Raw genomic sequence first — 42,561 nt, 5'->3', positions numbered from 1 at the left:
GGAGCTGTTCCCCACCCCGCCCCTTCCCGAACTGGGGCTCCGCCCCAGACCCCGCTCCTCAAACGCCGGAGGGGCTGGGGGGACCGCCCGGAGGGACTGGGAAGGTAGCGCCCGGCGGGGCTGGGGTGGTGCCGCCCGGAGGGGCTGGGAAGGTGCCGCCAGGCGGGGCTGGGGGTGCACCCGGCGGAGCCCGGACCCCGCTCCTCAAACGCCGGAGGGGCTGGGGTGGTACCGCCCGGAGGGGCTGGGGGGTGCCGCCCGGGCGGGGGTGATCGCGCCGCAGGTTAGCCTGCACGCGTGAGCTCGCAACAGTCAGCCGTTCGATTCCGCTGGGAGACCCCGGTCTGGGTGGCCGTCGTCGCCCTGGCGGTGATCGCCGTCGTGACCGTCCTGCTGCTGCCCGGCGGCGGGGGCGGTCAGGCGGACCCCCGCCCCAAGGGGCCGGGGCCGGAATCGGTGGTGTCCACGCCCTTCAAGGCGTTCACCGACGGATACGACTGCTACCGCATCCCCACCCTGGTCACCACGAAGCAGGGCGCGCTGCTGGCCCTCGCCGAGGCGCGCCTGGACGGCTGCGGTGACGTCGGCGACATCGACCTGGTCCTCAAGCGGTCCTACGACAACGGGCGCAGCTGGGAGCCGATGCAGGTGCTGCGGGGCGGCGGCCGGGGCAACCGCGACGGCTACGGCAACCCGGTGCCGGTGATCGACGCCGACTCGGGCCTGATCAGCGTGATGTACGCCTTCAACACCTGGACCACGGAACCCAACCCGAAGTACAGGAAGGGCGCCAAGGACTCCAAGGAGCCCAAGGAGATCAGGGTGCGCGGCCCGCGCGCGCTGCACCTGATGCACAGCCGGGACGAGGGCCGGACCTGGACCGACGGCCACAACCCGCAGCCGCAGCTGATCAAGGAGGACTGGGAGTGGCTCTCGGTCGGCCCCGGCCACGGCATCCAGCTGGCCCGGACCGACATGCGCCCCGGCCGGCTGGTGATCGCCGGCGAGCACCGCGACTCCCGGGGCTGGGCCGGCGCCCAGCTCTACTACAGCGACGACGCCGGAATGAGCTGGAAGCTCGGCGCCCAGTGGGAGGCGGAGGCGGACGCCGCGGCCCCGACCGAGCCGACGCTGGCCCAGCTCACCGACGGCAGCCTGTACGTCAACGCGCGGTCGACCCGCACCTGTGACGTGGACCGGCAGCGGCTGGCCGCGCGCATCCAGGACGTCGCGGCGCCCTTCTTCCCGGATCCGGGCTTCCGGCCCGTGACGGACATCGTGGCCCCTCCGGTGTCGGGCTCGCTGCTCCAGCTGCCCAAGGACCGGCTGCTGTTCTCGGCGCCCTCGCGTCCGGGCAGCAAGTTCACGGACCGCTGGCGGCTGGCCGTACGGACCTCCTCGGACGGCGGGAAGACCTGGTCGACCACCGGCACCGTGATCAAGGCGGAACGATCCGGCTACTCGGACCTCACCCTGCTGCCCTCCGGTGAGGTCGGCATGCTCTACGAGACCGCCACCGGCAGCCCGCACGGCTACGTCAACTTCACCGCCTTCACCCCCGATGCCCTGGACGCGGGCTCGGAGGACCTGACCCGGCCCGGCGAGGCCGGCTCGGACGCGACCGCGGAAAGCACCGCCGGCACCCCGGCACCCTGCGGCTAGCGGGTCTCCCCCGACGGTCTCAGGGCTTGCGGGCCAGTACCAGGCGCCAGTTGGGGGTGCCGTCCGGGCGGCGGCCGAACTGCTCCAGGGGGAGGGTCTCCACCGTGAAGCCGGCCCGCCGGAGGTCCTCCCGGACCCCGCCGAAGGGGAAGGTGCGGTAGTACATGACGAAGGTCGGCCGCCACACCGCGTTGCGGACCCGCATCACCGCGTCGAAGCCGGCCGTCGCCCAGTAGAACGGCGAGGCCATCGGCAGCGGCGCCGAGACCGGGAAGGCGAAGACCCCGCCGGGCCGAAGCGCGCCGTGCACGCCGCCGAACAGGGCGGGGCGTTCGGCCGGCAGGAAGTGGCCGAAGGCCCCGAAGCTGACCGCCAGGTCGTACGAAGCCGCCAGCCCGGCCGGCAGCGCCCGCGCGTCCGCCCGTACGAAGTCCACGGCCGGGCCCTCGTCCGGCCCGCGGCCCGCTCCGCCGGCCGCCGGGCCGCCCGCCGTGCCGTGCGCGCGCTCCGCCTCCGCCAGCATCCCGGCGCTGAAGTCCACCCCGGTCACCCGCTCCCGGCACAGCCGCCGCAGCATTCCCATCGCGGCGCCGGTGCCGCAGCAGACGTCCAGCCCGGCCCCGAAGGAGCCCTCCGCCTGGGCCAGGGTCTCCTCGACCGCGTCGAGCATCCGGTCGGGGGTGCGGAAGGGGGTGTGGTCGAACTTCGGGGCGAGCAGGTCGTAGCCCCGCTCGATGGACGACATGGCCTGCACGGCCAGTTCACGCACGCTGGGACCCATGGGAGCGAACATGCCTCCACCCTATGGGGCGGCCGGCGCTCCGCACCGGGGGCGGCCCGGACGCACGCATGCGGCGGCCGCGGTGGCTCCCCCTCCGGGCCACCGCGGCCGCCGTCCCCCGTTCCCCCCGTGGTCCCCCGTTCCCCCCGTGGTCCCCCGTGGTCCCCCGTATCCCCCGTTTGCCCCCGTGGTCCCCCGTATCCCCCGTGGTCCCCCGTTTGCCCCCGTAGTCCTGCGTGCCCGGACTTACGGGCGCGGCCCCGAGACGTGGTTGTCCAGGGTCTGGATCTCTTCGCCGCTCGAGACGTGGTTGTCGAGAGGCTTGGCGGGTCCGCCCGAGACGTGGTTGTCCAGGGTCTCGATCTCCTCGCCGCCCGAGACGTGGTTGTCCAGCGGCTTCACGGTGCCGTCGTTCGGTGTCGTGTTCTCAGTCGCCATAGCTACTCCTGAAGGGTGGGCCGTTGTCCCGTTCGGCGATTCCCCCGCGGACCGCCGAACGGGCTTTCCGGTCGACCCGCGTGCCCCCCGACGCGGCGGGTCGATGCATCCATCATGTCGGGCGGCGATAAACGAACGATGAACGCCCCCGGGCAGGGGCTGCCCACACCGCCCTCAGGCGGCCACGCCGGGCGTCAGCAGGGCCCGTACCTCGGCCAGTTCGGCCGATCCCAGCTGCTCGAACACCGCCTCGGCCTCCCGCCAGCAGGCCTGCGCCCGGCCGGTCTGTCCCAGCTCCTGCAGGGCCCGGCCCAGCACCGTCAGGACGGTCGCCCGGCGCCACTCGCCGCCGATCCCGCGGAGCGCGATGGCCTGTTCCGCGTGGGCGGCCGCGAGGGTGGGCCGGCGGGCCGCCAAGTGGGCCTCGGCCAGCCGGAAGTGGGTGACGCCCTCCCACAGCGGCTGCCGGTTGTCGTGGAACAGCGACAGCGCCTGGTTCAGCTCGTCCAGCGCCTCGGCCAGCCGGCTCGCCTGGGTCAGCGCGACGCCCAGCGCGTAGCGGCCGTTGGCCAGCCGGAGGGACAGCCCCATCCGGTCGTAGATGGCGATGCCCTGCCGGGCCAGTTCTATCGCGCTGGGCAGCCGGCCGAGTTCCACGTGGATCCGGGACAGGTTGCACAGGGCGCTCGCCTCGCCGACGTTGTTGCCGTCGGCGCGGAAGTTCTCGATGGCCTCCAGCAGGTACTGCTCGCCGTCGGCGAACCGCCCCTGGTAGATCGCGCTGATCCCGCGGTCGTTGGGCGCCCAGCAGCGCGGCAGCGGGTCGTCGGCCTCCCGGGCCAGCAGGGTGGCCTGCCGGGCCTCCTCGTCGGCCTCGGCGAACCGGCCGGTCACCAGGTGGACGTTGGTGAGGGTGGTGCGGGCCCGGCCTTCGGCGTGCGGGTCCTTGGCGGCCTGCGCCGCGTCGCGCAGGGCCACCGCGGCCGATTCGTACTGCTTGGAGTTGGCGCCCGACTCGGCCAGGTCCTTGGCGGCCCACAGCAGGTCCACGGCGCGGCGCAGCACGGAGGCCGCCCCGTCCGTGTGCGAGGCCGCCTGCCGTACGCAGGCCAGCAGCGGGTTGGCCTCCGCGTACAGCCAGTCCAGCGCGGCGTGCCGGTCGGTGAAGACCAGGCCCGGGTGCCGGGTGGCGGCCAGGTGTCCGACCAGCCGGTCGCCGGGCCGTTCCAGGGCGTACACCCCGGACGCGGTGGCCAGGTAGAAGTCCAGCAGCCGGGAGAGCGCGGCGTCCCGCTCGGCGGGGGGCTGCTCGTCGCGTTCGGCGCAGGCACGCGCGTAGAGCCGTACGAGGTCGTGGAAGCGGTAGCGGCCGGGCGCGGCGGACTCCAGCAGGGAGCAGTCGACCAGGGCTTCGAGGAGGTCCTCGGTGTCGTGTTCGGCGCGGTCCAGGACGGCGGCGGCCGCGGAGAGCGAGATGTCCGGGCCGTCGGCGAGGCCCAGCAGGCGGAAGGCGCGCTGCTGGGCGGGTTCCAGCTGCCCGTAGCCGAGTTCGAAGGTGGCCTTGACGGCGAGGTCGCCGGCCTGGAGCTCGTCCAGCCGGCGGCGCTCGTCGGCGAGTTTCGCGGCGAGCACGGACACCGTCCAGGTGCGGCGGGCGGCCAGCCGGGACGCGGCGATCCGGATGGCCAGCGGCAGGAATCCGCAGGCGCCGACCACGTCCAGGGCGGCCTGCCGTTCCGTACGGACCCGCTCCTCGCCGACGATCCGGGTGAACAGCTGGAGGGCTTCCTCCGGGGACATGACGTCGAGGTCGACGAGGTGGGCCCCAGCGAGCCCGGCCATCCGGACCCGGCTGGTGACCAGGGCGGCGCAGCCGGCCGTGCCGGGCAGCAGCGGGCGGACCTGGGCGGCGTCCCGGGCGTTGTCGAGGAGGACCAGGACGCGGCGGCCGTCGAGGGTGGAGCGGTAGAGCGCGGCGCGTTCGGCGGGGGAGTCGGGGATGGCCGTGTCGGGCGTGCCGAGGGCGCGGAGGAACGCGCCGAGGACGGCGACCGGTTCGGCCGGGCGCGGTTCGGTGCCCTGGAGGTCGACGTAGAGCTGGCCGTCCGGGAAGTTGGGCCGGGCGGCGTGCGCGACGTGCACGGCGAGGGTGGTCTTGCCGACGCCGCCGATGCCGGCCAGTGCGGAGACCGCCATGACCTGCCCCTCGGCGTGGGCCAGTACCTCGGACAGTTCCTCGACGAAGGCGCTGCGGCCGGTGAAGTCGGGGACGGTCGCGGGGAGCTGGGCGGGCCGCACCTGGACGGGTGCGGCGGCCGGGGCGGGGTCGGCGGCCCGGGCGAGTTCGGTGTCGGCGCGCAGGATCCGCTGTTGCAGGGCGGCGAGTTCGGGGCGCGGGTCCACGCCCAGTTCCTCGGCGAGCAGCCGGCGGGTGTCGGCGTACACGGCGAGCGCCTCGGCCTGGCGGCCGCTGCGGTAGAGGGCGAGCATGAGGAGTTCGCGGAGCCGCTCGCGCAGCGGGTGGGCGGCGGTGAGCGCGGTCAGTTCGGAGACGGCCTCGGCGTGGCTGCCGACTTCGAGGTCGAGGTCGAGCCGGGTCTCCAGCAGCTGGAGCCGCCATTCGGCGAGCCGGGTGCGTTCGGTCTCGGCGTACGGGCCGGGCACGCCGGCCAGCGGTTCGCCGTCCCACAGGCCGAGGGCGCGGCCGAGCAGGGTGCGGGCCATGGAGCGGTCGCCGGAGGCGCGGGCTGCCTCGGCGTCGGCGGCGAGGCTGCGGGCCACGCCGAGGTCGAGGGCGGCCAGGGTGCCGAGCCGTATGGCGTATCCGCCGGACTCGCTGACCAGGGTGCCGGGGTCGAGGATCTTGCGGAGCCGGGAGGCGTACGTCCGGATGGTCGCCAGGGCCTGCGGCGGCGGGTCCTCGCCCCAGATGGCGTCGATCAGCTCGGGGGCGGTGGCGGTACGGCCGTCGCGCAGCAGCAGGGCGGCGAGCAGGGCGCGCTGCTGGGGGCTTCCGGAGGCGAGGGGCTCGGTTCCGCGCCAGGCGCGGATGGGGCCGAGCACGGCGAAGCGGGAGCCGGCCGGTGGAGCGGGGTGGGTTCCTTCGGGGTCGGTGCGCTGTTGCGGAATGGCGGGCATGCCCTCCATCTGTCTCCCCCTCCCTGTGCCGTCTTCCGGATGCGTCCTGCCGTGCCGGGCCGGGCCGTTGTCCAGTGCAACGGTCAGTCTGCCCTGTTTGGGGCGAGCACGTCAGCCCGCCCGGCTCCTGCTGTGTATCGAGCACGTCCCAACTAGCTGACGATCCGTCAGATCAACGCTACCGTGGGAGTCATGGAGACCTTCCCGAAGATCATCTCGGTGGACGACCACACGGTTGAGCCCCCTCACGTCTGGCGGGACCGGCTCCCGTCCAAGTACCACGACGTCGGTCCGCGCATCGTGCGCGCCCCCCTGAAGGAAATGACCTTTCTGGGCGGCAAGTTCGCCCCGGTCATGGGCGCGAAGGGCGACGACGGCCCGATCGGCGACTGGTGGGTCTACGAGGACCTGCACCGCCCCCTGACCCGGCTGGACACGGCGGTCGGCTACGACCGCGACGAGATCCGGCTGGAGGTCATCACCTACGAACAGATGCGGCCCGGCTCCTTCTCCGTCCCGGACCGGCTCGCCGACATGGACGTCAACCACGTCCAGTCGGCCCTGTGCTTCCCGACCTTCCCCCGCTTCTGCGGCCAGACCTTCACCGAGGCCAAGGACCGGGAGCTGGGGCTGCTCGGCGTCCGCGCGTACAACGACTGGATGGTGGAGGAGTGGTGCGGCCCGCTCGCCGGGGGCCGCCTGATCCCCCTCACCCTGATCCCCCTGTGGGACGCCCGGCTGGCCGCGGCGGAGGTCCGCCGCAACGCGGCGCGGGGCGTGCGGGCGGTCGCCTTCTCGGAGATACCCCCGCACCTGGGCCTCCCGTCGATCCACACGGACGAGTGGGACCCCTTCCTGGAGGCCTGCAACGAGACCGGCACGGTCATCGCCATGCACATCGGCTCTTCGTCCCGCATGCCCTCGACCTCGGCGGACGCACCGCCCGCGGTCGGCTCCACCATCACCTTCGCCAACTGCTGCTTCTCGATGGTCGACTGGCTGATGAGCGGCAAGTTCGAACGCTTCCCCAACCTGAAGATCATGTACGCGGAGGGGCAGATCGGCTGGATCCCCTACATCCTGGAACGCGCGGACGTGGTGTGGGAGGAGAACCGCGGCTGGGGCGGGGTCGCCGACAAGGTGCTCCGGCCGCCGTCGGAACTCTTCGCGGAACACGTCTACGGGTGCTTCTTCGACGACGCGTTCGGGCTGCGGAACCTGGACGCGATCGGCGTGGGCAACGTCCTGTACGAGACGGACTACCCGCACTCCGACTCCACGTGGCCCAAGTCCCGTGAGGTCGGCGAGTCCCAGATGGGGCACTTGGCTCCGGACGTGGTCGACCGCATCGTCCGCACCAATGCAATCGACTTGCTGGGCCTGACCCCGGACGGCCTCTGGCCGGGCCCGGGGGCGTAGCTTCTGGCCGAAGCGCCCGCTCGCGTGCGGTCCACGGCTGGCATTTCCAGCCCCTCCGGCGTTTGAGGAGCGGGGTCTGGGGCGGAGCCCCGGTTCGGGAAGGGGCGGGTAGGGGAAAGGCTCCGCGCAGCGGTCAACCCGGCCCCCGCCCCGCCCCGGCCGGCGGGCTTCGTCGGCCCCGCCCCGGGGAGAAGTCGCTACAGCGGGACCGGCTCGACGGCGGACCACCCCTTGGCGGTCGGAGTGAAGACCACCCCACCCGCCACCAGGAACCCGGCCGGCCCGTCCGGCCCGGCCCGGAGTCCCCCCGGGATGTCGAACTCCTTGATCTTCTTCCGGCCGGCCAGGTCGATGACCACACCCGAAGTCAGACACCGCACATAGGCCAGCCCATCCGTCACGACCACCGCATTCGCCGCCTCCGGCCGCTCCGGCTCGGCGCAGTTCGACGGGAGCGGGATCCGCCAGTGCGCCCCGCCCGACTCCTGGTTGAGCTCCATGAAGGCGGGCTCCCCGTTCAGCGAGGACGCCATCAGGTAGGCCCGTCCGCCGGCCGCGGCCAGCCCGGACAGCCCGGAGCCGCCGTACGGGATGTCCACGGCCGCGTCCTTGGCCGGCTCCCCGCGGAGCACGCTCGGCCCGCTCTCCCGGTGGCACAGGAAGGTGACCGGCCCGGAGCCCGTCTGCGCCACCGCCAGCCCGCGCGACCCGCAGGGTCCGGCCAGCGCGAACCGGTTCGCGTTCCGGGGCGCCGGCCCGGCCGGCAGGCGCTTGCCCGTAGCCCCGTCCAGCACCGCCACGAAGGTCTGGAAGCCCATGTCGGGGTTCTGGGAGCGCCCTTGTACGTAGACCCGGCCGCCGGCGGCCCGCAGCGCCGGGTAGCCGTCCTCGGACCCGGGCACGGCGGTCCGCCACACCTTCTGCCCGGCCCTGGTCTCCACGGCGGTGACCGTGCCGTCCAGGTCCACCGCGTACGCCCGGCTGCCGTCGGTGTCCAGGACCAGCCGCCGCAGCTTCTTCTCGGTGCGGTTCTGCCCGCGGATGGCGCCGTCGGCCATGGCCACGGCGGTGAACCCGCGGTCGCCGAGCACGATCACCGTGTCGCCGGAGACGACCGGTCCTTCCTCCTGGACGTTGACGTCCTGCATCCACAGGACCAGGCCGGTCGCCGCGTCGTACCGGGTGAGCGTGCCGAGCCCGGTGCCGTCCGGGCTCGCCTTCGTGCAGATCAGCGAGGAGTCCGCGTACACGCACGGCCCCGCGCCGGCCGCCCCGCTCCAGGGCCGCCAGTGGGCCGGGCGGCGGGCGGGCGAGTCGGCGTAGGCGTGGCTGCCGGCCGGGTTGCCGCCGTCCGTGGCCACGTACGGGGCGAGGACCCCGGTGACCGCCGGCCCGGCGGGCGCGGGCGAGCGTGAGGGCGAGGGCGAGCCGGGGGGACTGGTCGCCGCCTGCGAGCCCTTCCGGTCGCCCACCGGACCGTCGTCCGGCCGGGTGAGCCCCAGGTAGACCCCGCCGCCGGCCAGCAGCGAAGCCGCGAGCACCCCGGCGATGAGCCCCCGGCGCCCCGGCCGCCGCAGCTTCCCGCGCCGCGCTGCCGGATCCGCGGGCCCGGCAGGCCCGGTCGGCGGCCCGGACCGCCGCGTGAGCTCCCCGGTCCCGGCCGCGGCCGCGTTCCCGGCTCCGGTCTCAGCCGCGGAACCGGCCGCGGCTCCGGCCGCGGACCCGGTCCCGTTCCCGCCGGCGGGCCCGGCCCCGGCCCCGGCCCCGGCCCCGGTCTCAGCCCCGGCCCCGGCCCCCGTCTCAGCCCCGGCCCCGGCGCCAGTCCCAGCCCACGCCCCGGCCGCGGCTCCGCTCCCGGAGCGCCCGTACGAGCCTCCGACCCCGCCGACGGCAGCCGGAACCGCCTCGGCGCCGCCGGCCGGGCCGAGCGGGGATTCCCAGACGGCGGCCGGGATCTCTGCCAGCGCCGCCAGCAGCTCCCCCGGCCCCGGCCGCGCGGCGGGCTCCTTGGCCAGGCAGGACTCCACCACCGCGCGCAGCGCCCCCGCCAGGTCCCCCAGGTACGGCGCCTCCGACACCACCCGGTAGGCCGTCATGTAGTGCGAGTCCGCGTCGAACGGCCCACGTCCGGTCGTCGCGAACACCAGCACCGACCCCAGCGAGAACACGTCCGACGCCGCCGTCACCCGCTGCGGAGCCGACAACTGCTCCGGGGACATGAACGGCGGCGTCCCCAGGATCTGCCCGGTCGAAGTGAGGGTCTGCTGCCCGGCCGCCCGCGAGATCCCGAAGTCGATGACCCGCGGACCGTCGTCCGTCAACAGCACGTTGTCCGGCTTCAGGTCGCGGTGGATCACCCCGGTGGTGTGCAGCTCGCGCAGCGCCTCCACCAGTCCCAGCGCAAGCACCCGCAGTGCGCTCCCGCGCAGCGGCCCGTCCGTCTTCACCCGAGTGCCCAGGGTCTGCCCGGGCACCAGCTGGGTGGCCATCCAGGGCCGGGCCGCGTCCGGGTCGGCGTCCACCACCGGGGCGGTGAAGGCCCCGCTGACCCGCCGGGCGGCCGCGATTTCCTGCCGGAACCGGGTCCGGAACTCCGGGTCGTCGGCGAACTGCTGGTGCACCAGCTTCACCGCGACGAGGCGGCCGGACGCGGCCCGCCCCGTGTACACCGTCCCCATCCCGCCGGAGCCGAGCCGGTCGATCAGGACGTACCCGCCGATCGACCGCGGATCGCCGTCCCGCAGTGTCATGTCCCGCCCGCCCCCGTGTACGTCCCGTTGGCGGCACCCTATCCCGGCCGCCCGGACGGACCGGGTTTGCGGCCGCCGGGCTGCCGAAGGCATGCTTCGCCGGGGCAAAGGGGGCAGGGGAATGGACCGGCGGAACGTGGTCACCGGGGTGTTGTGCGCCGCCGCGGCGCTGGCCGCGTCCGCGGCGATGACCTGGGTGGTGCCGCCCGCGACGGCCGGGCCACCGGCGGCGGAGCGGAGCCCGCGCCCGTCCGCACCGGCCTCCCCGACGCCGACCCGGATACCCTCGCCGACGCCCGAGTCGCCCTCGGCACCGACGCCCACACCGACACCGTCGGCCCCTACCCCCTCGCCCACGCCACCGGGCCCGGGCGGAACGGCGTACACCGGCGCCCTCTTCGAAGGCACCCTCGCCGCAGGCCACTTCTGCACCGCGACCGTGGTCCGCAGCCCCGGCCGGAACCTCATCGTCACGGCCGGCCACTGCCTGGCCGACGGCCGGAAGGGCGCCGGCCCCTCGGGCGGGCTGTTCGCTCCCGCGTACGCGAACGGCAACGCCCCGTACGGCACTTGGCGGATCGAGGAGGTCTTCGAGGACCCCCGCTGGTCGGAGGGCGGCGACGACGCCTACGACCTGGCCTTCGCCCGGCTCGCCCCGGACGCGCAGGGCCGGAACATCGAGGACGTCACCGGAGCCGCCCCGCTCGACACCACCGGCCGCTCCGGCGAACAGGTCACCGTCACCGGCTACCCCTCGGACCGCGAGGTCCCGCGGACGTGCACGAGCACCGCGGTCCGGCAGAGCGACACCGAACTCCGCTTCGACTGCGCCGACTTCCCCGGCGGCACCAGCGGCAGCGCCTGGATCGCCCGCGACGGGAAGATCATCGGCGTCCTGACGGGCGGCGAGACGGACAACGAGTCGACGAGCACGGTCCTGGGCCGGTACGCCGCCGAGCTGTACACCCGCGCCACCGCCGCTAGGCGGTGACCCCGGCGACGAAGGCGGCCCAGGCGACGGGGGACAGCCCGAGCTCCGGGCCGGCGGTGACCTTGGAGTCCCGGACGTGGACGGTGTCGGCGCAGGAGGCGACCTCGACGCAGCTGTCGCCTTCGCCGCTGCTGTACGTGGACTTGTGCCACGGCAGCGCGACCTCGACGCAGTCGTCGCCCTGGCTGCCGCTGTAGGACGACTTCTGCCACGACAGGGCGACCTCGACGCAGCTGTCGCCCTCGCTGCCGCTGTAGCTGCTCTTGAACCACCGCAGCCCGGAGTTGGCGCTCATAGCGTTCCTCGCAATCGCATCAGCAGGCCCGCGCTGTCCGCCGGATTGAGGGCCTGGATGCGAAGTTTGGCATACCGCTGGTTCAGGGCGCTGATGGCTTTGGGGCCGGTCAGCACGCGCCCGGTCTTCTGCCCCTCGGCGTAGCCGAGCCATTCGTGCTCATCGGTTTCGAGGAGCTGGAAGGGGCCATCCGTACCGGCATGCTCGGGGCAGATCGTCGGGATGATCTGGAGATCGACGTTCGGCAGTGCGGCGCATTCCAGCAGGTGGTCGAGCAACTCCCTGGTCACCTCAAGCCCGCCGGTCTGACGGTCGATGACCGGCTGGTCGACGATGAAGCTGAAGGCGATATAGGGGGCTCGGCGGAGGAGTTTCTGCCGGGCCAGTCGGGCCGCCACCCGGGCCTCCGCCTCCTCCGGTTCCGGCAGCGGCGGCACATTGCGGACCAGCGCCCGGGCGTACGCCTCCGTCTGCAACAGGCCCGGCACGGCCCGGCACTCGTACGTATTGAGGCTGACGGCGGTGTCCTCCAGCTCGGCCCACCGCCGGAACCAGGACGCCAGCCCGCGGCGGCTGTTCAGGTCCCGGTGTGCCGCCAGAATCACCCCGTCCGTCCGGAGGGCGTCCTCCAGGCGTTTGATGTACATCTCGGACGGAAACCGGCGGCCCTGCTCGACGGAGCCGACGTACTCCACCGAGTACCGGGCGAGGAGTGCCACGTCCTCCTGTTTGAGCTCGCACTTCTTCCGGAACGCCTGGATCAGGCGCCCGAAGTTCCGCAGTTCCAGCGTGGGGTCGCCGCGCTGGTCGCTCGGGTACTCGTCCTCGACCACGCTCGCCATGATGGTCACCTCCCGGGCCCCCCATCGTCACGGTACGTGACCCCGGCTGTACACCAACTGGACCCGTACAGACGGATGTACGAAACCGGTGGGCCTACCTCACGAGCCCGAAGTGCACCGGCTCCTGCCCGGCCGGGGAGGTCAGTAGCTCGGCCAGCTTCGGGGGCCACACCGGTTCGCCGAGCGAGGCCAGCCGCTCCGGTTTCAGCCAGTGCCATTCCGCCTGCGGGGTGTCGGTCGACGGCGGGCGGTGCGGGCCGGTGGTGAGGTAGATGTGCTCGTGCTGGCGGACGCGTCTGCCCGTGTGGATGAAGTCGTGCTCCCAGGTGCAGAGCAGCCGCCCCGGCGCGAGGTCGGTCCACCCGGTCTCCTCGCGGAGTTCGCGCATCACGCACTCCTCGGGGGTCTCGCCGGGGTCGATGCCGCCGCCGGGCGGCAGCCAGTGGATGCCGTTCCGGCTGTGGATCTCGCGGAAAAGGAACACCGAGCCGGTGGGGGACAGGATCACAATGCGGGCGGCCCGCCTGGGAGTTCGCATCAGATCAGCGTACGACGGCGGTCGAAAAGGTCGATGGATTTGCTGCCGCCTCCGCCGGTATGTTCTCCGTACCGGTGGTGATCAAGGGGAGTTGCGACGTGACCGAGACCATGGGGCAGCCCGACCCGCGAGGAGTCCCGCCGCGGCCGGCCGCGCCTCCGCCGATGCCTGTCGGCCTGGAGCCCGTGCAGCACGGAAACCCGCCGCGGTGGGCGTGGTGGGTGATCGGGATCGTCATTCCCGTGATGGGCACGGCGGTGACGCTGCTGGCCGCGTCGGGGAACAAGGAGCCGTCGCCGCGGGGGGCGGCGTCGGGGCCGACGGTGGCGCCCGCCTCAACGCCGACGCCGACGCCTTCGCCCTCACCCTCGCCCTCGTCGTCGATCGCCCCGCTGCCCGGGCCGCCCTCGGCGTCCCCGAGCGCGCCGGGTTCCTCCGGCCCCCAAGACCTGACGGCGCCGGCCGGCTACCAGGTCCACCAGGGGCGGTGGGGCATTGCCCCGCCCGCCTGCGGTGAGAGCCAGCTCGTCGATCTCGACGCCGGGGTCTCCACGACGGTGGAGGTGGACAGGGAGGACGGCCCTACGACGACGCAGAGCACCGGCTCCGAGCTGGAGTACCGGCCTTACGCGTTCTCGTGCCTCCGGGACGGCGATTCGGCGAGCTCCGTGGAACTGAGGTCGTTCACGGGGCGGCAGGTGGGGGTGCTGAAGCTGGGGCAGCCGCAGAGCTTCGAGAGCTGCCGGGCGGCTGCCGGGACCGGGTTCGGCCCGGTGCGGGCGGGAGGCGGGCGGTGGACGGATCGGGGGTTGGTCGAGGGGGCGGCGCTGTGTGCCGTGACCGACAAGGGGTCCGTGGCGATGGCGCTCCTTGAGGGCACTGGCGAGGAGCCGTACCGCCCGGCGGTGAGCGGGAATCTCGTCGTCTGGTCCAAGGGCTGAACCTCGTTCCTGCGAGGTCCTGCCCTGGTGGTGGGCGGCGCTGGCCGTCTTGGTGGTGTTCCGGGGGCCGTTCGGGACGTTCGGGCCGTTCGGGCCGTTCGTCACGGGCGCCTACGGGGCGCGGTGTGCCCGCCGACGAGGCCGACGACCCGCCGGGCGACCCGGTTCCCCCGCCCGGAGTCCGGCCAGCGGACGATCCGTTCGTTCCGCCTCGGCGCTTGTTACGGTCGACAGGGAGATCACCTTTTTGGCGACACTCCGGGGGAGGACACCGTGAACGCTGCGCCCGATGCGGCGAGTTCGACCGGCACGGCCGGTACTCCGTCAGACCTCGCGGTCGACGGCGACAAGCTCAAAACGCTCGCCGGCGACCTCGACACGATGCAGGAAGTTCTGAAGAAGCAGCTCCTGCGGATGGACGAGATCGTCGACCGCATCGAAGCGCGATGGCGCGGGCCGGCCTCGGAGGCGTACCGGGCCAAACACCGCGCGGCGGCGGAGGACGCCGTGCACATCAGAGAAACCATGAAGCTGCTGGCCAAGGCGATCCGGCTGAGCAAGGACGGGTTCTCCGCACAGGATCTCGAAACCCTGGAGGAGTTCCGGCGCGTCCGGTCCTACGTGGACGTCCAGGCGGAGACCGACGCCCTGTCCACGCCGAACACGGCGCCCGCGCCGCCGACCGCACCGCGCAGCCGCATCGCCGACCTGTGACCGGATCGAACGAGGGGGATTCATGTCGTCCGGTGACGACCACATATCAGTCGACTTCGCGACGCTGCAGGGCATGGCCGGGGATCTCGAGGCGATCCTCAAGACGCTCAACGAGCAGCTGGACCTGCTGTACGGGCGCGTCGAGAAGGTCGTCCTGACCTGGGACGGTGAGGCCCGCCAGGCCTTCGTCGACCAGCTCGACAAATGGGACCGGTCCGCGCAGGACCTGCAGGCCACCCAGGCCTGGCTGCACGAGATCGTGGTGAACGGCCACCTCACCTACGCTTCCGCCCACCAGGCTGTGCTGCGCGGCTGGGGGGCCGCCTGATGGGCACACCGCCGCCGCCCTCGGCGAACGGGGGCTTCGACGTCCAGCCGGTGCACGTCCACCACGCGGCCGATCAGGTGAAGGAGGCCCAGTTCGCGCATGCCGAGCGGGCGTTCGTCCTGGTCGACGTACTGAACAAGTACAACCAGTCCGCCGGTACCGGCTGGGGCGCGGACGCGTTCGCGATCAAGTATGCGGAGGTGGTCGAGAAGTTCCTCGATGTGTGGGGCCGCAGCGTGGTCAGCGCGGGCGGAGCCTCCATCGGCCTGAACCACACCGCCAACCACTACGTTCTGGCGGACTGGGAGGCGAGCGGCCGCAAGGGCACGCAGCCGGCCCGGACGCCGGAGCCCGTGGTCATCAACAAGCCTCCGCGCTACGGGCCGGTCAACCCCGTCAAGTGGTCGGGCACCGGTGAGGACGTCGACTCCTGGTGGATCTCCGGCGTGATCGGAGAGTTCCCCGACTTCCTCGCCGACGTCATCCGGCCCGCCATCGAGCACGGCCTCCGCCTCGGCAAGGTCCACGAGATCACCCCGGGCATCAAGGAGGACGAGGTCCGGGACATGGCCAAGGCGTGGAAGAAGCTCGGATCCGAGGCCGTGAAGGCCTCGGACGAGTTCAACGCCGCCATCGCCGGCATCACGAACCCGAAGGACAAGGGCGAGTGGCAGGCCGCGATGCGGACCTTCGGCCAGAGCATCTGGGGCGCCACGGCGTGGGGCAGGCAGATGGACGCGGACGGAAACCGGGTCGAGAAGGACGGCCGGCAGTGGCGGTTCAGCAAGGACGTCACTCCCGACCGCCGGCGCCCCATCATCGACGTGCTGAAGGAGACGGCGGACAAGATCGCGGACATCCTGGAGCACCTCTCCGACGTCGGTGAGAAGACCACGAAGTTCACGAGCCAGGCCGGTATCAACGCGGCGAAGGCCATGGCCAAGGAATGCTCAGACCTGAGTCTGATGAACCTGACCAAACTGGCGGTCGGCGGGATCGTCGGCCGGCTCGTGCTCTCCTTCCGGACCCACATGGACAAGGAGGGGTGCGACGCGGTCGTCGAGGCCTACCACAAGGAGTTCGTCGACGCGGCGAACAAGCTCAACGCCCTCATCTGGGAGCTGGACTTCGCGGCCAAGAGCGCCCCGACCTACCAGGCGGAGATCGCCCGCGCCCAGGGCTTCGGCGCCCGCTCGCTCAACGAGTTCAAGAAGGAACACCGCTGGCAGATCGGCGGGGAGAGCCCCTCCCCGTACATGTACTCGCTGGACCTGGCGACGAACGAGGGGCTCAACGGCGCCCACACCCTCGACAAGCACGTCGGCAAGACGGACGAACAGCTCCTCCAGCGAATCAAGGACGAGCAGCGCGCGAACGGAAAATTCGACATCCTGTCGTCCTCGTCCTTCTCCGACATAAATTCGGCACAGAAATACACTCAATACTGCATCCGTTCGAATACGTCGGAGATCCAGGACTGGCTGAAGAATCCTCCGCCCCAGCCGCCGTCCAAGCCCTTCACTGTGCCGTCGGTGCCGACCGAGGGGCCGCTCAGCACGCCCACCGTGACCGGCCGGACGGTGGTGGTGGACGACACCAACACGATAGAGCCGGCCAAGAATGCTTACGGTGTGACCGTTCGCCTCAAGTACGACGGGAATCTGAACCCGCCGTTCGTCGTCCTCACGTCGGCGCCCGCATAGTGGAGCGAATGATGGAACCCCTGACCGCGGAAATCTGGGCGGACGCGCTCGACCTGTACGAGTCGAGCTACACCTTCGTCTCCGTCGCCCCCCGCGTCCATGCAGAGTGGTGGCTCGACTTCGCCTCGATTGTCCGTCTCGAGGCCCGCGACCCGCGCGGGTGGAGGTCGATCGATCCGGACGAGGAGGAGTTCGACCTCCGGGTGGATCCGATCTACCCGTGGCTGCAGCCCCCGGCCACGGTCGAGGAGGCAGAGCGGTTTCACGGCCGGGTGAAAGAACTCCCCCGCTCCTCGGTCCGGTCACTGCTGGTGCTGCTCGGCATCCTCGGCATGGACGTGTCGAAGGCGCCGAACTGGGATCGACGCCGACCCGGGATGGAGCGCCGGGCCGATGTGATCACGTCGCGCTTGTCGAGCGACACACGCTTCTATTCGAACCTCGGCTGGAAAGGCGACCACCCGGATTTCTACGAGCAGCCCGTGACCGGGATGGACCCGTTCAGCCAGCACGGCTGGGACGCCGGACTCATCGCCGTGAACGACGCAGAAGTCGGCGTGTTCTGGGCCTTCGAACCCATCTGACCCGAAGGATTCTGATGCGACGAGATCTGAATGCGGAGTCCTGGTCGGACGCGCTCAAGCTGTACGAATGGCTCTGCACGTTCGTCGGCGTCGCTCCGCGTGAGCACGACGAGTGGTGGCTCGACGTCGGGGCGATCATGCGTCTCGAGACGCGGGATCCACGCGGTTGGGAGTCGATCGACCCCTACGAAGGAGAGGACGAGCGTCGGGAAGATCCGCTGTTCCCGTGGCTGGAGACACCCTCCACACCCGCGGATGCGGAACGCTACCGGCCAAGGATGAGTGAGCTTCCGCGGTCCTCGGTGCGGTCGCTGGTCGTCCTGCTCGGAGTGCTCGGCCTGGATATCGCCAAGACCTCGCGCTGGGAGGAACGCAGGCCGGAGATGGAACGGCGAGCCGACGTGATTCTGTCGCGCTTCCCGGACGGCACTCGATTCTTCTCCAACCTCGGCTGGAAGGGCGAACGTCCCGATTTCTACGAGCAGGGCATCTGGGGCGGTCACGACCCCTTCAGCCAATACGACGTCGACGCCGGGCTGATCGCCGTGAATGACGACGAAGTCGCCGTGTTCTGGAACTTCCTGAATACCTGACCCGAAGGAAGCCGATGCGGCGAGATCTGGATGCGGAGACCTGGACCGACGCGCTCAGGCTGTACGAGTGGGTATGCACGTTCGTCGGCGTCGCTGCGCGCAAGCACGACGAGTGGTGGCTCGACGCCGGGGCGATCATGCGCCTCGAGACCCGGGATCCACGGGGCTGGGAGTCCATCGACCCCTACGAGGGCGAGGAGGAGCGTCGGGAAGATCCGCTGTTCCCGTGGCTGGAGGCACCGTCCACACTCGCGGACGCGGAACGCTACCGGGCGCTGGTGAGTGAGCTCCCCCGGTCCTCGGTGCCGTCGCTGCTCGTCCTGCTCACAATCCGACCCCTCTCGGACCCCTCTCGGCTACCGGGCTGGGAGGAGCGCGGGCCGGAGAAGGAACGCCGGGCCGAGGCGATCCTGTCACGTTTCCCGGACGGCACGCGCTTCTACAGCAATCTCCACGGCAAGGGCGACCGGCCCGATTTCTGCAAGCAATCCTCCCTGGCTTACAACCCCTTCAGCGAGTACGACTGGGACGCCGGGCTGATCGCCGTGAACAACGACGAAGTCGCCGTGTTCTGGAACTTCCAGAACCTCTGAACCGACCTGCGCAAAAGGGAAAGCCACATGCTCACCAGATCCGCCACATACCCAGACCGGGAAACCGCCCAGTGGGCCGCCCAGCAGGTCGTCACCCGCAACGAGCAGGCCATCCACCGCTGGCTCGCCCAGGGCACCCGCCCCCGGCTCACCATCGAAGCCGCCTGGCCCTCCCGCGAGGAGCCCGTCGGACGCGTGCTGCTCCAGGGCATGGCGCTCGCCGGGCGCGGGGCCGTGGACGTGCGGGCCGCGCGGGTGGTGCTCCGGCGGGAGCCCGCGAGTTCGCTCGGCTTCGTCGTACACGCCACCTTCCCGATCTACGTGTAGAGGCACAGGCCCATGTCCATGAAGCCCCTTGAGTTCGACCGCCGCTACGGCGAACTCGACCAGGTGATCAGCGCGTACGTCGGCCAGCCCGCCGACGACACCCCCGAACGCCCCGGCCAGGCCCTCACCGCCTACCTGCGCCACACCTGGCACACCCGCCCCTGGGCCCTCTCGCTCGCCGAGCAGCAGCTCCGCACCTACGCCCAGAACCCGCCCGGCCGGCTGCGGCTCCGCCTCGGCGAGTTCTACCCCGTGCCGGACATCGGGCTGCCCGAGGCCGAGATCCAGGACCGGCTCGTCCTGCTCGCCGACCACATCAAGCAGAGCGTCGAGGAGGGGCAGGTCCCGCCCCCGGTGGCGGTGCCCGAGACGCACTGGGAGTGGCACGCCCGGTTCCCGGAGCTCGGCCAGTTCCTCGGCGGCTGGTTCTCGCAGGACATGCCCGACGAGTTCGACGACCACGACGCCGCCGTCCGCGACTACGCCGGCTCGGTCGACCCGACCCTGGTGGCGCGCCTCGTCGGCGAGCTGCGCGAACTGCTCGCGCTCGGCCTGGAGGAGGTCGACTACGCGGTCGGCATCGCCGAGCTGGGCATGGAGGTCGACCCGCCGGCCCCCTACGCGCCGAGCGCCTGGCTGGCCGTCGTGGCCGGGCTGCTGGCCGGGTCCCGCCCCGAGTACGGCTAGCCGGCGGCCGGGGCCAGGGTCGGAGACAGACGGGCCGCCGCCCCGCCCCGAGTACGGCTGACCGGCTGCCGGGCCCCGCCCCGCGTGCGGCCGACCGGCGGCCGGGGCCAGGGTCGAGGACAGGCGTGCCGCCGCCTCGCCCCGCGGGCGGCCGACCGGCGGCCGGGCCAGGCGGCGACAGGGGGCCGCCGCCTCGCGCCGCGTGCGGCTAGCCGGCGGCCAGGGCTAGGGTCGGGGAGAGGCGGGCCGCGCGGACCGCCGGGTAGAGGCCGGCCACCGTGCCGATGCACAGGGTGGCTCCGAAGCCGCCGCTCACCGCCCACAGGGGGACGACCCACGGCAGGTCGCCGGACCGCGCGTACACCCCGGTGGCGGCGGCGCCCAGGGCGATGCCGGCCAGTCCGCCCAGTCCGGACAGCAGCAGGGACTCCGTCACGAACTGGACCCGGACCTGCCCCTTCGTCGCCCCCAACGACCGCCGCAGCCCGATCTCGTGCCTCCGCTCCAGCACCGAGATGATCATCGTGTTGGCCACTCCGACCCCGCCGACCAGCAGGGCGATCCCGCCCAGCCCCAGCAGCAGCGTGCTGAAAGCGCCTTCCGTCGCCGCCTTCGCCTGGAGCGCCGCCGACGGGTCGGTCACCGACACCGTCTGCGGGGACTGCGGGTTGGCGGCCCGTGGGATCAGGTCCCGTACCGCCGCCACCGAGTCGTCCGTGGAGCGTTCGTAGATCGCCGTCGGGTGGCCGTCGAAGCCCAGCAGCGAGAGCGCCGCCTCCCAGCCGACCAGCGCCGAGCGCTCGATCTCCGGCGCAAGCGGGATGGGCTCCAGAACGCCCACCACCGTGAAGTACCGGCCGCCGATGAAGACCTGCTGCCCCACCTCCGTGATCCCCATCCGCCGGGCCGCCACATCGCCGAGCACCACGGCCGGATAGCGTCCGGTGGCCGCGTTCAGCCAGCTGCCCCGGCCGACCCGCGCCCGCAGGGTGTCCAGCAGTTCGTCCTTGGCGGCCTTGACCGTGATGCCGCCGGTCTCCTCCTTCGGGATGTTCTCCGTACGCCGGACCGACTGCTCGAGGTCGGCCGTGGTGCCCACCGACTCGACGCCGTCGAGCCGGGAGACCATGCCGGGCGCCTCCTTGGGGAGCTTCGTGTCCTGCCCGCTGTACATGGACTGGCCGGGCGTGGCCACCAGCATGTTGGTGCCCAGCTTGTCGAGCTCGCGCAGCAGTTTCGCCTGGCTGGAGGAGGAGATCCCGACCACCGCGATCATCGTGGCGATGCCGATCGCGATGCCGAGCGCCGACAGGAACACCCGCATGGGGCGCGAGCGCAGACCGGCCGAGCCGACGTGCAGGACGTCGCGCGGCCCGAGCCGGGCCGGGCGCAGTTTCCTTCGCACTATGCGGCCCCCCTCGCTGCGGAGCCCGCCCCGGACGCCCCGGCTGCCCCGGTGGTCCCGTTCGCCCCGTTCGCCCCGGCCACCCCGGCTGCCCCGGTGGTCCCGTTCGCCCCGCCCGGACCCCCGCGTACGTCGGCCACGACCTCGCCGTCCCGGATGCGTACGGACCGGGGCAGGCCGGCCGCGATCTCGTTGTCGTGGGTGATCACGGCGATGGTGGCGCCGTCCCGGTTCAGTTCGTGGAGCAGCTCCATCACCGATTCGCCCGAGGCCGTGTCCAGCGCGCCGGTCGGCTCGTCGGCCAGCAGCAGGTCGGGTTCGCCCGCCACGGCCCGGGCGATGGCCACCCGCTGTTTCTGCCCGCCGGACAGTTCGTGCGGGCGGTGGTGCATCCGGTCGCCCAGCCCGACCCGGTCCAGCGCCGCCTCCGCCCGCCGGGCGCGTTCGGCGCGCGGCAGGCCCGAGTAGAGCAGCCCCTCCGCCACATTGGCGCGCGCCGAGATGCCGGGCACCAGGTGGAAGGACTGGAAGACGAAGCCGACATGGCGGGAGCGCAGCGCGGACAGGGCCCGGTCGGACAGGGACGCGATGTCGTGGCCGGCGATGGCGACCCGGCCGGCGGTGGGCCGGTCCAGGGTGCCGACGATGTGCAGCAGCGTCGACTTCCCGGAGCCGGACGGGCCGACGATCGACAGGAGTTCGCCCGCCTCCACGGTCAGGTCGATGCCGCGCAGGGCGGCGACCCCGCCCGGATACTCCTTGGTGACCCCGCTCAACTCGACGACGTTCATATCTTCGGCACCCCGACCTTCATGCCGTCCGTCAGGCCGCCGCCGGTGACCTCGACCCGGCCCTGCCCGAACATGCCGAGCTCGACCTTCACTTCGCGGACCGTGCCGTTCTCGACGACCTGGACGCCGAACCCGCCGCCGGAGAGGGCGAGCAGCGCGTTCACCGGGACGGAGAGGACGTTCTTGCGGGTCTCGCCGGTCAGGCTCACCGATACGGGCGACCGGTCCGGGCCCTTGGCCTCGGCCGGGTCGTCGAAGACGACGCCGACCTCGACCTTCGCCTTCTTGTCCCCGCCACCACCGCCCCCGCTGCCGCCACCGCCCTGGTTCTCCGATCCCGGGGGCGGCGCGCCCACCGAGTCGATCTTCCCGGTCGCCGTGCCGCCGCCCGGCAGGGAGACCGTCACCTCGTCCCCGGTCTTCGCCGCGTCCGCCTGCCCCGCATCCATCTGGAAGCGGACGATCCGCTCGGTGCCGGTGAGGGTGAGCACCGGCTTGCCGGGCCCGGCCTCGTCGCCGATGGCCGCCTCCGCCCGCTGTACGCGCTGCGGTCCGGACGCGAAGGCGATGTCCTCCTTGCCGACCTCCCCGGTCTGCTTCACCTTGTGGGCCTTCTGCCAGCGTTTGACCGCCGTCACCGTGCCCTCGGTGAAGGTGCCGTCCTCCGGGTCGAGGCCTGTGCCGTAGCCGAGGGCCTGCAGGTTCCGCTTGAGCTGCTTGACGTCCTCGCCCTTGTCCCCGGCCTTCAGCGGCCGGTACATCGGCGAAGCCCCGTACATCAGCCGTACCGGCCGGCCGTTGACCTCGTACAGCCGCCCGTCCCGCTCCACGGCGGCGCCGGCGTCCGCGATCCAGGTCAGCACCCCCGGCCCGGCGGCGTTCAGCCTGCGTTCCTTCGCATAGCCGAGGGTGCCCTCGACCTGCAGGCCGGAGCTGAGGTCCCCGCGCTGCACCGGGGCCGCGTCGGGCGGCAGCGCGCCGGCGCTCCGGTCGTCGCCGGTGCGGTCCGGCGTACGGTCCTCCAGGACGACGTACCCGCCGCCGGTCGCGGCCAGCAGCACGGCCAGCCCCGCCAGCAGCCACTTCCCGCGCCGGTTCCCACCTCGGCTCCCGGGCCGGTTCATGCGTTCTCGCACTTCTTCTGGGCTTCCTCGAACGCCTTCTCCTGCCCCTTCGGGATCTCGATGCCGGAGCGCGCGCTGCCCTGGTACACCGGGTCCGGCAGGTTCACCCCGTTCTTGCGCATGCACTGCACCCACTTGAGCTCCTTGTCCTTCTGCTCCTGGGTGGGGCCCTTGCCGGAGCCGGGGCCCTGAAGCCCGCAGGCCTCCATCGCCTTCTGCATCTTCTGCGGGTCGGCGCCGGCGCCCAGGGTCAGCCCGCGCGGGTCCTGGCCGGGCGCCGGGTCGGGGACGTCCACGCCCTGCTTGCGCAGGCACTGGCGCAGCTTGAGGGCGTCGTCGGCGGCCTTGCCGCTGTCGGTGCCGGAGTTCTGCCCGGCACTGCTGCCCGCGCCGTCCTTCTTCTCGTCCTTCTTCTCGTCGCCTGCGCCGCCGGTGCAGGCGGTGACGAAGAGGGTCAGGCCGGTGAGGACCGCAGCCGTGGTCGTGGTCATGGTGAGGGATCGCTTCATGCGCCCGACCTTGCGGCAGGAGCGGCTTTCGCTTCTCTAACGGCGGATGCTTACAACGCCGAAATGCCGCTCTCGGGTAGAGAGGGGGCATGCGAGTTCTGGTGGTGGAGGACGAGGAGTTCCTCCGGGAGATGATCGCCGAGGGGCTGCGGCGCGATGCGCTCGCCGTGGACGAGGCGAGCGACGGCCTGGAGGCCCTGCGCCGGCTGCGGCTGGGCGAGTACGACGTCCTGGTCCTCGACCGCGATCTGCCCGGCCTGCACGGCGACGAGGTGTGCCGGCAGGTCGTCCGGGACCGGCTGCTCACCCGGGTGCTGATGCTGACCGCCTCCGGTACGGTCCGGGATCGCGTCGAGGGGCTCGGCCTCGGCGCCGACGACTACCTGACCAAGCCCTTCGCGTACGACGAGCTGCTCGCCCGCGTCCTGGCCCTGGGCCGGCGGGCCCGCCCGGCCCTGCCGCCGGTGCTGGAGCGGGCCGGACTCGCGGTGGACACCTCCGGCCGGGCCGCCACCCGGGACGGGCGCCGGCTCTCCCTCTCCCGGAAGGAGTTCGCCGTACTGGAGGCGCTGCTGCGGGCGGAGGGGGCGGTGGTCAGCAACGAGGACCTGATCGAGCAGGTGTGGGAAGAGGACACCAGCTACCGGACGAACGCGGTCCGGGTCACCCTCAGCAAACTGCGGGCCAAGCTGGGCGAACCCCCGCTGATCGAAACGGTGCCGGGCGCGGGCTACCGCATCCCGCCGACCGCGGCCCCGCGATGACGGCACCGGCGGCGGGCGCGGAGCCGGGCCCGGGGTCCCGCCCCGGCAAGTGGCTGCGCCGCATGGCGCGCTTCCCCCTCCCGCGCAGCGAACGCGCCCGCCTCACCGCCCTCTACGGCTCGCTGCTCCTGCTCGCCGGCGGCGGGCTGGTCGCGCTGGTGAACGTACTGTTCCGCAACGGCCTGTACGCGAGCATCAGCGGCGCCCTCTACTCCACCACCGTCTCGCCCGGAACCGAACTCAAGCTGCGGGAGGGCCTGAAGACGGCGGTGCCGGCCCAGCGGCTGCCCCCGGGCGTCCGGCCGAGCGCCGAGGAGCTGGAGCAGTACCGGATCACCCAGAACCTCTCCGCGGCCGCCGAACAGGCCACCCTGCACGATCTGCTGCTCGTCTCACTGATCGCCCTCGCCGTGTTCGCGGTCCTGTCGATGTGGCTGGCCTGGTGGATGGCCGGCCGGGTGCTGCGCCCGGTCGGCGTGATCACCGAGACCGCCCGCCGCCTCTCCGGCGCCAACCTGCACGAGCGGATCGGCCTCCAGGCCCCGCCCGGCGAACTGAAACGGCTGGCGGACACCTTCGACGGGATGCTCGACCGGATGGAACACCTGGTGGCCGCCCAGCGCCGGTTCGCGGCGAACGCGGCACACGAACTCCGCACCCCGCTGGCCGTGCAGCGCTCCGCGGCCGAGATCGGGCTGGCCGGCGACCCGCCGCCGGAGAAGGTGGCCCGGATCCGCGCCAAGCTGATCGACACGGCCACCGCCAGCGAACACCTCATCGAGTCCCTCCTGCTGCTGGCGGTCTCGGAGGAAGGCCTGTCCGCCACCGAGGCCACCGAGGAGGTCGACCTGGCGGCGCTCACGGCGGCCGAACTGGCGGCCCACCCGCACGAGGGCCTGACGGTGGAACGGACCCTCGCCCCGCTCCCGGTGACGGGCGACCGGCTGCTCCTCGGCCACCTGATCCGCAACCTCCTCGCCAATGCAGTACGTCACAACCGACCCGGCGGCAGGATCACGCTGAGCACCGGCCCGGACGGCCTCCTGACGGTCTCCAACACGGGCGCCCTGATCGATCCGGCGGAGGTCCCGGCCCTCCTGGAACCCTTCCGCCGCCGCGCGGAACGCCAGCACACGGCGGGTGAGGGCGCCGGGTTGGGGCTCTCCATCGTCGCGTCGATCGCGCGTGCACACGGCGCAGAACTCTCCGCGGAGGCGAACCCCGAGCCCGGCGGCGGCCTGACGGTCCGTATCCGCTTCCCGCAAGAAAACACTTAAGCCGTCAACAAAAATCTGGATCTTCTGTGTACGGTCTGCCGCATGAGCAAGCATGCCCGCGCCCGGTCCCGTACGCCCCGCCGGCTGGCCCTCACGGCCACCGTCGGCCTGCTGACGTTCACGGCCGGCTGGGTGTACTCCCTCCAGGACGACCGCGCGATCACCCCGCAGGCCCGTACCGCCTCCGACGACCGGCCGCCCGCCCAGGACCGCGCCGACCGCTCCACCCAGCGGGAGGCTCCGGCCGCCCCGGCCGCCGGCCCGACGGAACTCCCCGGCCTCAGCGCCGCCACCCGCGCCCGCATCCCCGCCGACTCGCGGCAGGTCCTCCTGGTCGCCGGCACGTCCAAGGACTCCTCCGAGGGCACCGCCACCCTCTACACCCGCCCGGACACCGGCTCCCCCTGGACCTCGGCCGGCAGCTGGCCCGCCCGCAACGGCGCCAAGGGCTGGGCCGCGGACCGCAAGTACGGCGACCTGTCCTCCCCGGTGGGCGTCTACTCCCTCACCGACGCCGGCGGCCTGCTGCCGGCCCCGCCCGGCACGAAACTCCCGTACGACCGGGACAACTCCTTCGTCCCGTCCGGCCGCGGCGTCAACGGCGAATCCCTGGCCGGGTCCTTCGACTACGTGGTCGCCATCGACTTCAACCGCAAGCGCGGCACCTCCCCCCTCGACCAGACCAAACCGGAGGGCCCGGCCAAGGGCGGCAACATCTGGCTGCACGTGGACCACGACGGGCCGTCGCAGGGCTGCGTGGGCATCCCCAAGGAGGGCATGCAGAAGGTCCTCCAGACCCTCGACCCGGCGGCGAAGCCGGTGATCGTGATGGGGCCTGCGGGCTTCTGAGCCCGGCGGTCAGAACTCTTTTGCTCGACGCACGTCCCGGCCGGGTGGAGCGGCCGCGGCGCCCGCCGGGGGGTAGCGTTGGAAGTGGCACAACTCCATCGGCAGGCACGCGTCGGCGTGGCCCGGCGCATGCCGCCCGCCTGAAGGCATCCGAGACCGAGCCGGGCAGGGAGCGGCCACGATCGCCGCCGTCCGTGTCACCGCCTGCCGGTCGACCGCGTCTCAGAGCTCTGTGCAAGGAGAGCTGCACGCATGTCCAGACTGCCGCAACCACTGCAAGCGCCCCCGCCTCCTGATCCGTACGCGCGGCCGGGACCGTCCGGAGCTGCTGTTCACGCTGTCACCCTCGGGCTCGCGCTGTTCCTCGGGATCTTCGGAGTGCCGGCCGCCGCCGATCCCTTGCCGACGCACGACACCGGTGGCCGGGTCGTAGGGCCGGCCTTCGGCGATGTGGACGACATTAACGCCGGGGACTGCTTCAACACCGAGGACGATCTGAAGGATTATCAGGAAGAGGACGCCCAGGCGCCCCTGTCGGTGGACATCGTGCCCTGCGACGAGCCTCACCAGTCGGAGGCGGTGGTCATCTTCGACCTGCCGGACGGGGCGTACCCGGGCAAGCAGAAGATCAACTCCGTTGTCGGCGAGAAGTGCGACAAGGGGCTCACCGACTACGTGGGCGCCGGCGCGAAGCTCCCGGAGACGATGCAGCTCTACTCCTACCATCCGAGCCCTGCCACCTGGACCGCCGGTGAACGCGGCGTCGCCTGCTTCGTCGGCGACAGCAGCGGCTCGAGCACCGGCTCGGTCCGAGCCTCTGGCTCCTGAACCCGCCTCGCTCATGGACGAACGCGCCGCGCCCCGCCCACAGGGCGGATGTCCAGCGCCTCCGTGTGGGCACGTACGGCCTCCGGGAAGCGACGCGCCGCCCTCCGCCTTACGCGGGTCGGCGTGAGCCGGGATCCGGCCGGGGCGGGGACGGGCTTCGCCGGGCGGATGCCAAGGCCGCGATGTAGGCCAGGTCGAAGGCCGCGCACAGGGCGCCCAGGCCCAGGATGAACGGGGCGTCCTCCAGGGCGCCGAAGAGGATCGTCGGGGCCAGGGTGCCCAGGAACTTCGACACCGCGATGGTCGGGGACTGGCCCCGGGGTCCGCCGCGGGACACCAGCATGGCCAGGAAGAGGCCCGACATCAGCAGGTTCTGAAGGAAGGCGGAGTAGCGGGTCGCGTCGTGCGTGCCGAAGTGGGCCAGGAACAGCCACTGCACGGCGAAGGCGGTGGCGAACAGGCCCGCCCCGGCGGCCGCGAAGACGCCCCGGCCGACGCCCGGGAACTCCGCCCGCCCGAAGCGGACGAAGGTCCAGACGATGACCAGGTCGGCCACCGCCCACACCACGTTCACCACGCCCTGCGCCGACACCCCCGCCCGCGCCTCGTTCACCGCGTACGTCGACTCCCACGCGAAGTTCAGCGCCAGCGCGGCCACCGGCATCGCGTACGTCCGGTCCCGGAAGCCGACCCGGATCGACTCGACGTACACGATCGTCCACGCCAGGCCGCTGACGAGGGTGAGGAGCAGCTCCATGCGCGGCAGACTAGCGCGTCCCACCCCTTGTCTGACGAAGCGTCAGCTTAGACGATGGGCCCCGGCCGGGACAGGTCGGTGACGATTCGTCGGACAAGGGGTGGGACGCCCATGGCTCGCGTGTTTCCGGAAGGTCGGCTGGTCTACGGGATGCAGCTCCCGGTCCAGTCGCAGAGCACCATCTACGCCGAGCCCTGGGAGGCCTCGGCCACCGCCGCCGATCTCGCCGGGGTCGCCCGGGCCGCCGACCGGGCGGGGTTCGGGTACCTGGCGTCCTGCGACCACGTCGCGATCCCCCGCCGCCTGGCCTCGGCCATGAGCACCGTCTGGTACGACCCGGTCGCCACCCTCTCCTTCCTCGCCGGGGTCACCGAGAACGTCCGCCTGCTCAGCCATGTCGCCATCGTGGCCCTGCGGCATCCGCTGATCAGCGCCAAGCAGTACGCCACCCTCGACCACCTGTCCGGCGGCCGGCTGATCCTCGGCGTCGGTGCCGGGCACGTGCAGGAGGAGTTCGAGGTGCTCGGGGTCGACTTCGAGCGGCGCGGTGCGGTGCTGGACGAGGCGCTCGACGCCCTGCGGGTCGCCCTCGGGCCGGAGGAGTTCCCCGAGTTCGAGGGGGAGTTCTACCGCTTCGAGGGGCTGGGGCAGCGGCCCCGGCCGGCCCAGCAGCGGATCCCGGTGTGGGTGGGCGGCTCCTCGCCGGCCGCGGTCCGCCGGGCGGCCGTACGCGGCGACGGCTGGCTCCCGCAGGGCGACCCGCGGGACCGGCTGCCCGGCCGGATCGCCCGGATCAGGGAGCTGCGGGAGGCCGCCGGGATCACCGACCCGATCGAGATCGGGGCGATCACCGAGGCGCTGTACGTCGGCGAGCCCGGCTGGGACACCGGCCGCCGCACCCTCACCGGCAAGGGCGAGGTCCTCGCCGAGTCCCTGCGGGAGTACGGGGCCCTGGGCGTGGACCAGATCCAGGTGCGGTTCCGCAGCCGGGACCGGGCCGAACTGTGCGACCAGATCACCGCTTTCGGGGCCGAGGTCGCGCCCCACCTCAACGACTAGGTACGACCAGGAGGCTTGCCGTGGGAAAGCTGGACGGGCGCGTCGTCGTCATCACCGGGGCGGCGCGCGGCCAGGGTGAGCAGGAGGCCCGGCTGTTCGCCGCCGAGGGCGCGAAAGTGCTGCTCGGGGACGTGCTGGACGAACAGGGCGCGCAGGTCGCCAAGGAGATAGGCGAGGAGAGCGCCCGGTACGTGCGGCTGGACGTGAGCCGGGAGGAGGACTGGGCGGCCGCGGTCGCGGCGGCGAAGGACGCCTTCGGCGGGCGGATCGACGGGCTGGTCAACAACGCCGGCATCCTGCGCTTCAACGAGCTGGTGAACACCCCGCTGGCGGAGTTCCAGCAGATCGTGCAGGTGAACCAGGTGGGCGCGTTCCTCGGCATCAAGAACGTGGCCCCCGAGATCGAGGCGGCCGGCGGCGGCACCATCGTCAACACCTCCTCCTACACCGGGCTGACCGGCATGGCGTTCGTCGGGGCGTACGCGGCGACCAAGGCGGCCATCGTCGGCCTGACCCGGGTCGCCGCGCTGGAGCTGGCCGCCAGGAACATCCGGGTCAACGCGATGTGCCCGGGTGCCGTGGACACCCCGATGGCCAACCCGGCGCTGCTGGATCCGGCCGGCCCGTCCGCCGAGGCGACCGATGCCATGGCGGAGCTCTACCGCAAGGTGGTGCCGATGGGCCGGGCGGGCCTGCCGGCCGAGGTGGCGCGGCTGGCCCTCTTCCTGACCAGCGAGGACTCCTCGTACATCACCGGTCAGCCGTTCGTCATCGACGGCGGCTGGATGGCGGGCGTGAGCATTCTCTGACGGTACGTCAGGTATTGACGTGGCACTCCTCGAATGGAACAGTCGACGACATCGATCTGACGATGCGTCAGAAACCAAAGGACGGTGAACCCCCTTGGAATTCGGGCTCTTTGTGCAGGGATACGTGCCTGAGGCGCGATCCAAGGTCGACCCCGAGGCAGAGCACAAGGCGCTGATCGAGGAGACCGAGTACGTCATCCAGGCCGACAAGGCCGGCTTCAAGTACGCCTGGGCCTCCGAGCACCACTTCCTGGAGGAGTACTCGCACCTGTCGGCGAACGAGGTCTTCCTCGGGTACCTCGCCCACGCCACCGAGCGCATCCACCTCGGCTCCGGCATCTTCAACCCGCTCGCCCCGGTCAACCACCCCGTCAAGGTGGCCGAGAAGGTCACCATGCTCGACCACCTCTCCAAGGGCCGCTTCGAGTTCGGCACCGGCCGCGGCGCGGGCAGCCACGAGATCCTCGGCTTCCTCCCCGGCATCGAGGACATGAACCACACCAAGGAGATCTGGGAGGAGACCATCGCCGAGTTCCCCAAGATGTTCCTCCAGGAGGAATACGAGGGGTTCCAGGGCAAGCACTGGTCGCTGCCGCCCCGCAAGATCTTCCCCAAGCCGTACGGCAAGGCCCACCCGGCCATGTGGTACGCCGCCGGGTCCCCCTCCTCGTACGCCATGGCCGCCAAGAAGGGCCTCGGCGTCCTCGGCTTCAGCGTCCAGAAGGTCTCCGACATGTCGTGGGTCCTGGACCAGTACAAGACCGCGATCCAGGAGGCGAAGGCCATCGGCGCCTTCGTCAACGACAACGTGATGGTCACCTCCACCGCGATCTGCGCCGAGACCCACGACAAGGCCGTCGAGATCGCCGTCAACGCGAACATGAACCGCTTCCAGTCGCTGGTCTTCCGCTACCACGACACCTTCCCGCGGCCCGAAGCCATCCCGCAGTGGCCCGAAACGCTGCCCGAGTACAACGCGGAGATCATCGAGCTGCTGATCGCCGAGGAGCTGCTGATCTGCGGCGACCCGGACGAGGTCGCCAAGCAGTGCAAGCGGTGGGAGCAGGCCGGCGCCGACCAGCTGTCCTTCGGGCTGCCGACCGGGGTGTCGTACGAGGACACGATGACCACGATCAAGCTGATCGGTGAGCACGTGATCCCCAAGATCGACACCGATCCGGTGCACCGGACCACCCGCTTCCGCGAAGCGGCCACCGGCTGATCCCCACCAGATCGGGGACGGCGTCTTCCCGGACCGCCGTCCCGAACCGGCCCCGGCCGGAGGCAATGCCGAGGCCGCGGCCGGCCCGGCGGCCTCCGGCCGGGGCACGCGGGGGCTCCGCCCCCACACCCCACACCCCGCACCCCCGCGCCTCGAACGCCGGCGGGGCTGAATCGCGCGAACACCGGCAGAAGGGACGCCATGCTCGACCACCTGATCAAGGGCGCCACCGTCGTGGACGGCACCGGCGCCCCCGCCCGCGTCGCAGACGTCGGCATACGGGACGGCCGGATCGTCGCCATCGGCACGATCACCGAAGAGGCCCGGACCACCGAAGACGCCACCGGCCTCGTCCTCACCCCCGGCTTCATCGACCCCCACACCCACTACGACGCCCAGCTGTTCTGGGACCCGTACGCCACCCCCTCCATGAACCACGGCGTCACCACCGTCGCCGGCGGCAACTGCGGCTTCACCCTCGCGCCCCTGCACCCCGACCGCCCCGAGGACGCCGACTACACCCGCCGGATGATGAGCAAGGTCGAGGGCATGGCCCTCAAGGCCCTCGAAGAAGGCGTCGACTGGTCCTGGTCCACCTTCGGCGAATACCTGGACGCCCTCGACGGACGCATCGCCGTCAACGCCGGCTTCATGGTCGGACACTGCGCGCTGCGCCGGCACGTGATGGGCGAGGCCGCCGTCGGCGGACAGCCCACCGAGGAGCAGATGCAGGAGATGCTGCGGCTCTTCCACGACGCCATGGACGCCGGCGCCTGGGGCCTGTCCACCACCCAGTCCGCCACCCACTCCGACGGCGACGGCGCCCCCGTAGCCTCCCGGCACGCCCGGCCGGAAGAACTCCTCGCCCTCTCCCGGGCCGTCGCCGACCACGAAGGCACCCAGCTCGAAGCCATCGTCGCCGGCTGCCTCGACCAGTTCTCCGACGACGAGATCGACCTGTTCGTCGAGATGAGCGCGGCCGCCGGCCGGCCCCTCAACTGGAACGTCCTCACCATCGACGCGTCCGTGCCCGAACGCGTCCCGCGTCAGCTCATCCCCAGCGAACGCGCCCGCAAGGCCGGCGGCCGGATCGTCGCGCTCACCATGCCGATCCTCACCCCCATGAACATGTCGCTGGGCACCTTCTGCGCACTCAACCTCATCCCGGGGTGGGGCGAGATCCTCGGCCTGCCCGTCCCCGAGCGGATCGCGAAACTCCGCGACCCCGCCGTACGGACGGAGATGCTGCGCCGCGCCGACAGCAAGGAGGCCGGGGTCTTCCGGCGCCTCGCCAACTTCGGCCGGTACGTCATCGGGGACACCTTCAGCAAGGCCAACGAAGGCCTGTCCGGCCGGGTCGTGGGCGACATCGCCGCCGAACGCGGCCAGGACCCCTTCCACTGCCTGGTGGAGATCTGCGCCAACGACGAACTCCGGACCGTGCTCTGGCCCATGCCCACCGACAACGACCCGGCCAGCTGGGCCCTGCGCGCCGAGACCTGGCAGCACGAGGACGTCATGCTGGGCGGCTCCGACGCGGGAGCGCACCTGGACCGGATGTGCGGGGCCCCGTACACCACCCGCTTCCTCGGCGACTGCCTGCGCGGCCGCAAACTGGTGCCGCTGGAGCAGGCCGTACGGATGCTCACCGACGACCCGGCCCAGCTGTTCGGCCTGCGCGAGCGCGGCCGGATCACCGAGGGCTTCCACGCCGACCTCGTCCTCTTCGACCCGGAACGCATCGAGGCCGGCCCCGCCACCCTCGTCCACGACCTGCCCGGGGACAGCCCGCGACTGGACTCACGCGCCATCGGCATCGTGTCGGTCCGGGTCAACGGGGTGGAGACGATCCGCGACGACCAGGTGACCGGCGCCGTCCCCGGCATCGTCCTCCGCTCGGGCCGCGACACGAGGACGGTGAACACCCGGTGAGCCCGGTGAGCGGGGCGAGCGAGGACGGTGGACACCCGGTGAGCAGGCTGTACATCGGCGGCGAGTGGGTGGAGCCGGCCGGCGGGTACTACGAGGTGGTCAACCCGGCCGACGAGTCGGTGGCCGGCCTCGCACCGGAGGCCTCCCCGGCACAGGTCGCGGCCGCCGCGGCCGCCGCCCGCGAAGCCTTCGAGGGCTGGTCGCGGACCCGGCCGGAGGAGCGGGCCGCGATCCTCGACCGGGCCGCCGACATCATCCAGCGCGAGTACGAGCCCTGGACCGCCCTCGCCCAGGCCGAGACCGGCGCACCCACCGGCATCGCCCGCGGCATGCAGGTCGGGGTCGGCGTCGCCCGGTTCCGCCGGTACGCGCGCGGCGCCCTCGAACCCGTGGAGAAGGGCCTCCCGCCGCAGGTGACCGAGGCCGGCCCGATGGGGAAGGCGAGCATCCTCGGCGCGCTGGAGGTACGTCAGCCGGTCGGCGTGGTCACCTGCATCACCTCGTACAACAATCCGTGGGCGAACCCGGCGGGCAAGGTCGCCCCGGCGCTGGCCATGGGCAACACGGTGGTGGTGAAACCCGCCCCGCAGGACCCGCTGTCGGTGTTCAAGATGGCCGAGGCGCTCGCCGAGGCCGGGGTGCCGGCGGGCGTGGTCAACGTCGTCAACGGGCAGTCGGTGGCGGTCGGCGAGGCCGCCGTGGACTCCCCGGACGTGGACATGGTGTCCTTCACCGGCTCCACCGCCGTCGGGCAGCGCATCGCCGAGGTGTGCGGGCGGTCCATGAAACGGCAGCTGATGGAGCTGGGCGGGAAGGGCGCGGCGATCGTCTTCGAGGACGCCGACCTGGACGCGGCGACGATGGGCATCGGGACCACCTTCTCCTTCTACTCCGGCCAGATCTGCACCGCCCCGACCCGGGTGATCGTGCACCGGTCCGTCCACGACGCGCTGGTGGAGAAGCTGACCGGCTACCTGGCCTTCATGAAGGTGGGCGAGCCGGCGGCGCAGGGCACCGTGGTCGGACCCGTCATCTCGGCGGCCCACCGCGACCGGGTGGAGTCCTACATCGAACTGGGGAAGAAGGAGGGCGCCCGGATCGCGGTGGGCGGGGACCGCCCGGCGGTCCGGGCGGACGGCAAGGGCTTCTACGTGGCCCCGACCCTCCTGGTCGACTGCACCAACGACATGCGGGTGGTCCGCGAGGAGATCTTCGGCCCGGTCGTCGCGGTCGTCCCCTTCGACACGGAGGAGGAGGCCGTCGCCCTGGCCAACGACTCCGACTTCGGGCTGCTCTCCTACGTCTGGTCGGGCGACGCCTCGCGCGCCTTCCGGGTGGCCCGCGGGCTCCGCTCGGGCGGAGTCGGCGTGAACACCATCGGCCGGAACATGGAGGCCCCGTTCGGCGGCTTCAAGAAGTCGGGGGTGGGCCGGGACGTGGGCTCGTACGCGCTGCACGCGTACAGCGAGATCCAGTCGATCGTCTGGACCACCTAGCAGGCCGGGGGCGGGGGGCCCTTCGCGCCCCCGCCCCCGTCCCGCCCCCGTCCCCCCCGTCCCGTCACCGGCTAGAAGGGGGCGGTCCCCAAGGTCTTCGGGTCGGTGGTCGCGAGCCGTTCCAGCACGGCGGCGGCCTGGACCTCGGGCGGACGGCCGTCGTCCGGCACCGCCCAGCGGAAGTACCGACGCGATGCCGCCGGTGCCGGTGCCGGTGCCGGTCCCGGTCCCGGTCCCGGTCCCTGGCCCTGGCCCTGTCCCGCTTCCGTTCCTGTTTCCGAAGCAGGATCCGGTTCCGGCGGGGCGCTGAAGTCCACGTCCACCGTGTCCGGCTCGCGCCAGTCGGTGCCGACCCAGCCCGGTTCGACGTCCCACCGGGTCAGCAGGTCCGGGCGCTCCCGCAGGCCGGCTTTGATCAGCCGGGCCGTGTTCCGGGCCGGCCAGCACCAGGAGCGGTCCCGCTCGGCGCGCCCGACCTCGGCGTCGTAGGCGGCCGCGTCGAAGCGGTACTCGGGCGGTGTCGGCCCGACCGCGCCGCGCCACTCGCCCCACACCACCTCGTCGCCGTCGCGGCGGATGGTCACGTACAGCGCCCCGCAACAGCCTTCGGCGCAGTACGCCTCGGCCAGCTGCACCTCGTGCGGCTCGGCCCCGGCACGGAGCCCGCCGGTGTCGAGCAGGCACTCGGGGGCGTTGGCGGGTCCCTTCCCGAACAGCAGGGGCACCAGGGGCCGGCCGTCGACCAGGATCCGGGTCTCGACGGCGGGCGGGTCGGCGGGATCGTCGACGACCACCTCGATACGGAACCGCTCCCCGGCCGCGGCGCGGACGAACGGCTGCCGGCCGGTCCGCCGGATCCATTCGGTCCGCCGCCGGACGGCGGGCCCGCCGTCCGGGACGGGCTCCTGCAGGACCCGTCCCAGCGCGTCCAGCAGCGCCTCGCGCTGCCCGGGCCGCCAGTCCAGCAGCACGGCCGTGCCGCTGTGCAGATCGAGGGCGACCGACAGCAGCAGCGCGTGGTGGCCGAGGGCCGGGGCCGGCCGGTCCGCGTGCCCGACCAGGGCTTCGTACACGGCCAGGGCCGGCCGGTAGTCCAGGATCTCCGCCCGGCCCTCGCGCTGGCCGGCCATCCGGTGGAGCAGCCGGCCGGCCGCGGCGAACAGCGTGCCGTCCTCGGGACGGGCGCGGAGCAGGCCGTCCAGGTCGGCGGCCTCGGCGATCCGGCGGGCGAGCCAGAGCACCTCCGCGTCGCGCGCCAGGGTGACCAGCGCGTCCCGTACGGCCTCAGTGTCGCCCGTGGCGACGGCATCGATGAGCGGGGTCAGTTCCCGGCTCCTGCTGCGGTCGGCCAGCAGCAGGAGGGCGGCCGCCTGCCGGTCGAGCGGGTCGAGTGCGGCCGCGGCCGCTCGGGCGAGACCGCGCAGCAGGCCGAGGGTCTTCAGGACCGGTACGTCCTCGGCTTCGCCGAGGCGGATCAGGAGGGCCAGGCCCACGCTCACGGCCGCCGTGTCGGTGCCCGTGCGGGTCAGTCGCCGGGCGGTCCGCCGGGCGGCGGCCTCGTCCGGCAGCGGCAACCGGGCGACATGGGCGCGGAGGGTGCGGTCCGGCATCACGAGGTCGCGGACCCGGAGGTGGACGGCGTCGGCGGCCCGGACCGGATCCGGGTCGGCCAGCAGGGGGGCCAGCGCGGCGGCCACTTCCTCCTCCGCCTGGTGCCAGGTCAGGCGGCTGCGGCCGGGCTTCGGCCCGGGATGTCCGTCGGGCAGGGGATGGCCGCGGCGCGGGAACCGGCCGTCGGGTTCGATGCCCTGGCGGAACAGGGCGTAGTCGTGGAGGGAGGTCCCGGGGGTGAGCGCCGCGCGCTCGTCGCGGGCGCTCACCGGGCGGGGTGGGACTCGATTCCGTAGGTCATGCGGGGAGCCTGTCAGGCCGGCTCAGGACGCGTCCAGTGAAAATACGGCCTCGCCCCGCGCCCGGCCGTTGACCTGCAGCTGCACCAGGTGTTCGCCGGAGTGGTAGCGGCGGGTGGTGATCGGTTTGAAGGAGTGGCGCTTGGTGCCGGTGAGAGTCTCGCCCGGGGCCAGGGTGCGGGTGGTGAGCTTGAAGACCTTCGGGGTGCGGGTGCCGTTGGCCTTCGTGTGGTGGATGACGTAGTCCACCACCAGCTCCACCGGGAGCCTGCCGGTGTTGGTGACCGCGTAGTCGAAGACGAGGAACTCGCCCACGGCGACCCGAGGCGTGGTCACCACCGGCCCCTTCACCGCGACCGGGACGTCGGGGGAGTGTCCGAGCAGGGTCAGCGCCTCGGGCCGGCCGGCCTTGATCAGGGTGCGCAGGCCGTGCCGGACGACGCGATCCGTCGTCGTGGGCGCGGGGGTGCCGGGGGTACCGGGCGTGGCGGGCGTGGCGGGCGTGTCCTCGGCCAGCCAGCGGGCGGCGGTCTCCACCGCCAGCTCCGGGTGGTCGCGGCTGATGTCGTTCAGGTGGTTGGCGACGGAGCGGCGCACGTACTCGGACTCGTCGCGGTGGAGGGCGTCCAGCACCGGCAGCGCCGGGCGCGGGTCGGCGATGAAGGCGGGCAGCTGCGGGGCCCACGGCAGCCGGGGCCGGGTGCCCTCGCTGGCGAGGCGGCGTACGTGCGGGTCCGGGTCGGCGGTCCACTCCTGTACGACGGCCAGGGCGCGGGCCGGGTCGGCGCGCAGGAAGGGGCGTACGGCGGATTCGGCGGTCAGCCGGGGGGTGAGGTCGTGCAGCAGCGCGAGGCCGGGCTCGAACACCTCCAGCCCGCGGACGGCGACGGCCTCGTTGACGGGGAAGGTCATCCAGCCGTCGAAGCCGGGGTCGGCGAGGGCGGTGCGTACGACGGCTTCGAAGCCGGGCCAGTCGTCGGGGAGGTCGGCGAGGACGGCGTCGCGGACGGCTTTGACGCGCCCGCTGTACGTCAGCCGGTCGAGCGCGGCGGCGCAGGCGTCCAGGGCGGGCGAGGTGTGGCGGCCGGCTGCCCGGGCGAGCAATCGGGCCAGGTTACTGACGGTATCCGCGCTGAGGAGTTCGTCGGCCGTGGGCATGGGGCCAGTCTGGCGGACGGCGCCCCGGTTTGGGGGGCCCTGAAAATTGCCACGGGAAAGTTTTGAATGGTGCAAAACGGGCAGAGCTGCGGTTTCCGCATTCCGGAAGCTTGGGCTTGACGCCTGTCGATGCCCGGCTGGCGGCCGAGTGGACCTTTCATTACCAGCGCGTGAACTCTCCCAGCCTCAAGATTCAAAGGAATTTAGACCTGTGGAGTACCGGACTAAAGTCTTCCGGATGAGGAAACCGCAGCATCTAACGTCCTGACTCATGACACAGCTGGACACGCGGCCCCAGGCCGGAGACACGGTAAGCGGAGCCGACAAGGGCGGCGTTCGTGGCAAGGGCCTCGGCAAGGGCTCCGTCGGTCTGATGGGCAGTGCCGTCATCGGCATCTCCACCGTCGCCCCCGTCTACTGCCTCACCTCGACCCTCGGCTCCACCGCCGGCGAGGTCGGCCTGCAGATGCCGGCCGTCTTCCTGGCCGGATTCCTCCCCATGCTCCTGGTCGCCTTCGCGTACCGCGAGCTCAACAAGGTCATGCCGGACTGCGGCACCTCCTTCACCTGGACCGTGAAGGCCTTCGGGCCGCGCCTCGGCTGGATGTGCGGCTGGGGCCTGGTGATCGCCACGATCATCGTGCTCTCCAACCTGGCCGGCGTCGCCACCTCCTACTTCTGGCTCCTCGCCGGCGAGATCACGAACAACCCGTCGATCGCCGCGCTGGACGAGAACAAGCTCGTCCACATCACCACCTGCCTGACCCTGATCGCCGTCGCCACCGCGATCAGCTACCGCGGCATGACGGCCACGAAGGGTGTGCAGTACGCCCTGGTCGGGCTCCAGCTGGTCGTCCTCGCCGTCTTCGTCGCGATGGCCTTCCAGAAGGCCTCCGCCGGCACCTTCGACACCGGCCTGGACTTCTCCTGGTCCTGGATGAACCCCTTCGCGGTCGAGTCCATGGCGGCCTTCACCGCCGGACTCTCCCTCTCGATCTTCATGTACTGGGGCTGGGACGCCTGCCTGGCCACCAACGAGGAGACCACCGGCTCCGAGAAGACCCCCGGCCGCGCCGCGCTCGTCGCCATGGTCGTGCTCGTCGGCTCGTACCTCGCCACCGGCATCGCCGCCCAGATGGCCGTCGGCTCCGGCGGCGAAGGCCTCGGCCTCGCCAACGAGGAGACCTCCGGCAACGTCTTCGCGGCCCTCGCCGGCCCCGTGATGGGCCCGGTCCTCGGCATCACGCTCTTCATCGCGGTCCTGGCCTCCGCCGCCGCCTCCCTGCAGACCACCTTCATCCCGGTGGCCCGCACGGTCCTGGCCATGTCCACGTACGAGGCCCTGCCGCCCTCCTACGCCAAGGTCCACCCGAAGTTCAAGACCCCGGGCCGCGCCACGGTCATGGCGGGCATCGCGACCGGCGCGTTCTACACGATCATGACCCTGGTCAGCGAGAACGTCCTCACCGACACGATCTTCGCGCTCGGCCTGATGATCTGCTTCTACTACTCGCTGACGGCCTTCGCCTGCACCTGGTACTTCCGCAAGGAGCTCGGCAACTCCGCCCGCGACCTGTTCTTCAAGGGCGTCTTCCCGGTCCTCGGCGGCCTCCTCCTCGCCGCGGTCTTCTTCAAGACCCTCTACGACACCTACGACCCGGCCTACGGCTCCGGCTCCGGCATCTTCGGCGTGGGCAGCGTCTTCATCATCGGCGTCGGCCTGCTGCTCCTCGGCCTGGTCATCATGCTGATCACGGCCCGCCGCAGCCCGGCCTTCTTCCGCGGCGAAATCCTGACGAAGACCACGCCGGCCCTGGTGGTCAAGGACTGACCCCGGCCGCCCCGTCGTCCCCTGTGTCACCCTTCGCGGGCCCCGGATCGAACCCCCCTCGATCCGGGGCCCGCGGGCATGTCCGGAGGCGGGGGGCCGGCGTACCGGTGTCACCCGAAGCGTGGAACCGGGCGAGAGGGGCCGGTGACTCGGGTGTGGTGGGGTCGTTGGGACATGCATGAACGTCATGAAGCGCACCCTCGCCGCCCTCGCCCTCTCCGGCGGCGCCGCCGTCGCCCTGGTCCCCGCCGTCGCACACGCCGAGGAATCCCCCCTCAAGAGCACCCCGATCACCGAGCGGATCGTCGAGATCGCCGACAACCCCTCCCAGGCCGTCACCGACGCCGAGACCGCCGTCGGCGTGGCCACCTCCGCACTCGGCACCTCCACCGAGGCGGCCGAATCCTCCCTGACCGGCGCGGGCGGCGCCCTCGACAGCGGCCTCCCGAAGGCCCCGTCGGTGGGGCTGTAGCCGAGCCTTCCGGATGCGCGGCCGGTTCGGCTTGGTCGGTTCGGTTCGGCCCGGCTCAGCCCCGGTTCGGTTCGGCTCGGCCCGGCTCGGCTCGGCTCGGCCTGGCTCGGCCCGGCTCGGCTCAGCTCGACGGGGTGAGCAGCAGGAGCGGGATCTCGCGGGTGGTGGCCGTGCGGTAGGCCGCGTACGAAGGCATCGACGCCACCACCCTCGGCCACAAGCGGGCCGCCTCGGCAGCGGTGGCGGGGCGGGCCGTCGCCGGGAACGTCGACCGGCCCACCTGGAGAACGGCCCGCGGATCCGCCAGCAGGTTCAGGTACCAGGCCGGGTGCCGGTCCGAACCCCCGTTGGACGCGGTCAGGACGTACGCCCCGCCGTCCCGTACGTACGCGAGGGCCGTCCGGCGCAGTACCCCCGAGGTCCGGCCCCGGGTGGTGAGCAGCAGATCGTCCACCCCGGGTCGCGGCACCCCACCGGTCTCCTCGAAGCGCCGGATGTGCTCGGCCACCCAGGGCGCCGGGCTGTCGAGTACGGGCTCGCGGCTTGGGGCGAACGGTGCGCCCGGGGCTGCCGGTCCGGCCGGGGTGGCCGGTGCTGCCGGTCCGCCTTGCGCGTCCGGTCCGCCTTGTGGGTCCGGTCCGCCCCGTGTGCCCGCCTTCATGCCCTGACCCGCCTTCATGCCCAGACCCGCCTTCATGTCGAGACCCGCCCTCATGCCGAGACCCCCGCGTGCTTTCCGTGCACCGTCGGCCGCTCCACCTCGTCGAGCAGTGCCCGCGCGAAGTCGCCCGGCGTGATCCGGGCCGCCGCCTCGGCCGGGGCGAAGGCGTACCGCCCCGCCGGTGCGCCCTCGTGGTCGAAGTCTCCGGCCGGGCTCAGCGCCGCCCAGTCCAGCCCGGCCGCAGCCGCCGCCGCCCGCAGTTCCTCCGTGCCGGCGCCGTGGCCGACGTAGAACTCCCGCCACTCCTGCGGATACCCGTCGGTGTCCATCAGCAGCTCCCCGCCCGCCGTCGGCAGTACGGACGCCAGCCCGACCCACACCACCCGCCGCACCCCGGCCGCCGCCAGCCCGGCGGCGACGGCCCGGGCCGCCGCCGGGAAGAACTCCCCGGGCCGGGCCGTCCCGTCGTACACGGCGACGACTGCCGCATCGTGCCCGGCCGCCACCCGGGCCACCGCCTCGGCAGAGGTCACGTCCGCGTCCGCCCGGCCCGCCGCGGTGACCGGGAGGCCCCGGCGCCGCGCCTCGGCAACGGCGGCCCGGCCGACCCGCCCGGCGGCACCGAGGACGAGGAGCCGGGTGCGGCTGAATGTGTCGGTGTTGGTGTCGGTGTCGGTGTTGGTGTCCGTGTGCGTGTTCGCGTTCATGGTGGGGAGCGTAGGGAAGGGCCTGGTTACCGATCGGATACCGCCGTACCGTGTGGATCATGACGCCGCCGACACCGCTGAGACCGGAGTCCCAGGAGCCTCTGGACCCGGAGATGTTCGATCCCGTCTGCCCGTCCACGCTCGTGCCGTTCCGGGTGGGCGACAAATGGGCGCCGATGATCCTGCGCTGCCTGGAAGGCGGGCCGAGGCGTTTCTCGGAACTGAAGGTGCCGCTGCGCGGCATCACCGCCAAGTCGCTGACGCAGTCGCTGCGCGGACTGGAACGCGACGGCTTCGTGGTGCGGGAGCCGGTGGGCGGCTACGCCCTCACCGTCCTCGGCCGCGGGCTGCTGGGACCGCTGGACGTTGCCTGCGCATGGACGCGGGAACATTGGGACGAGCTGATCGACGCGCGTGAGGCGGGGCTGGAGAGGGGCGGGGCGGAGGGCCAAGCCCAAGCGGCGGGCTGATCGTTGACCAGTGCATGGTTCTCTGGTTGCTCAATCACGTCAGTACCTTCGCGCTCGGCTTCCTCCTCGTCGGTGGCATCGTCGCCCTCGCCATCACCGGCAGCCTCGCCGCCCGCCGCCGCTTCCCTCACCTCGCGGCGGGCGAGCACAACGAGATGGTGGGAGTCGCCCTCGGCATGTTCGGGGCGATCTACGGGATCATCCTCGCCTTCGTGGTCGTGACCCTCTGGACCCAGCTGGAGAACACCCAGACCATCGTCGCGACGGAAGCGACCGACCTCGCCTTGGTCGTGCGCAGCGCGGAAGTCTTCCCGCCCGCCGACCGGGCCCGCATCGAGAAGGCGGTGGGCGAGTACGCGCACGCGGTGGTCGAGGTCCAGTGGCCGCTGATGCGGGCCGGCCGGCCCAGCTACGAGGCGACGGCCCGGCAGACCCACGAGATGTACGTGGCGTTGCAGTCGTACGAGCCGACGACGGCCCGCGCCCAGACCTTCTACGACGAGGCCGCTGCCCGCCTCAACGACGTGGCGGAGCAACGCCGGGCACGCATCACCATGGCGGAGACCGCCCTGCCGACGCTGCTGCAAGTGCTGGTGTACGGAGGCGCGCTGGTGATCCTGCCGCTCACCTTCCTGTTCGGTCTGCGCAGCCTGAAGATGCAGCTCCTGTTCGTGTCCGCAGTGGCGGCACTGATCGCCTTCAGCCTCCTGCTGGTGATGGTCCTGGACCGCCCGTTCGCCGGCGAACTGAGCGTCAGCCCGGCCCCGTACAAGGAGGCGGCCCTGGCGAAGTTCTGGCCGGGGGAGTAGGGGGCGGGGCGGGACGCGGGACGCTGCGTTGCTGCTGCTGGGCGTACGGGGCGCGCGGTGCGGGCTTGCTTCTTTGCCCCCTTCTCGGGGCCGGGGTGGGTCGGGGCTTCCCGCCCGCCCCCTGGGGTTTCGGCTGGACGGAGTCCCGACTCTGGGCGGGCTCTCGCGACGCACGGCGCGGGCCCACTGGCCTGCTGGGCGGCACCGCCCGGCCCCATCTGGGGCGGAGCCCCGCTTGCCAGCCCCGCCGGGGTGGTTGCGGGGGCCGGGCCGCGACCCCGCTTTCAGCCCCGCCGGCGTTTGAGGCGCGGGGTCTGGGGCGGAGCCCCGCACGCGGCGGAGCCGCATATCAGGTACTGCGGGAAGGGGCGGGTAGGGGAAAGGCTCCGCGCAGCGG

Annotated in this window: 41 protein-coding genes; 25 read left to right on the top strand and 16 right to left on the bottom strand. The window is 72.3% G+C overall.

The features are described from left to right. The first annotated feature begins 297 nt into the window (after positions 1-297). The gene (locus AB0447_RS13540; protein ID WP_366476759.1) at positions 298-1,662 is read left to right on the top strand and encodes a sialidase family protein; all 1,365 of its coding nucleotides are present in this window, start codon (positions 298-300) and stop codon (positions 1,660-1,662) included. A 19-nt stretch (positions 1,663-1,681) separates the two neighbouring features. On the opposite strand, the gene AB0447_RS13535 is transcribed toward AB0447_RS13540, so the two are convergent. From AB0447_RS13535 to AB0447_RS13525, 3 genes are all read right to left on the bottom strand, one after another. After that, positions 1,682-2,455: a class I SAM-dependent methyltransferase gene (locus AB0447_RS13535; RefSeq protein ID WP_366476758.1), complete on the bottom strand. Its 774-nt coding sequence runs from the start codon at positions 2,453-2,455 to the stop codon at positions 1,682-1,684. A 234-nt stretch (positions 2,456-2,689) separates the two neighbouring features. Then, positions 2,690-2,881 (bottom strand): hypothetical protein, encoded by a 192-nt coding sequence (locus AB0447_RS13530; protein WP_366476757.1) that lies wholly within the window; start codon positions 2,879-2,881, stop codon positions 2,690-2,692. 174 nt (positions 2,882-3,055) lie between these two features. Further along, positions 3,056-6,019, bottom strand: coding sequence for a BTAD domain-containing putative transcriptional regulator (locus AB0447_RS13525; protein WP_366476777.1), 2,964 nt, complete (start codon positions 6,017-6,019; stop codon positions 3,056-3,058). Positions 6,020-6,211: 192 nt separating this feature from the next. On the opposite strand from AB0447_RS13525, the gene AB0447_RS13520 reads away from it, so the two are divergent. Further along, on the top strand, positions 6,212-7,438 hold the full coding sequence (locus AB0447_RS13520) for an amidohydrolase family protein (RefSeq protein ID WP_366476756.1): 1,227 nt from the start codon (positions 6,212-6,214) through the stop codon (positions 7,436-7,438). 197 nt (positions 7,439-7,635) lie between these two features. On the opposite strand, the gene AB0447_RS13515 is transcribed toward AB0447_RS13520, so the two are convergent. Further along, the gene (locus AB0447_RS13515) at positions 7,636-10,188 is read right to left on the bottom strand and encodes a protein kinase (protein ID WP_366476755.1); all 2,553 of its coding nucleotides are present in this window, start codon (positions 10,186-10,188) and stop codon (positions 7,636-7,638) included. A gap of 121 nt (positions 10,189-10,309) precedes the next feature. On the opposite strand from AB0447_RS13515, the gene AB0447_RS13510 reads away from it, so the two are divergent. Then, positions 10,310-11,179, top strand: a complete 870-nt coding sequence (locus tag AB0447_RS13510) for a trypsin-like peptidase domain-containing protein (protein ID WP_366476754.1) — start codon at positions 10,310-10,312, stop codon at positions 11,177-11,179. On the opposite strand, the gene AB0447_RS13505 is transcribed toward AB0447_RS13510, so the two are convergent. The 3 genes from AB0447_RS13505 to AB0447_RS13495 all read right to left on the bottom strand — a co-directional run bounded on the left by AB0447_RS13505 (position 11,169) and on the right by AB0447_RS13495 (position 12,854). Next, positions 11,169-11,474, bottom strand: coding sequence for a DUF397 domain-containing protein (locus AB0447_RS13505; protein ID WP_366476753.1), 306 nt, complete (start codon positions 11,472-11,474; stop codon positions 11,169-11,171). The genes AB0447_RS13510 and AB0447_RS13505 overlap by 11 nt on opposite strands. Then, positions 11,471-12,316, bottom strand: a complete 846-nt coding sequence (locus AB0447_RS13500) for a helix-turn-helix transcriptional regulator (RefSeq protein WP_366476752.1) — start codon at positions 12,314-12,316, stop codon at positions 11,471-11,473. The genes AB0447_RS13505 and AB0447_RS13500 overlap by 4 nt, the downstream gene beginning before the upstream one ends. A 94-nt stretch (positions 12,317-12,410) precedes the next feature. Beyond that, complete coding sequence (locus AB0447_RS13495) at positions 12,411-12,854, bottom strand: NUDIX domain-containing protein (RefSeq protein ID WP_366476751.1); 444 nt, start codon at positions 12,852-12,854, stop codon at positions 12,411-12,413. A gap of 98 nt (positions 12,855-12,952) precedes the next feature. Between AB0447_RS13495 and AB0447_RS13490 the strand changes: the two genes are divergently transcribed. The 9 genes from AB0447_RS13490 to AB0447_RS13450 all read left to right on the top strand — a co-directional run bounded on the left by AB0447_RS13490 (position 12,953) and on the right by AB0447_RS13450 (position 19,324). Next, the gene (locus AB0447_RS13490) at positions 12,953-13,795 is read left to right on the top strand and encodes a hypothetical protein (RefSeq protein ID WP_366476750.1); all 843 of its coding nucleotides are present in this window, start codon (positions 12,953-12,955) and stop codon (positions 13,793-13,795) included. Positions 13,796-14,068: 273 nt separating this feature from the next. Continuing rightward, positions 14,069-14,509 carry a WXG100 family type VII secretion target gene (locus tag AB0447_RS13485; RefSeq protein ID WP_366476749.1) on the top strand — a complete coding sequence of 147 codons (441 nt, stop codon included), beginning with the start codon at positions 14,069-14,071 and terminating at the stop codon, positions 14,507-14,509. Between the two features lie 22 nt (positions 14,510-14,531). After that, positions 14,532-14,837 carry a WXG100 family type VII secretion target gene (locus AB0447_RS13480; protein WP_366476748.1) on the top strand — a complete coding sequence of 102 codons (306 nt, stop codon included), beginning with the start codon at positions 14,532-14,534 and terminating at the stop codon, positions 14,835-14,837. Continuing rightward, on the top strand, positions 14,837-16,540 hold the full coding sequence (locus AB0447_RS13475) for an RNase A-like domain-containing protein (protein WP_366476747.1): 1,704 nt from the start codon (positions 14,837-14,839) through the stop codon (positions 16,538-16,540). Before AB0447_RS13480 ends, AB0447_RS13475 begins: the two co-directional genes overlap by 1 nt. 8 nt (positions 16,541-16,548) lie before the next feature. Next, positions 16,549-17,124 (top strand): hypothetical protein, encoded by a 576-nt coding sequence (locus AB0447_RS13470; RefSeq protein ID WP_366476746.1) that lies wholly within the window; start codon positions 16,549-16,551, stop codon positions 17,122-17,124. 14 nt (positions 17,125-17,138) lie between these two features. Further along, positions 17,139-17,717, top strand: a complete 579-nt coding sequence (locus tag AB0447_RS13465; RefSeq protein ID WP_366476745.1) for a hypothetical protein — start codon at positions 17,139-17,141, stop codon at positions 17,715-17,717. Between the two features lie 14 nt (positions 17,718-17,731). Then, entirely contained in the window at positions 17,732-18,310 is a 579-nt protein-coding gene (locus AB0447_RS13460; protein WP_366476744.1) for a hypothetical protein, read from the top strand. 6 nt (positions 18,311-18,316) lie between these two features. Continuing rightward, the gene (locus AB0447_RS13455) at positions 18,317-18,637 is read left to right on the top strand and encodes an RNase A-like domain-containing protein (protein ID WP_366476776.1); all 321 of its coding nucleotides are present in this window, start codon (positions 18,317-18,319) and stop codon (positions 18,635-18,637) included. A 12-nt stretch (positions 18,638-18,649) separates the two neighbouring features. Next, positions 18,650-19,324, top strand: coding sequence for a contact-dependent growth inhibition system immunity protein (locus tag AB0447_RS13450; RefSeq protein WP_366476743.1), 675 nt, complete (start codon positions 18,650-18,652; stop codon positions 19,322-19,324). A gap of 208 nt (positions 19,325-19,532) precedes the next feature. Here AB0447_RS13450 and AB0447_RS13445 read toward each other — a convergent pair whose 3' ends face one another. The 4 genes from AB0447_RS13445 to AB0447_RS13430 are packed head-to-tail and all read right to left on the bottom strand — an operon-like array spanning position 19,533 to position 23,153. After that, positions 19,533-20,732, bottom strand: coding sequence for an ABC transporter permease (locus AB0447_RS13445; RefSeq protein WP_366476775.1), 1,200 nt, complete (start codon positions 20,730-20,732; stop codon positions 19,533-19,535). Then, entirely contained in the window at positions 20,729-21,520 is a 792-nt protein-coding gene (locus AB0447_RS13440) for an ABC transporter ATP-binding protein (RefSeq protein WP_366476742.1), read from the bottom strand. Before AB0447_RS13440 ends, AB0447_RS13445 begins: the two co-directional genes overlap by 4 nt. Beyond that, positions 21,517-22,644: a peptidoglycan-binding protein gene (locus AB0447_RS13435; RefSeq protein WP_366476741.1), complete on the bottom strand. Its 1,128-nt coding sequence runs from the start codon at positions 22,642-22,644 to the stop codon at positions 21,517-21,519. Before AB0447_RS13435 ends, AB0447_RS13440 begins: the two co-directional genes overlap by 4 nt. Then, positions 22,641-23,153 carry a hypothetical protein gene (locus AB0447_RS13430; RefSeq protein ID WP_366476740.1) on the bottom strand — a complete coding sequence of 171 codons (513 nt, stop codon included), beginning with the start codon at positions 23,151-23,153 and terminating at the stop codon, positions 22,641-22,643. Before AB0447_RS13430 ends, AB0447_RS13435 begins: the two co-directional genes overlap by 4 nt. Before the next feature lie 89 nt (positions 23,154-23,242). On the opposite strand from AB0447_RS13430, the gene AB0447_RS13425 reads away from it, so the two are divergent. The 4 genes from AB0447_RS13425 (at position 23,243) to AB0447_RS13410 (ending at position 26,871) form a co-directional block, all read left to right on the top strand. Continuing rightward, positions 23,243-23,917 (top strand): response regulator transcription factor, encoded by a 675-nt coding sequence (locus AB0447_RS13425; protein ID WP_366476739.1) that lies wholly within the window; start codon positions 23,243-23,245, stop codon positions 23,915-23,917. A 62-nt stretch (positions 23,918-23,979) separates the two neighbouring features. Continuing rightward, positions 23,980-25,194, top strand: a complete 1,215-nt coding sequence (locus AB0447_RS13420) for an ATP-binding protein (protein WP_366476774.1) — start codon at positions 23,980-23,982, stop codon at positions 25,192-25,194. A 42-nt stretch (positions 25,195-25,236) separates the two neighbouring features. After that, a complete protein-coding gene (locus AB0447_RS13415) occupies positions 25,237-26,043 on the top strand; it encodes a hypothetical protein (protein WP_366476738.1) in 807 nt (268 codons plus the stop codon). Between the two features lie 252 nt (positions 26,044-26,295). Continuing rightward, complete coding sequence (locus tag AB0447_RS13410) at positions 26,296-26,871, top strand: septum formation family protein (RefSeq protein ID WP_366476737.1); 576 nt, start codon at positions 26,296-26,298, stop codon at positions 26,869-26,871. Positions 26,872-26,980: 109 nt separating this feature from the next. On the opposite strand, the gene AB0447_RS13405 is transcribed toward AB0447_RS13410, so the two are convergent. Then, positions 26,981-27,628, bottom strand: coding sequence for a hypothetical protein (locus AB0447_RS13405; RefSeq protein WP_366476736.1), 648 nt, complete (start codon positions 27,626-27,628; stop codon positions 26,981-26,983). A 111-nt stretch (positions 27,629-27,739) separates the two neighbouring features. Here AB0447_RS13405 and AB0447_RS13400 point away from each other — a divergent pair, with 111 nt between their 5' ends. The 5 genes from AB0447_RS13400 (at position 27,740) to AB0447_RS13380 (ending at position 34,146) form a co-directional block, all read left to right on the top strand. Beyond that, positions 27,740-28,687: a TIGR03619 family F420-dependent LLM class oxidoreductase gene (locus tag AB0447_RS13400; protein WP_366476735.1), complete on the top strand. Its 948-nt coding sequence runs from the start codon at positions 27,740-27,742 to the stop codon at positions 28,685-28,687. Positions 28,688-28,707: 20 nt separating this feature from the next. Then, positions 28,708-29,496 (top strand): glucose 1-dehydrogenase, encoded by a 789-nt coding sequence (locus AB0447_RS13395; RefSeq protein WP_366476734.1) that lies wholly within the window; start codon positions 28,708-28,710, stop codon positions 29,494-29,496. Positions 29,497-29,590: 94 nt separating this feature from the next. After that, on the top strand, positions 29,591-30,718 hold the full coding sequence (locus tag AB0447_RS13390; RefSeq protein ID WP_366476733.1) for an LLM class flavin-dependent oxidoreductase: 1,128 nt from the start codon (positions 29,591-29,593) through the stop codon (positions 30,716-30,718). A gap of 168 nt (positions 30,719-30,886) precedes the next feature. Beyond that, positions 30,887-32,650, top strand: coding sequence for a D-aminoacylase (locus AB0447_RS13385; RefSeq protein ID WP_366476773.1), 1,764 nt, complete (start codon positions 30,887-30,889; stop codon positions 32,648-32,650). Between the two features lie 38 nt (positions 32,651-32,688). Next, on the top strand, positions 32,689-34,146 hold the full coding sequence (locus AB0447_RS13380; RefSeq protein WP_366476732.1) for an aldehyde dehydrogenase family protein: 1,458 nt from the start codon (positions 32,689-32,691) through the stop codon (positions 34,144-34,146). A gap of 71 nt (positions 34,147-34,217) precedes the next feature. Here the strand turns inward: AB0447_RS13380 and AB0447_RS13375 are convergent, their stop codons facing one another. Beyond that, positions 34,218-36,026, bottom strand: coding sequence for a hypothetical protein (locus AB0447_RS13375; RefSeq protein WP_366476731.1), 1,809 nt, complete (start codon positions 36,024-36,026; stop codon positions 34,218-34,220). Positions 36,027-36,080: 54 nt separating this feature from the next. Beyond that, entirely contained in the window at positions 36,081-37,214 is a 1,134-nt protein-coding gene (locus tag AB0447_RS13370) for a DNA alkylation repair protein (RefSeq protein ID WP_366476730.1), read from the bottom strand. 271 nt (positions 37,215-37,485) lie between these two features. Between AB0447_RS13370 and AB0447_RS13365 the strand changes: the two genes are divergently transcribed. Together AB0447_RS13365 and AB0447_RS13360 are read left to right on the top strand one after the other, a co-directional pair. Continuing rightward, positions 37,486-39,045: an APC family permease gene (locus AB0447_RS13365; RefSeq protein WP_366476729.1), complete on the top strand. Its 1,560-nt coding sequence runs from the start codon at positions 37,486-37,488 to the stop codon at positions 39,043-39,045. Between the two features lie 178 nt (positions 39,046-39,223). Next, positions 39,224-39,517, top strand: coding sequence for a hypothetical protein (locus tag AB0447_RS13360; protein ID WP_366476728.1), 294 nt, complete (start codon positions 39,224-39,226; stop codon positions 39,515-39,517). A 121-nt stretch (positions 39,518-39,638) separates the two neighbouring features. Here the strand turns inward: AB0447_RS13360 and AB0447_RS13355 are convergent, their stop codons facing one another. Then, a complete protein-coding gene (locus AB0447_RS13355) occupies positions 39,639-40,232 on the bottom strand; it encodes a nitroreductase/quinone reductase family protein (protein WP_366476727.1) in 594 nt (197 codons plus the stop codon). Next, positions 40,229-40,885, bottom strand: coding sequence for an NAD(P)H-binding protein (locus AB0447_RS13350; RefSeq protein ID WP_366476726.1), 657 nt, complete (start codon positions 40,883-40,885; stop codon positions 40,229-40,231). The genes AB0447_RS13355 and AB0447_RS13350 overlap by 4 nt, the downstream gene beginning before the upstream one ends. Before the next feature lie 59 nt (positions 40,886-40,944). On the opposite strand from AB0447_RS13350, the gene AB0447_RS13345 reads away from it, so the two are divergent. Next, positions 40,945-41,355 (top strand): helix-turn-helix domain-containing protein, encoded by a 411-nt coding sequence (locus tag AB0447_RS13345; protein ID WP_366476725.1) that lies wholly within the window; start codon positions 40,945-40,947, stop codon positions 41,353-41,355. A gap of 14 nt (positions 41,356-41,369) precedes the next feature. After that, positions 41,370-42,164, top strand: a complete 795-nt coding sequence (locus AB0447_RS13340) for a DUF4239 domain-containing protein (protein WP_366476724.1) — start codon at positions 41,370-41,372, stop codon at positions 42,162-42,164. The last annotated feature ends 397 nt before the right edge of the window (positions 42,165-42,561 follow it).

Source organism: Streptomyces sp. NPDC051211 (genome assembly GCF_040689505.1).
Taxonomy (GTDB): Bacteria; Actinomycetota; Actinomycetes; order Streptomycetales; family Streptomycetaceae; genus Streptomyces.
This window is presented reverse-complemented; position numbering and strand designations above follow the sequence as displayed.

Coding starts and splice junctions, on each gene's coding strand:
- AB0447_RS13530 (WP_366476757.1), bottom strand. CDS start 2,881: ATGGCGACTGAGAACACGACACCGAACGACGGCACCGTGAAGCCGCTG.
- AB0447_RS13400 (WP_366476735.1), top strand. CDS start 27,740: ATGGCTCGCGTGTTTCCGGAAGGTCGGCTGGTCTACGGGATGCAGCTC.
- AB0447_RS13365 (WP_366476729.1), top strand. CDS start 37,486: ATGACACAGCTGGACACGCGGCCCCAGGCCGGAGACACGGTAAGCGGA.
- AB0447_RS13520 (WP_366476756.1), top strand. CDS start 6,212: ATGGAGACCTTCCCGAAGATCATCTCGGTGGACGACCACACGGTTGAG.
- AB0447_RS13525 (WP_366476777.1), bottom strand. CDS start 6,019: ATGCCCGCCATTCCGCAACAGCGCACCGACCCCGAAGGAACCCACCCC.
- AB0447_RS13535 (WP_366476758.1), bottom strand. CDS start 2,455: ATGTTCGCTCCCATGGGTCCCAGCGTGCGTGAACTGGCCGTGCAGGCC.
- AB0447_RS13355 (WP_366476727.1), bottom strand. CDS start 40,232: ATGAGGGCGGGTCTCGACATGAAGGCGGGTCTGGGCATGAAGGCGGGT.
- AB0447_RS13415 (WP_366476738.1), top strand. CDS start 25,237: ATGAGCAAGCATGCCCGCGCCCGGTCCCGTACGCCCCGCCGGCTGGCC.
- AB0447_RS13450 (WP_366476743.1), top strand. CDS start 18,650: ATGTCCATGAAGCCCCTTGAGTTCGACCGCCGCTACGGCGAACTCGAC.
- AB0447_RS13515 (WP_366476755.1), bottom strand. CDS start 10,188: ATGACACTGCGGGACGGCGATCCGCGGTCGATCGGCGGGTACGTCCTG.
- AB0447_RS13430 (WP_366476740.1), bottom strand. CDS start 23,153: ATGAAGCGATCCCTCACCATGACCACGACCACGGCTGCGGTCCTCACC.
- AB0447_RS13475 (WP_366476747.1), top strand. CDS start 14,837: ATGGGCACACCGCCGCCGCCCTCGGCGAACGGGGGCTTCGACGTCCAG.
- AB0447_RS13480 (WP_366476748.1), top strand. CDS start 14,532: ATGTCGTCCGGTGACGACCACATATCAGTCGACTTCGCGACGCTGCAG.
- AB0447_RS13425 (WP_366476739.1), top strand. CDS start 23,243: ATGCGAGTTCTGGTGGTGGAGGACGAGGAGTTCCTCCGGGAGATGATC.
- AB0447_RS13500 (WP_366476752.1), bottom strand. CDS start 12,316: ATGGCGAGCGTGGTCGAGGACGAGTACCCGAGCGACCAGCGCGGCGAC.
- AB0447_RS13510 (WP_366476754.1), top strand. CDS start 10,310: ATGGACCGGCGGAACGTGGTCACCGGGGTGTTGTGCGCCGCCGCGGCG.
- AB0447_RS13405 (WP_366476736.1), bottom strand. CDS start 27,628: ATGGAGCTGCTCCTCACCCTCGTCAGCGGCCTGGCGTGGACGATCGTG.
- AB0447_RS13420 (WP_366476774.1), top strand. CDS start 23,980: ATGGCGCGCTTCCCCCTCCCGCGCAGCGAACGCGCCCGCCTCACCGCC.
- AB0447_RS13360 (WP_366476728.1), top strand. CDS start 39,224: ATGAACGTCATGAAGCGCACCCTCGCCGCCCTCGCCCTCTCCGGCGGC.
- AB0447_RS13340 (WP_366476724.1), top strand. CDS start 41,370: ATGGTTCTCTGGTTGCTCAATCACGTCAGTACCTTCGCGCTCGGCTTC.
- AB0447_RS13345 (WP_366476725.1), top strand. CDS start 40,945: ATGACGCCGCCGACACCGCTGAGACCGGAGTCCCAGGAGCCTCTGGAC.
- AB0447_RS13465 (WP_366476745.1), top strand. CDS start 17,139: ATGCGACGAGATCTGAATGCGGAGTCCTGGTCGGACGCGCTCAAGCTG.
- AB0447_RS13460 (WP_366476744.1), top strand. CDS start 17,732: ATGCGGCGAGATCTGGATGCGGAGACCTGGACCGACGCGCTCAGGCTG.
- AB0447_RS13410 (WP_366476737.1), top strand. CDS start 26,296: ATGTCCAGACTGCCGCAACCACTGCAAGCGCCCCCGCCTCCTGATCCG.
- AB0447_RS13495 (WP_366476751.1), bottom strand. CDS start 12,854: ATGCGAACTCCCAGGCGGGCCGCCCGCATTGTGATCCTGTCCCCCACC.
- AB0447_RS13440 (WP_366476742.1), bottom strand. CDS start 21,520: ATGAACGTCGTCGAGTTGAGCGGGGTCACCAAGGAGTATCCGGGCGGG.
- AB0447_RS13350 (WP_366476726.1), bottom strand. CDS start 40,885: ATGAACGCGAACACGCACACGGACACCAACACCGACACCGACACCAAC.
- AB0447_RS13470 (WP_366476746.1), top strand. CDS start 16,549: ATGATGGAACCCCTGACCGCGGAAATCTGGGCGGACGCGCTCGACCTG.
- AB0447_RS13435 (WP_366476741.1), bottom strand. CDS start 22,644: ATGAACCGGCCCGGGAGCCGAGGTGGGAACCGGCGCGGGAAGTGGCTG.
- AB0447_RS13505 (WP_366476753.1), bottom strand. CDS start 11,474: ATGAGCGCCAACTCCGGGCTGCGGTGGTTCAAGAGCAGCTACAGCGGC.
- AB0447_RS13370 (WP_366476730.1), bottom strand. CDS start 37,214: ATGCCCACGGCCGACGAACTCCTCAGCGCGGATACCGTCAGTAACCTG.